Annotated in this window: 55 protein-coding genes (1 of these 55 only partly in view); 44 read left to right on the top strand and 11 right to left on the bottom strand. The window is 75.4% G+C overall.

The window, feature by feature from the left end:
* Together G339_RS0109125 and G339_RS0109120 are read left to right on the top strand one after the other, a co-directional pair.
* Positions 1–638 carry the end of a PucR family transcriptional regulator gene (locus tag G339_RS0109125; RefSeq protein WP_019630764.1) on the top strand. 1,102 nt of this gene lie to the left of the window's left edge, so 638 of the gene's 1,740 nt are visible here — the last part of the coding sequence; its start codon lies off the left edge, out of view; its stop codon occupies positions 636–638.
* A gap of 139 nt (positions 639–777) precedes the next feature.
* A complete protein-coding gene (locus G339_RS0109120) occupies positions 778–2,241 on the top strand; it encodes a uracil-xanthine permease family protein (protein WP_019630763.1) in 1,464 nt (487 codons plus the stop codon).
* A gap of 22 nt (positions 2,242–2,263) precedes the next feature.
* Here the strand turns inward: G339_RS0109120 and G339_RS0109115 are convergent, their stop codons facing one another.
* The 6 genes from G339_RS0109115 to G339_RS0109090 all read right to left on the bottom strand — a co-directional run bounded on the left by G339_RS0109115 (position 2,264) and on the right by G339_RS0109090 (position 7,421).
* Entirely contained in the window at positions 2,264–3,112 is an 849-nt protein-coding gene (locus G339_RS0109115) for a polysaccharide deacetylase family protein (RefSeq protein ID WP_019630762.1), read from the bottom strand.
* 216 nt (positions 3,113–3,328) lie between these two features.
* Positions 3,329–4,144 carry an ABC transporter permease gene (locus G339_RS0109110; protein WP_019630761.1) on the bottom strand — a complete coding sequence of 272 codons (816 nt, stop codon included), beginning with the start codon at positions 4,142–4,144 and terminating at the stop codon, positions 3,329–3,331.
* Positions 4,141–5,094, bottom strand: a complete 954-nt coding sequence (locus tag G339_RS0109105; protein ID WP_019630760.1) for an ABC transporter ATP-binding protein — start codon at positions 5,092–5,094, stop codon at positions 4,141–4,143. The genes G339_RS0109110 and G339_RS0109105 overlap by 4 nt, the downstream gene beginning before the upstream one ends.
* A gap of 101 nt (positions 5,095–5,195) precedes the next feature.
* Entirely contained in the window at positions 5,196–5,570 is a 375-nt protein-coding gene (locus G339_RS0109100; RefSeq protein WP_019630759.1) for an FKBP-type peptidyl-prolyl cis-trans isomerase, read from the bottom strand.
* A gap of 105 nt (positions 5,571–5,675) precedes the next feature.
* Positions 5,676–6,770, bottom strand: coding sequence for a hypothetical protein (locus G339_RS0109095; protein WP_019630758.1), 1,095 nt, complete (start codon positions 6,768–6,770; stop codon positions 5,676–5,678).
* A 75-nt stretch (positions 6,771–6,845) separates the two neighbouring features.
* A complete protein-coding gene (locus G339_RS0109090; RefSeq protein ID WP_033322613.1) occupies positions 6,846–7,421 on the bottom strand; it encodes a uridine kinase family protein in 576 nt (191 codons plus the stop codon).
* 52 nt (positions 7,422–7,473) lie between these two features.
* Here G339_RS0109090 and G339_RS0109085 point away from each other — a divergent pair, with 52 nt between their 5' ends.
* Positions 7,474–8,868: an AMP-binding protein gene (locus G339_RS0109085; RefSeq protein WP_019630756.1), complete on the top strand. Its 1,395-nt coding sequence runs from the start codon at positions 7,474–7,476 to the stop codon at positions 8,866–8,868.
* On the opposite strand, the gene G339_RS0109080 is transcribed toward G339_RS0109085, so the two are convergent.
* A complete protein-coding gene (locus G339_RS0109080) occupies positions 8,865–9,431 on the bottom strand; it encodes a TetR/AcrR family transcriptional regulator (RefSeq protein ID WP_019630755.1) in 567 nt (188 codons plus the stop codon). The genes G339_RS0109085 and G339_RS0109080 overlap by 4 nt on opposite strands.
* Before the next feature lie 91 nt (positions 9,432–9,522).
* On the opposite strand from G339_RS0109080, the gene G339_RS0109075 reads away from it, so the two are divergent.
* The 14 genes from G339_RS0109075 (at position 9,523) to aroQ (ending at position 22,463) form a co-directional block, all read left to right on the top strand.
* Positions 9,523–10,161, top strand: a complete 639-nt coding sequence (locus G339_RS0109075) for an NAD(P)-dependent oxidoreductase (RefSeq protein WP_019630754.1) — start codon at positions 9,523–9,525, stop codon at positions 10,159–10,161.
* Positions 10,162–10,216: 55 nt separating this feature from the next.
* Positions 10,217–11,398: a pyridoxal phosphate-dependent aminotransferase gene (locus G339_RS0109070; protein ID WP_019630753.1), complete on the top strand. Its 1,182-nt coding sequence runs from the start codon at positions 10,217–10,219 to the stop codon at positions 11,396–11,398.
* A gap of 94 nt (positions 11,399–11,492) precedes the next feature.
* A complete protein-coding gene (locus G339_RS0109065) occupies positions 11,493–12,191 on the top strand; it encodes an SseB family protein (protein ID WP_019630752.1) in 699 nt (232 codons plus the stop codon).
* Positions 12,188–12,778, top strand: a complete 591-nt coding sequence (locus tag G339_RS0109060) for a prepilin peptidase (RefSeq protein ID WP_019630751.1) — start codon at positions 12,188–12,190, stop codon at positions 12,776–12,778. The genes G339_RS0109065 and G339_RS0109060 overlap by 4 nt, the downstream gene beginning before the upstream one ends.
* A 132-nt stretch (positions 12,779–12,910) precedes the next feature.
* Positions 12,911–15,808, top strand: coding sequence for a Na+/H+ antiporter subunit A (locus G339_RS0109055; protein ID WP_019630750.1), 2,898 nt, complete (start codon positions 12,911–12,913; stop codon positions 15,806–15,808).
* On the top strand, positions 15,805–16,362 hold the full coding sequence (locus G339_RS0109050; RefSeq protein ID WP_019630749.1) for a Na(+)/H(+) antiporter subunit C: 558 nt from the start codon (positions 15,805–15,807) through the stop codon (positions 16,360–16,362). The genes G339_RS0109055 and G339_RS0109050 overlap by 4 nt, the downstream gene beginning before the upstream one ends.
* A complete protein-coding gene (locus G339_RS0109045) occupies positions 16,359–17,948 on the top strand; it encodes a Na+/H+ antiporter subunit D (protein WP_019630748.1) in 1,590 nt (529 codons plus the stop codon). The genes G339_RS0109050 and G339_RS0109045 overlap by 4 nt, the downstream gene beginning before the upstream one ends.
* Positions 17,948–18,508 carry a Na+/H+ antiporter subunit E gene (locus tag G339_RS0109040; RefSeq protein WP_019630747.1) on the top strand — a complete coding sequence of 187 codons (561 nt, stop codon included), beginning with the start codon at positions 17,948–17,950 and terminating at the stop codon, positions 18,506–18,508. Before G339_RS0109045 ends, G339_RS0109040 begins: the two co-directional genes overlap by 1 nt.
* Positions 18,505–18,783: a monovalent cation/H+ antiporter complex subunit F gene (locus G339_RS33090; RefSeq protein ID WP_019630746.1), complete on the top strand. Its 279-nt coding sequence runs from the start codon at positions 18,505–18,507 to the stop codon at positions 18,781–18,783. Before G339_RS0109040 ends, G339_RS33090 begins: the two co-directional genes overlap by 4 nt.
* A complete protein-coding gene (gene mnhG, locus G339_RS0109030; RefSeq protein WP_019630745.1) occupies positions 18,780–19,151 on the top strand; it encodes a monovalent cation/H(+) antiporter subunit G in 372 nt (123 codons plus the stop codon). The genes G339_RS33090 and mnhG overlap by 4 nt, the downstream gene beginning before the upstream one ends.
* A 72-nt stretch (positions 19,152–19,223) precedes the next feature.
* Positions 19,224–20,402 carry a chorismate synthase gene (aroC, locus tag G339_RS0109025; RefSeq protein ID WP_019630744.1) on the top strand — a complete coding sequence of 393 codons (1,179 nt, stop codon included), beginning with the start codon at positions 19,224–19,226 and terminating at the stop codon, positions 20,400–20,402.
* Between the two features lie 11 nt (positions 20,403–20,413).
* Positions 20,414–20,929, top strand: coding sequence for a shikimate kinase (locus G339_RS0109020; RefSeq protein WP_026341279.1), 516 nt, complete (start codon positions 20,414–20,416; stop codon positions 20,927–20,929).
* Positions 20,926–22,002, top strand: coding sequence for a 3-dehydroquinate synthase (gene aroB, locus G339_RS0109015; protein WP_019630742.1), 1,077 nt, complete (start codon positions 20,926–20,928; stop codon positions 22,000–22,002). Before G339_RS0109020 ends, aroB begins: the two co-directional genes overlap by 4 nt.
* The gene (gene aroQ / locus G339_RS0109010; protein WP_019630741.1) at positions 21,999–22,463 is read left to right on the top strand and encodes a type II 3-dehydroquinate dehydratase; all 465 of its coding nucleotides are present in this window, start codon (positions 21,999–22,001) and stop codon (positions 22,461–22,463) included. Before aroB ends, aroQ begins: the two co-directional genes overlap by 4 nt.
* Positions 22,464–22,476: 13 nt before the next feature.
* Here aroQ and G339_RS0109005 read toward each other — a convergent pair whose 3' ends face one another.
* Complete coding sequence (locus G339_RS0109005; protein WP_019630740.1) at positions 22,477–23,046, bottom strand: TetR/AcrR family transcriptional regulator; 570 nt, start codon at positions 23,044–23,046, stop codon at positions 22,477–22,479.
* 124 nt (positions 23,047–23,170) lie between these two features.
* Here G339_RS0109005 and G339_RS0109000 point away from each other — a divergent pair, with 124 nt between their 5' ends.
* The 8 genes from G339_RS0109000 (at position 23,171) to G339_RS0108965 (ending at position 29,885) form a co-directional block, all read left to right on the top strand.
* Complete coding sequence (locus G339_RS0109000) at positions 23,171–23,842, top strand: enoyl-CoA hydratase-related protein (RefSeq protein WP_019630739.1); 672 nt, start codon at positions 23,171–23,173, stop codon at positions 23,840–23,842.
* A 50-nt stretch (positions 23,843–23,892) separates the two neighbouring features.
* The gene (locus G339_RS0108995) at positions 23,893–24,939 is read left to right on the top strand and encodes an LLM class F420-dependent oxidoreductase (protein WP_019630738.1); all 1,047 of its coding nucleotides are present in this window, start codon (positions 23,893–23,895) and stop codon (positions 24,937–24,939) included.
* A gap of 71 nt (positions 24,940–25,010) precedes the next feature.
* Positions 25,011–26,090: a M24 family metallopeptidase gene (locus tag G339_RS0108990; protein WP_019630737.1), complete on the top strand. Its 1,080-nt coding sequence runs from the start codon at positions 25,011–25,013 to the stop codon at positions 26,088–26,090.
* A gap of 36 nt (positions 26,091–26,126) precedes the next feature.
* Entirely contained in the window at positions 26,127–26,684 is a 558-nt protein-coding gene (gene efp / locus G339_RS0108985) for an elongation factor P (protein WP_019630736.1), read from the top strand.
* Positions 26,685–26,751: 67 nt separating this feature from the next.
* Positions 26,752–27,168: a transcription antitermination factor NusB gene (nusB, locus tag G339_RS0108980; RefSeq protein ID WP_019630735.1), complete on the top strand. Its 417-nt coding sequence runs from the start codon at positions 26,752–26,754 to the stop codon at positions 27,166–27,168.
* Positions 27,169–27,192: 24 nt separating this feature from the next.
* Positions 27,193–27,984 carry a methyltransferase domain-containing protein gene (locus tag G339_RS0108975; RefSeq protein WP_019630734.1) on the top strand — a complete coding sequence of 264 codons (792 nt, stop codon included), beginning with the start codon at positions 27,193–27,195 and terminating at the stop codon, positions 27,982–27,984.
* The gene (locus G339_RS0108970; protein WP_019630733.1) at positions 27,981–29,333 is read left to right on the top strand and encodes a DNA polymerase IV; all 1,353 of its coding nucleotides are present in this window, start codon (positions 27,981–27,983) and stop codon (positions 29,331–29,333) included. The genes G339_RS0108975 and G339_RS0108970 overlap by 4 nt, the downstream gene beginning before the upstream one ends.
* A 159-nt stretch (positions 29,334–29,492) precedes the next feature.
* Positions 29,493–29,885, top strand: a complete 393-nt coding sequence (locus G339_RS0108965; RefSeq protein ID WP_084693180.1) for a DUF3040 domain-containing protein — start codon at positions 29,493–29,495, stop codon at positions 29,883–29,885.
* Between the two features lie 163 nt (positions 29,886–30,048).
* Here the strand turns inward: G339_RS0108965 and G339_RS33085 are convergent, their stop codons facing one another.
* The 3 genes from G339_RS33085 to G339_RS0108950 are packed head-to-tail and all read right to left on the bottom strand — an operon-like array spanning position 30,049 to position 34,776.
* Positions 30,049–32,508, bottom strand: a complete 2,460-nt coding sequence (locus tag G339_RS33085) for a transglutaminase TgpA family protein (protein WP_033322717.1) — start codon at positions 32,506–32,508, stop codon at positions 30,049–30,051.
* Positions 32,505–33,758 (bottom strand): DUF58 domain-containing protein, encoded by a 1,254-nt coding sequence (locus G339_RS0108955; RefSeq protein WP_019630731.1) that lies wholly within the window; start codon positions 33,756–33,758, stop codon positions 32,505–32,507. Before G339_RS0108955 ends, G339_RS33085 begins: the two co-directional genes overlap by 4 nt.
* Positions 33,759–33,768: 10 nt before the next feature.
* Positions 33,769–34,776: an AAA family ATPase gene (locus tag G339_RS0108950; protein ID WP_019630730.1), complete on the bottom strand. Its 1,008-nt coding sequence runs from the start codon at positions 34,774–34,776 to the stop codon at positions 33,769–33,771.
* Between the two features lie 394 nt (positions 34,777–35,170).
* On the opposite strand from G339_RS0108950, the gene mraZ reads away from it, so the two are divergent.
* From mraZ to G339_RS0108855, 19 genes are all read left to right on the top strand, one after another.
* The gene (gene mraZ / locus G339_RS0108945) at positions 35,171–35,602 is read left to right on the top strand and encodes a division/cell wall cluster transcriptional repressor MraZ (protein WP_019630729.1); all 432 of its coding nucleotides are present in this window, start codon (positions 35,171–35,173) and stop codon (positions 35,600–35,602) included.
* 250 nt (positions 35,603–35,852) lie between these two features.
* Entirely contained in the window at positions 35,853–36,869 is a 1,017-nt protein-coding gene (gene rsmH / locus G339_RS0108940) for a 16S rRNA (cytosine(1402)-N(4))-methyltransferase RsmH (RefSeq protein ID WP_033322607.1), read from the top strand.
* Positions 36,866–37,510, top strand: coding sequence for a cell division protein FtsL (gene ftsL, locus G339_RS0108935; RefSeq protein ID WP_019630727.1), 645 nt, complete (start codon positions 36,866–36,868; stop codon positions 37,508–37,510). Before rsmH ends, ftsL begins: the two co-directional genes overlap by 4 nt.
* 553 nt (positions 37,511–38,063) lie before the next feature.
* Positions 38,064–39,776, top strand: coding sequence for a peptidoglycan D,D-transpeptidase FtsI family protein (locus G339_RS33080; protein WP_476692183.1), 1,713 nt, complete (start codon positions 38,064–38,066; stop codon positions 39,774–39,776).
* Between the two features lie 111 nt (positions 39,777–39,887).
* Positions 39,888–41,432: a UDP-N-acetylmuramoyl-L-alanyl-D-glutamate--2,6-diaminopimelate ligase gene (locus G339_RS0108925; RefSeq protein ID WP_019630726.1), complete on the top strand. Its 1,545-nt coding sequence runs from the start codon at positions 39,888–39,890 to the stop codon at positions 41,430–41,432.
* Positions 41,429–42,856 (top strand): UDP-N-acetylmuramoyl-tripeptide--D-alanyl-D-alanine ligase, encoded by a 1,428-nt coding sequence (locus tag G339_RS0108920; RefSeq protein ID WP_019630725.1) that lies wholly within the window; start codon positions 41,429–41,431, stop codon positions 42,854–42,856. The genes G339_RS0108925 and G339_RS0108920 overlap by 4 nt, the downstream gene beginning before the upstream one ends.
* Positions 42,853–43,914, top strand: a complete 1,062-nt coding sequence (gene mraY, locus G339_RS0108915; RefSeq protein ID WP_019630724.1) for a phospho-N-acetylmuramoyl-pentapeptide-transferase — start codon at positions 42,853–42,855, stop codon at positions 43,912–43,914. Before G339_RS0108920 ends, mraY begins: the two co-directional genes overlap by 4 nt.
* A complete protein-coding gene (gene murD / locus G339_RS0108910) occupies positions 43,896–45,305 on the top strand; it encodes a UDP-N-acetylmuramoyl-L-alanine--D-glutamate ligase (protein WP_033322605.1) in 1,410 nt (469 codons plus the stop codon). Before mraY ends, murD begins: the two co-directional genes overlap by 19 nt.
* Before the next feature lie 8 nt (positions 45,306–45,313).
* Positions 45,314–46,570 carry a putative lipid II flippase FtsW gene (ftsW, locus tag G339_RS0108905; protein WP_019630722.1) on the top strand — a complete coding sequence of 419 codons (1,257 nt, stop codon included), beginning with the start codon at positions 45,314–45,316 and terminating at the stop codon, positions 46,568–46,570.
* Between the two features lie 72 nt (positions 46,571–46,642).
* Complete coding sequence (gene murG, locus G339_RS0108900; protein ID WP_019630721.1) at positions 46,643–47,743, top strand: undecaprenyldiphospho-muramoylpentapeptide beta-N-acetylglucosaminyltransferase; 1,101 nt, start codon at positions 46,643–46,645, stop codon at positions 47,741–47,743.
* 50 nt (positions 47,744–47,793) lie between these two features.
* Positions 47,794–49,206 (top strand): UDP-N-acetylmuramate--L-alanine ligase, encoded by a 1,413-nt coding sequence (gene murC / locus G339_RS0108895; RefSeq protein WP_019630720.1) that lies wholly within the window; start codon positions 47,794–47,796, stop codon positions 49,204–49,206.
* A 52-nt stretch (positions 49,207–49,258) separates the two neighbouring features.
* Entirely contained in the window at positions 49,259–50,011 is a 753-nt protein-coding gene (locus tag G339_RS0108890; protein ID WP_019630719.1) for a cell division protein FtsQ/DivIB, read from the top strand.
* Positions 50,012–50,375: 364 nt separating this feature from the next.
* A complete protein-coding gene (gene ftsZ / locus G339_RS0108885; protein WP_019630718.1) occupies positions 50,376–51,881 on the top strand; it encodes a cell division protein FtsZ in 1,506 nt (501 codons plus the stop codon).
* Positions 51,878–52,609, top strand: a complete 732-nt coding sequence (gene pgeF / locus G339_RS0108880; RefSeq protein ID WP_019630717.1) for a peptidoglycan editing factor PgeF — start codon at positions 51,878–51,880, stop codon at positions 52,607–52,609. The genes ftsZ and pgeF overlap by 4 nt, the downstream gene beginning before the upstream one ends.
* A complete protein-coding gene (locus G339_RS0108875; RefSeq protein WP_019630716.1) occupies positions 52,606–53,310 on the top strand; it encodes a YggS family pyridoxal phosphate-dependent enzyme in 705 nt (234 codons plus the stop codon). Before pgeF ends, G339_RS0108875 begins: the two co-directional genes overlap by 4 nt.
* Positions 53,311–53,418: 108 nt before the next feature.
* Positions 53,419–53,937 carry a cell division protein SepF gene (locus G339_RS0108870; protein ID WP_019630715.1) on the top strand — a complete coding sequence of 173 codons (519 nt, stop codon included), beginning with the start codon at positions 53,419–53,421 and terminating at the stop codon, positions 53,935–53,937.
* Between the two features lie 24 nt (positions 53,938–53,961).
* Positions 53,962–54,252: a YggT family protein gene (locus tag G339_RS0108865; RefSeq protein ID WP_019630714.1), complete on the top strand. Its 291-nt coding sequence runs from the start codon at positions 53,962–53,964 to the stop codon at positions 54,250–54,252.
* 72 nt (positions 54,253–54,324) lie between these two features.
* Positions 54,325–55,302 (top strand): DivIVA domain-containing protein, encoded by a 978-nt coding sequence (locus G339_RS0108860; RefSeq protein ID WP_019630713.1) that lies wholly within the window; start codon positions 54,325–54,327, stop codon positions 55,300–55,302.
* Positions 55,303–55,446: 144 nt separating this feature from the next.
* Complete coding sequence (locus G339_RS0108855; protein WP_026341277.1) at positions 55,447–56,895, top strand: hypothetical protein; 1,449 nt, start codon at positions 55,447–55,449, stop codon at positions 56,893–56,895.
* Positions 56,896–57,036: the final 141 nt, after the last annotated feature.

Below are 57,036 nucleotides of genomic sequence, written 5' to 3'. Positions count from 1 at the left end.
CGCAGGAGCGGCTGGCGGCGGCGTGGACGGCGGCGGCGCGCCGCCGCGACCCGGGCGCGGCCGTGGTGAGCTTCGCCCGCGAGGTCGTCGCGCTGGTCGGGACGGGCGAGGGCGCGGGCGCCCGCGACGTCGCGGCGGCGTGGACGCAGGACGTCGCGGCGCTGTTCGCCGACCTCGGCCCGGAGGCGGCGCACCGCACGTTCTCGACGGGCGTCAGCCGGACCGCCGCGCGTCCCGCCGACCTGCCGGAGGCCTACGAGCAGGCGCTGAAGGCCGTCCGCGTCGGCCGCCAGGTGCAGGGCCCCGGCGCGCGCGCCCACTTCGACGGGCTCGGCGTGTACCGGCTGCTCAGCCTCGTGCCGGACGCCGCCGAGCTGCACGCGTTCGTCCGCGAGACGCTGGGGGAGCTGGCCGACGACGCCGACCCCGAGATGGCCGACCTGCGCCGCACGCTGCAGGAACTCCTGGAGACCAACCTGAACGTCGCCGAGACGGCCCGCCGCCTGCACTTCCACTACAACACGCTGCGGTACCGCATCGGGAAGCTGGAGCGGATGCTCGGCCCGTTCACCCGCGACGCGAACCTGCGCCTCAATCTGACGCTGGCCCTGCACGTCCTCCGGATGCGCGGCATCTGACCGCTGGGTCATAGAGTCTCCCCAGCCCAGAACCGGAATCTTTGGCGGAAGTCGCCCATGATCGCCGTTCTGGGTACATCTACGGTTGCGCGCAGGAATCGAGGGCGCGCCCGCACGGGCGCGTCCGGAGGAGGCTCGGATGGGGATCGGCTGGAGGCTGCACGGCGACGGGAGGACGCCGCCGCCCGGCGAGGTCGTGCGCCCCGGGGAGCGGCTGACGTGGCCGCGCACGGCCGGGATCGGCGTGCAGCACGTCGTCGCGATGTTCGGCGCGACGTTCGTCTTCCCGCTCATGATGGGCCTGGACCCGAACCTGTCGATCATGATGTCCGGGGTCGCGACGATCCTCTTCCTGCTGGTCGTCGGCGGGCGGGTGCCGAGCTACCTCGGCTCCAGCGCCTCGTTCGTCGGCGCGGTCGCGGCGATCCGCGCGGCGGGCGGCGACAGCGCGACGGTCACCGGGGCGATCCTGGTGTCGGGCGCGGTGCTCGCGGCGGTCGGGCTGGTGATCCACTTCCTCGGCGCGCAGGTCGTCCACCGGGTGTTCCCGCCGGTCGTGACGGGCGCGGTCGTGATGCTCATCGGGTTCAACCTCGCCCCGGTCGTCGCGACGACGTACTGGCCGCAGGACCAGTGGGTCGGGCTGGCGACGCTGGTGTTCGCGGTGCTGAGCACCGTGCTGCTGCGCGGGTTCTGGTCGCGGGTGTCGATCCTGCTGGCGCTGGTGTTCGGGTTCGCCCTGTCCTGGGTGCTGGACCACACGGCCGGGAAGATCACCTCGGTGCTGCCGGGGCAGAACCTGCTGGACGCGTCCGGCAGGCCGTGCCCGGCCGAGGGGCCGTACTGCGTCGCGACGGCGTTCCCGCACCACCGCGTGGACTTCTCCGGCGTCTCGCACGCCGACTGGTTCGGGTTCCCGAGCCTGCACGCGCCCGGGTTCACGGCGTCGGCGATCCTGCTGGCGCTGCCGCCCGTCATCGCGCTCATCGCGGAGAACACCGGGCACGTCAAGGCCGTCGCGGCGATGACGGGGGAGAACCTGGACCCGGTGATGGGCCGCGCGCTCGCCGCCGACGGCGTCGCGACCGTCCTGGCCACCGGCGTCGGCGGCTCGCCCACCACGACGTACGCCGAGAACATCGGCGTCATGGCCGCCACCCGGATCTACTCGACGGCCGCGTACTACGTCGCGGCGGTCGTGGCGATCCTGTTCGGGCTGTGCCCCAAGTTCGGGGCGCTCGTCGCGGCGACGCCCGGCGGCGTCCTCGGCGGGATCACCGTCGTCCTCTACGGGATGATCGGGCTGCTCGGCGCGAAGATCTGGATCGAGAACCGGGTGGACTTCGCCGACCCGGTCAACCTCGTGCCGGTCGCGGCGGCGATGATCCTGGCGATCGGCGGCGTGACGCTGTCGATCACCGACGACTTCCCGCTCGGCGGCATCGCGTTCGGGACGGTCGCGGTGCTGGTCTTCTACCACCTGCTGAACGCCCTCGGCGGGCGGCGCGGCCCGGCCGACGCCGGGCGCGGGATCATCGCCCCCGACGAGGACGAGGTCGGCGGCCCGGTGCGCCCGCCGACCCGGCCCCGCGCCGCCGACTGACCGGGCGCCCGGCCGCGCCGCGTCAGCCCTTCGGCGCGGCCGGGGCGTCGGGCGCGGTCCCGCCCAGCGAGCGCGGCAGGTAGTTCTGGACGGCGGCGGGCCGGAACCCGGCCTGCCTGATCCACCCGAGCATCGTCGCGAACTCCCCGGCGAGGCCCTTGCGGTAGTGCATGAGGATGATGTCGCCGGGCTTGAAGCCCTTGCCGCCGTCCGCGCGCGCGAAGCCGTTGAACCCGACGCCGGGGCCGGTCGTGCCGTTGTAGAACTCGGCCGTCCACAGCAGGACGGACTTGATGCCGCACTCCTTGGCGGCCTGGCGCGTCGCGGTGTTGTACGCGCCGAACGGCGGCCGGAAGATCTCCGGGCGGCGGCCGAACTGGGCGGCGATGGCGTCCGAGGACTCGCAGATCTGCCGCTTCTGCGCCTCGGGGCTCAGCGTCGGCATGTTCGGGTGGTCGATGGTGTGGTTCTCCATCACCGACCCGGCGTTGCGCAGCGCCCAGAAGTACTGTGCCTCGCCGTGGATGTACGTGGACGTCAGGAACGTCATGTACGGGACGTGCTCCTTGCGGACCAGCGCGACGAAGTCCGAGTCGTACTCGTAGCCGTCGTCCATCGTGAGGAAGACGACCTTGTCGGTCGTGTCGATCTTGCTGATCACGGTGGGGAGCCCGTCCACGGCGGGTTTGGGCGGCGTCCAGGAGCCCGGCGCGGGCCGCGGCCACTCCTGGTCGGCCAGCACGGCGGCGAGCTGCGCCCGCATCGTCGGCCCCGACGGTCCGCCGGTGCCCGCGACGGCGGGCCAGCCCGCGGCCGCGACTCCGGCGAGCGCCGCCACGACGGTGGCGGCGACGGGCGTCTTTCCTCGCATCGGCGGCGTTCCCCTAATCCTGTGGTGCCCGCACCGTGGTGCTGGTGCCGTGTTCCGGCGCTGTGTCACGGTCCCCGACTGGGTGGGACGGCCGCGACCGCGCGGTGGTTCGCGCCGTGTGGAAACCCGTGGGAGGACTCGCGCGACATATCTGACCATGTCCGGCACCGCGGGTCACGGAGCGACGCGGCCCGATCCGCGGGGAACGCCGAAATCTCAGGCGTCGCGGGACCGGAACAGCACGACGGCCACCAGCAGCACCACCGCCGTGTAGAGCGCGAACACGCCGAGCCCGGCCCACGGCGCGAGCGATCCCGACTGCCGTACCGGCGCCAGGATCGCACTGCCCGCGTTGGACGGCAGGTACTGGTTGAGCGTCCGCCCCCACGAGCCCGGCAGGAACCCGCCGACGATGCCGAGCACGAACAGGATCACGAACATCGTCACGATCGAGCCCGCCGTGTGCCGGACGATCGTCCCGATCCCGAGCGCCATCACCGCGATGAGCGCGAGGAACAGCCCGCCGCCGAACACCGAGCGCAGCACGCCCCGGTCGCCCAGCGACCCGTCGAGATGGTTGATCATCAGGATCGGCTGCGACACGAAGAACGACGCGAACGACACCACGAGCCCCGCGACGAGCACGACGCCCGCCACCACGACGGCCTTGGCCGCCAGGTACTCGGCGCGGCGCGGCATCGCGGTCAGCGAGGCGCGGATCATCCCGCTGCCGTACTCGCCGCTGATCACCAGCACGCCGAGGACGCCGAACACGACCATGCCGAAGTAGAAAGCGATCTGCATCGGCGACGTCGGGGAGATGGACGCGCGGTCCGCCCGGTCGAGCTGGTCGAAGCTGGCGGTGAACGCCCACGCCCACAGCGCGGAGAACCCGATGATGATGAGCGCGCCCGCCAGCAGCGTCCAGAAGGTGGACGGCACGGTGCGGATCTTCGTCCACTCCGAGGACAGGACGTTGGCGAAGGACGCGTGCGGCGGCCTGCGGCGGCCCGCCGCCCCGGCGGCGGTCACGCGGCACCTCCCGCGGCGACGTCCGGCGGGATCGGCGGCTGCCCGGGCGTCCCCGCGTGGTACTCGACGGTGTCGCCGGTCAGCCGCATGAAGGCCTCCTCCAGCGAGGGGCGGACGGGCGCCAGCTCGTGCAGCCGGATGCCGTGGTCGGCGGCCAGGTCCCCGATCGCGTCCGGCGGCGTCCCGTGGACGCGCACCGCGTCGCGGCCCTCGGGGTCGACGCGCCAGCCGCGCGCGGACAGCAGCGGCACGAGGTCGGTCAGCCGCGGCGAGCGGACCAGGACGTGGCTCGTGGCGTTGGTGTCGATGAAGTCGCGCATGTCGGTGTCGGCGAGGATGCGGCCGCGCCCGATGACGACCAGGTGGTCGGCGGTCAGCGCCATCTCCGCCATGAGGTGGCTGGACACGAACACCGTGCGGCCCTCGGCGGCGAGCTGCCGGATCAGGGTCCTGATCCACAGGATGCCCTCGGGGTCGAGGCCGTTGACGGGCTCGTCGAACATGAGGATCGGCGGGTCCCCGAGCAGCGCCCCGGCGATCCCGAGCCGCTGCGACATCCCGAGCGAGAAGTTGCGGACCTGCTGCCCGGCGACGGCCTCCAGCCCGACGAGCCGCAGCACCTCGTCCGCGCGCCGGTCGGGGATGCCGTTGCTGCGCGCCAGGCACCGCAGGTGGTTGCGCGCGGTCCGGCCGCCCTGCGCCGCGCGCGCCTCCAGCAGCGCGCCGACCTCGCGCAGCGGCGCCCCGAGGTCGCGGTAGTGCTTGCCGTTGACGGTGACGTCGCCCGCGGTGGGCCGGTCGAGGCCGAGGATCATCCGCATCGTCGTCGACTTGCCCGCGCCGTTCGGGCCGAGGAAGCCCGTGACGTGCCCGGACGCGACGGAGAAGTCCGCGCGGTCGACGGCGGTCTTGTGGCCGTACCGCTTCGTCAGCCCGCGCGCGAGGATCATGCTGGGTCGATACCGACGCGTTCAGCCCCGGAAACGGCGAAGGCGGGCGATCGGGGGTAATTTCACCCGCCGATTGCCCGCCGTTCAACCGGCGCGGCCGGTCAGCTCACGTCCACCAGGTCCACCACGAAGATCAGCGTTTCGCCCGGCTTGATGGCCGGGGACGGGCTGCGGTCGCCGTAGGCCAGGTGCGGCGGGATGACGAGCTTGCGCCGCCCGCCCACCTTCATCCCGGCGATCCCCATGTCCCAGCCCTTGATGACCCGGCCGCTGCCCAGCTCGAAGTCCAGCGTGCTGCCGCGGTTCCAGGACGCGTCGAACTCCTCGCCGGTGGAGAAGCTCACGCCCACGTAGTGCATGGAGACGGTGGACCCCTTCACGGCCTCCGCGCCGTCGCCGACGGTGATGTCGGTGATGTCGAGGTAGGACGGGGGCTGGCCCTCGGGGAAGTCGATCTCGGGGCGTTCAAGCGCCATGTGGCTGGCTCCATGCTGGTCGTCGATGGTCTGACGGTCGTTCAGCGTAGCCGCCGCCGCGCGGGGCCGTCCGGCGGTCCGCCCGGTGCGGAGTCGGGCGCGGGCTCAGTGGAAGCGCAGCAGCGCGCCGCCGTCCCCGGCCGCCCAGACCGTCCGGGTGTGCGGGGCCTGGGCGAGATCCCACAGGTAGCCCTGCGACGCGGGACGGGCGACGCGCGTCCAGTCCGCGCCGTCGAAGTGCAGGAACTCCCCGCCCCGGTTGGTCTGGACCCAGACCCCGCCCCGGCCGTCGGGGGCGAGGGAGCCGAGGAAGCCCGGGTCGGCGGACAGGGTTCCGAGGCCGCCGCCGGAGCCGGCCGGGGGGATCGCGTACTCGGTGAACGCGCCGTTCTTCCAGCGGGCGAGCTTCGGGCCGGAGAACAGCGGGTCGAGCGGCATCTCGTAGAGCCAGACCTCGCGCGCGGAGACCGGGGCGATCTCCATGACCCAGCGGCTCCACTGGCTGGGCCAGGCCACGCGGGTCCACGCGGACCCGTCGAAGTGGTAGAGCGCGGTGCTGGTGGAGTTCTGCGCGAGGCCGCCCGTCCAGACGTCGCGGGGCGTCCGCGCGGCGACGGCGCTGAGCATCGTCCCGGCCGGGACGTCGAGGCTCTTGCTCCACGCGCCGTGCCGCTTGGTGTAGACGGCGCTGCCGTCGTTCTCGTTGCCGTTGACGCCCGCGACCCACGGCGCGCCCGCCGAGTCCACCGACACCGCGAGCGGGGTGGGCAGCGGCAGCCGGTCGGCGGTCCAGCGGCGGCCGTTCCAGTGGACGGCGCGCGCGTCGGCGGGGTCGTAGGCGTTCGCGGACTGGCCGACCGCCCACGCGTTCGCCGCCGAGCCCGCCGCGACGTCCACGAGCTGGGGGGCGATCCCGGCGGGGGCCTGCGCGCGCGTCCAGCCGCGCGGGCCGCGGTTCAGCAGGACGGGGACGGTCTCGCCCGCCTCGCCGCCGACCGCGAACGCGCGGTTCGGGCTCGCGGCGGCGACGCCGTGCAGCGCGGCGGGGGCGGTCAGCGGGGGCGCGGTCTCGGCGGTCCACGCGCCGGGCGGCGGGGCGGCCAGCGCGGGTAGCGCGGGCAGCGCGGGCAGGACGGCCGCGCCGAGCAGGGCGGCGGACGCGAGGGCGACGGCGCGGCGGGAGGGGCGGACAGGTCGCATGGGACGGGCTCCTCGGTGAGACGACGGATTGCGCCAGTATTCACTGGCGCGGTTCGGTCGTCCACGCACGCGCGCTCAATCGAGGACGCGGAACTCGTCGTCCGCGACGGACGCGCCGTCGACCCGCATGTCGACAGGCCCGAGACCGTCCGCGAAATACCGCGCCTCGCGGACCGACCACGCGTCCCACGCCGAACCGAACGCGGCCCCGTCGCGCGCCAGCACCCGCGCGCGGCGCAGCGGGCGCGGCGCGTCCACGAAGATCCGCAGCGCGACCGGCAGGCCGCGCGCCGCCGCGCCGACGCCCTCCAGCACCAGCGCCGGACCCGCCGGGACCTCCTCCGGCGCGCCCCGGCGGCCCGCCCGCCAGTCGTAGCGGGCCAGCGCGCCCGGCCGCCCCGCCGCCAGCGGGTCCAACACCGCGCGGCGCAGCGGCGCGAGCCACACCAGCGGGTCGGCGTCCCACGGGACCGGGAAGTCGTCGGCCGCGACCAGCGGCGCGCCGAGCGCCGCCGCGAGCCGCCGCGCGAACGTGGACTTGCCCGCGCCGCTCGGCCCGTCCACCGCGACGACGCGCACCGGCCCGCACGACGGCGGCAGCCGCCGGACGCGCGCGGCGAGCGCGGGGTGGGTCGGCGTGACGGCGGCCATGACCGGCATACTTCCCTGCGAGCCGCCCGCGCGTACCACCAGGAGGCCCCAAGTGACCGATCTGCTCGGCGACGCGGACGACGGCCCGGCCGTCGCCGTCGCGGGCCGCGCCCTCACGCGCGCCGACCTGTTCGGGCGCGCGGCGGCCGTCGCCGCCGAGATCGCGGGGGCGCGGGCCGTCGCGGTCCGCGCCGACGCGTCGGCCGGGACGGTCGCGGCCGTCGTCGGCGGGCTGCTGGCCGGTGTCCCCGTCGTGCCGGTGCCGCCCGACGCCGGGCCCGTCGAGCGGGAGCACATCCTGCGCGACTCCGGGGCGACGCTGCTGCTCGCCGCCCGCGGCGCGGGGGAGGGGGCGGACCTGCCGCTCGTCCCGCTCGACGACCTGCCGCCCGCCGACCCGCCCGCCGCCCGCCCCGACCCGGACGCCACCGCGCTGGTCCTCTACACCAGCGGCACGACCGGCGCGCCCAAGGGCGTCCTGCTGTCGCGCCGCGCGCTCGCCGCCGGGATCGACGCGCTCGCCGAGGCGTGGGACTGGACGCCCGGCGACGTCCTGGTCCACGGCCTGCCGCTGTTCCACGTCCACGGGCTCGTCCTCGGCGTGCTCGGCGCGCTGCGGGTCGGCTCGCCGCTCGTCCACACCGGCCGCCCGCGCCCCGAGGCGTACGCGCGGGCCGCCGCCGAGGACGGCGGCAGCCTGTTCTTCGGCGTCCCGACCGTCTGGTCGCGGCTCGCCGCCGACCCCGGCGCGGCGGCGGCGCTGCGGAGCGCGCGGCTGCTGGTGTCGGGGAGCGCCGCGCTGCCCGTCCCGGTGTTCGGGCGGATCGCGGAGCTGACCGGGCACCGGCCCGTCGAGCGGTACGGGATGACCGAGACGCTGATCACCGTCAGCGCCCGCGCGGACGGGGAGCGGCGGCCCGGCCGCGTCGGCCGCCCGCTGCCCGGCGTCGCGACGCGGCTCGCCGCCGAGGACGGCGCGCCCGTCCCGCACGACGGCGAGACGCCCGGCGAACTGCACGTCCGCACGCCGACGCTGTTCGACGGCTACCTGAACCGGCCGGACGCGACCGCCGCCGCGTTCACCCCGGACGGCTGGTTCCGCACCGGCGACATCGCCGTCGTCGAGCCCGACGGGACGCACCGCATCGTCGGCCGCGCGTCCACCGACCTCATCAAGAGCGGCGGCTACCGGATCGGCGCGGGCGAGATCGAGGACGTCCTGCTCGCCCACCCGGCCGTCCGGGAGGCCGCCGTCGTCGGCGCGCCGCACCCCGACCTCGGGGAGCAGGTCGCCGCGTACGTCGTCGCGGACGGCGTGGGCGAGGCGGAGGTCGCGGCGTTCGCGGCGGAGCGGCTGACCGCGCACAAGCGGCCCCGCGTCGTCCGCCTGGTGGAGTCGCTGCCGCGCAACGCGATGGGCAAGGTCGTCAAGTCCCGGCTGGGCTAGGGCAGCAGCGCGGGCAGGACGCCCGCGACGAGCGCGCCCGGCAGTTCGGGCGCGTGCCCGTCCTCGCCGGAGAAGTACGCGAGGAACCCCTGCTGGAAGCACGCGCCCATGAGCAGCGCGGCGACCCCGGCGGTGTCGGCGTCGGCGCGGACGCGGCCGAGGTCGCGCTCGGCGTCGAGGTAGCCGGTCAGGAACAGCAGGGGCTCGCGCGGCCCGGCGGTGTACCGGCCGATGGCGGTCCGCGCGGACGCGACGAGCGCCGGGTCCGCCGCCATCGACGCCATCATCGGGAACGACAGCCGGTAGAACGCGACGGCCGCGTCCGCGACGGCCGCCAGGTTGCCCGCGACGGTGCCCTCGCCCGGCGCGGCGGCCGTGCGCAGCGCCGGCATCCGCTCCCGCAGCACCGCGATCATGATCTCCTCCTTGTCCCGGAAGTGCTTGTAGAGCAGGGCCTCGGAGTATCCGGCGGTGCGGGCGATCTCCCGCGTGGTCGCCTTGGTGACGCCGCGCTCCCGCATGATGCGGGCCGCCGCGTCGAGGATGCGTTCGCGTGCGCTCATCGGGGTGGGGCTTCGTTCCTGTTGACAGGTGAGTGAACGCTCACCATCCTAGGGGTTAGTGAACGTTTACTCACCCAGCAGGGAGAGCCCCATGCAGCTCACCGTCCTCGGCGCGACCGGCGGCACCGGACTGGAGGTCGTCCGCCAGGCCCGCGAGCGCGGGCACGCCGTCACCGCCGTCGTCCGCGACCCCGACCGGCTCCCGGCCGGCCTGCGCGACGGCGTGGACGTCGTCCGCGCCGACGTCATGGACCCCGGCGCGCTCGCGCCGCTCGTCAAGGACCGGGACGCGGTCATCAGCGCGCTCGGCAGCCGCGAGGGGCGCGCCCCGACGACCGTCTGCACCGACGGCGCGCGGTCGGCGATCGCCGCGCTGCGGGAGACCGGCGGCGTCCGGCTGCTCACCGTCAGCGCGTCCGGCGCGTACCCGGGGCCGGGCGACGACCCCTTCACCCGGTTCGTGATGAAGCCGCTGCTCGGCCTCGCGCTCAAGCAGGGGTTCGTCGACACGCGCCGCGCGGACACGCTGGTCGCCGAGAGCGGCCTGGACTGGACGATCGTCCGCCCGCCGCGCCTGCTCAACGGCCCCGCCAAGGGCTCGTACCGCACCGCCGTGGACCGCAACATCGTCGGCGGCATCTCGATCCGCCGCGCCGACCTCGCCGCCGCGCTGCTGGACTTCGCCCCGGCCGTGGGGACGGTCGGCCGCGTCGTGTCCGTCGCGGGCTGAGCCGCCCGGGCGGGCCGGGGCCCGAGCGCCTAGGGTGGGGCGGGTGGCAGAACCGTTGAGCGAACCGCTGGTCGAACGCATGCGGGGATTCGGCACCACGATCTTCGCGGAGATGTCCGCCCTGGCCGCGAGCACGGGGTCCATCAACCTCGGGCAGGGCTTCCCCGACACCGACGGGCCGCCCGCGATGCTCGCCGCCGCCGTCGCGGCCATCGAGGGCGGCGGCAACCAGTACCCGCCCGGCCCCGGCCTGCCCGAGCTGCGCGCCGCCGTCGCCGACCAGCGCGAGGACCGGTACGGCCTCGGCTACGACCCCGAGACCGAGGTGTACGTCACGGTCGGCGCGACCGAGGGCGTCGCCGCCTCGGTCCTGGCGCTCGCCGGGCCGGGCGACGAGGTCGTCGCGTTCGAGCCGACCTACGACTCCTACGCCGCCACGGTCGCGCTCGCGGGCGCGGCGCTGCGGCCCGTCCTGCTGCGGCCCGACGCGGGCCGGTTCACCTTCGACCCCGCCGAGCTGCGCGCCGCGGTCACGCCGCGCACCAGGGTCCTGCTCGTCAACTCGCCGCACAACCCGTGCGGGACGGTGTTCACCCGCGACGAGCTGGCGGAGATCGCGGCCGTCTGCGTCGAGCACGACCTGACGGCGGTCACCGACGAGGTCTACGAGTACCTGACCTACGACGGCGCGGAGCACGTCCCGCTCGCGACGTTCCCCGGCATGCGCGAGCGGACGCTGACCGTCTCGTCGGTCGGCAAGACGTTCTCGGTCACCGGCTGGAAGACCGGCTGGGTCACCGGCCCCGCCCCGCTCGTGCGGGCCGTCCAGACCGTCAAGCAGTTCCTCACCTACGCCACCGGCGGCCCGTGGCAGCGCGCCGCCGCGTACGCGCTGCGCGAGGAGCTGCCGTGGGTCGCGGAGCTGCGCGCGGCGCTGGAGCGCAAGCGCGACCGGCTGCTCGCCGGACTGGAGGCCGCCGGGTTCCTCGCCTACCGGCCGCAGGGCACCTACTTCGTGCAGGCCGACATCCGGCCGCTCGGGTACACCGACGGGCTGGAGCTGGCGCGCGCCCTGCCCGGCCTCGCGGGCGTCGTCGCCGTCCCGACGCAGGTGTTCTACCAGCGGCCGGCGGACGGCGCGCACTTCGTGCGGTTCGCGTTCTGCAAGCGGGACGAGGTCATCGACGAGGCCGTCGCGCGGCTGGCGGGTCTCGGCCGCGACCGCGCCCGCGCCTGACGCGCGCCACGCCCCCTGACCACGGGCTTCCACCACGGGCCGTGTTCGCCGAGTGGCCCTGCCGCTCCGCGCGGAGGCTATAGCCTTGCGTGCCGTGTCCGGTCTGACCATTCCAGAGCCCCAGTTCCCCGACGACGACGGCACCGCCGACCCGCGCCTGGCCGCCGCGCTCGCCGACTACGCGGCGGGCCGCGCGGGCGCGCACGGCGTGCTGCGCGAGCTGCGGGGCGCGCGGCTGCTCGTGCCGGTCGTCGCCGTCCTCACCGAGGAGGAAGAGGTCGAGCCCGGCGGGCTGCGCCGCGAGAAGAGCAGCGACATGGCGCTGCCCACGCTCATCGGCGAGGACGGCCGCCGCGGCGTCCTCGGGTTCACCTCCACCGAGGCGCTGCTGGCGTGGCGGCCCGACGCGCGGCCGGTCGCCGTCCACGCCCGGCAGGCGTGCCTGGCGGCGCTGGACGAGGGCGCGGACGCGCTGGTCGTGGACGTCGCCGGACCCGTCCCGTTCGCCGTGGACGGCCTGCGCCTGCACCTGCTCGCCGAGGGCCGCGAGATCCCGCCGCCGCACGAGGACCCCGACGTCCTGGCCGCCGTCGAGGCCGCGTTCGGCTCCGACCCGGCGGTCGCGGGCGTCCGCGTCGGCCGCGGCGAGCGCGCCGAGCTGGCCGTGCGGTTCGCGGTCGCCGCCGGGCACGACGAGCGCGGCACCGTGCAGCGCGTGTCGGACCGGCTGGCCGAGGTGCTGCGCGGCCGGATCGTCGGCGGCGTCGAACTCAGCGTCGTCAGGCGGGCGTGAGCGAGCAGCCCGCGACCTGGTCCCTGCGGGCGGATTGGACGGAGCCGCTGCGCCGCCGCCCGCTCGCGACCGCTTTCGGTTGCGCCCTCGCCGCCGCCGCGCTCGGCGTCCGGACCGGCGCGCGCCCCGAGCTGGCCGCCGTGCTGTACCTCGCGGTCGCCGGGACGCTGCTGGCCGTCGTGGACGCCGCGCTGCGGCGGCTGCCCGATCCGCTCACGCTGCCGTCCTATCCCGTCGCGGCGGCGCTGCTCGGCGTCGCGGCGGCCGTCGACGGCGACGCGGCCCGGTTCGGCGGGGCGCTCGCGGGCATGGCCGCGCTCGGCGCGCTGTACGCCGTCCAGTGGGTCGCGGTCCCCGACCACATCGGGCTCGGGGACGTCAAGCTCGCCGGGGTCCTCGGCCTGTACCTCGGCTGGTACGGGACGGCGGCGTGGGTCGCGGGCCTGCTCATCGCCGTCCTGTCCGGCGGAGCGGCGGCGGCCGCGCTGCTGCTCGCCCGCCGCGCGGGCCGCCGCGACGCGCTCCCGTACGGCCCGTTCCTCATCGGCGGGACGTTCGCCGCGGTCCTGCTGTACGCCGGTTCCTGAGCGGCGGGGCGAGTCCGGCCCGCCGCTCATTTGGGACGCGCATGACCCTGTCCGACCGGCGCGGGTCCACGGCCGCCGGTCGCGCGGAGCCTAGGGTGACTCTCCGTCGGACAGTCTTCACTCTGGGGCGTCATGCTGGTCTTGCTCGCGGTACACTGCGCGGCCGCCGTGGCGGCGCCCGCGCTCGTCCGGTGGCGGGGCCGCGACGCGTTCTGGGCGCTGGCGCTGGTGCCCGCCGCCGCGGCGGTGTGGGCGGTCGCGCCGTGGGCGGGCGGCGGGGCGCCGCGCTCGGCCGTCCTGTCCTGGATTCCGGGCCTGGACCTGGAGCTGGCGCTGCGGGCCGACGCGCTCGCCTGGATGATGGTCCTGATCACCGGCGGGGTCGGGGCGCTGATCGTCGCGTACTGCGCGCGCTACTTCGACGCGGGCGAGCGGGGCCTGCCCGCGTTCGCCGGGAACCTGATCGCGTTCGCCGCCGCGATGCTCGGCCTCGTCCTGGCCGACGACCTGATCCTGCTGTACGTCTTCTGGGAGCTGACGACCGTCTTCTCCTACCTGCTGGTCGGCTTCCACGCCGAGAAGCGGGCCGCGCGGGCCGCCGCGACGCAGGCGCTCGTCATCACGACGTTCGGCGGCCTGGCGATGCTCGCCGGGCTGCTGATGCTCGGCCACGAGGCCGGGACGACGCGCCTCTCGCGGATCGTCGCGCACCCGCCGCACGGCGGCCTGGTGCCCGCCGCGCTGGTCCTGATCCTGGTCGGCGCGCTGTCGAAGTCCGCGATCTGGCCGTTCGGGCTGTGGCTGCCCGGCGCGATGGCCGCGCCGACGCCGGTCAGCGCGTTCCTGCACGCGGCCGCGATGGTCAAGGCGGGCGTGTACCTGATCGTCCGGCTCGGCCCCGCGTTCGGCGCCGAGACCGTGTGGCGGCCCGTCGTCCTCGCGGTCGGCGGCGCGACGATGGTCCTGGCGGGCTGGCGGGCGCTGCGCGAGACCGACCTGAAGCTGCTGCTCGCCTACGGGACCGTCAGCCAGCTCGGGTTCATGACGACGCTCGCGGGCGCGGGCGGCCGGACCGCCGCGCTCGCCGCCGTCACCGTCCTGCTCGCGCACGCGCTGTTCAAGGCCGCGCTGTTCATGGCCGTCGGGATCATCGACCGCACCACCGGCACCCGCGACCTGCGGGAGCTGAGCGGGCTCGGCCGCGCCGCGCCCGCCCTCGCCGCGATAGCGACGCTGGCCGCCGCGTCGATGGCGGGCGTCCCGGCGACGCTCGGCTTCGCCGGGAAGGAGGCCGGGTACGAGGCGTTCGCCGAGGGCGACCCGGCGCTGCTGGCCGTGCTCGTCGCCGGATCGGGGCTCACCGCCGCGTACAGCCTGCGGGCGCTGTGGGGCGCGTTCGCGCGCAAGGACGGCGTCCCGGACGTGGAGACGCGCCACCGCGCCGGGCCCGGCCTGCTCGTGCCGCCCGCCGTCCTGGCCGGGCTCGGCCTCGCCGCCGGGCTGCTCGCCGAGGCGCTCGACGCGCCCCTCGGCCGCGAGGTCGCGGACTATCCCGGCCCCGCCGGGTACCACCTGTCGGCATGGCACGGGTTCGGGGTGCCGCTGTTCCTGACCGTCGTCTCGCTCGGCCTCGGCGTGGGGCTGTTCCTCGTGCGCCGCCCGCTCGCCGAGATCCACCGCCGGACGGTCGTGTTCGACCCGGCCGCGGTCTACCGCTCGATCATGGACGCGCTCAACGACACCGCCGTCCAGATCACCGGGGCCGTCCAGCGCGGGTCGCTGCCCGGGTACCTGCTCGTCATCGTGCTCACCGCGACCGGCGTCGGCGCGGCCGCCGCCGGGTTCTCCCGGCCGTGGGAGGAGCCCGACGGCTGGCGGCTGTGGGACGGGCCCGCGCAGGGCGCCGTCGCCGTGCTCACCGTCGCCGTCGCCGTCGCGGCCGTCGCCGCGCGCAACCGGGGCGAGACCGTCGTGCTGGCGAGCGCGTCCGGGTACGGCGTCGCGATGCTGTTCGTCCTGGAGGCCGCCCCCGACCTCGCCCTCACCCAGTTCCTCATGGAGACGGCGAGCCTCATCGTGTTCGTGCTCGTCCTGCGGTCGCTGCCCGTCGCGTTCACCCCGACCCGGCCGCCGGGCCGGCGCGCGGTCCACATCGCCGTCGCCGTCCTGGCCGGGTGCGTCGTCGCCGCCGGGACGCTGCTGGCCGGGCGGGCGCGCGTCGCGGAGCCTATCTCGGCCGCCTACCCGGCCGCCGCCGCGCAGGCCGGGGCCAAGAACATCGTCGCGGGCACCATCGTGGACCTGCGCGCCTGGGACACGCTGGGGGAGAGCACCGTCATCGCGCTCGCCGCGCTCGGCGTCACCAGCCTGGTCTACGCGCGCCGCCGCCCCGGCTACCGGCCGCGCCCGCCGCAGGGCAGCGAGACCGACGTGTGGGCGGTCGAGGGCATGCACGCCGTCGACCGGTTCGAGAGCTTCGAGACCGAGGCCGAGGACCGGCGCGAGGGCCGCTGGCTGGCGGCGGGCGGCACGCTCGCGGCCGAGCGGCGGTCGCTGCTGTTCGAGGTCGTCGCCCGGCTGATCTTCCACACCGTGCTGCTGGTGTCGCTGTTCCTGCTGTTCGGCGCGCACAGCTCGCCCGGCGGCGGGTTCGCGGGCGGCATCGTCGCGGGGCTCGCGCTCGTCGTCCGGTACCTGGCGGGCGGGCCGTACGAGCTGGCGGCGGCCGTCCCGGTCAACGTCGGGCTCATCCTCGGCATCGGCCTGATCTGCACGACCGCCACCGCGTTCGGCGGGCTGGTGTGGGGCGGGCACGCGCTGCAGAGCGCGGCGCTCGACGGGCACCTGCCGGTGTTCGGGCACGTCCACTTCTCGACGTCGCTGGTGTTCGACATCGGCGTGTACCTCATCGTCCTCGGCCTGGTCCTGGACATCCTCACCTCGCTCGGCGCGGAGGCCGACCGGGAGGCCGCCATCGAGGCCCGCCGCGGCACCGGCCTCGGCGAGTACCGCCGGGAGGGGACGGCGTGAGCCCGTCCATCACGCTCGCCGCGACCGGCGGCGCGCTGTTCGCCTGCGGGCTCCTGCTGATGATGGAGCGCAGCCTCACCCGGCTCGTCATCGGCATCCTGCTCGCCGGGAACGGCGCGAACGTGCTGATCCTGTCCACCGGCGGGCACGCCGGAAAGGCCCCGATCCGGGGCGGCCACACCCGCGCGCCGTTCAGCGACCCGCTCCCGCAGGCGATGATCCTCACCTCGATCGTCATCTCGCTCGCGTCCGCCGCGTTCGTGTTCGCCATCGCCTACCGCAGCGGGCGGCTCACCGGCGACGACGAGGTCCGCGACGACATCGAGGACCGGCGCGTCACCCGCGGCGACCAGGAGCTGCGCACCCAGATCCGCGAGCAGCGCCGCGAGTTCCGCGCCTGGTCGCGCGCGCAGCGGCGGCACATCCGGCGGGCCCGCGCCGACCTGCGCGCGGGCATCCGCGAGGAGCGCCGCCGCCGGGCCGTCGACGACCCGGCCCGCATCGACGACTACCCCGAGGACCCGGCCGCGCGCGGGGGCGGGGGCGCGCGGTGAACGCCCTGCTGCCGATGCCGGTCCTGCTGCCGATGCTGGCCGCCGCCGTCAAGATCGTCCTCGGGCCGCGCCACCCGGTGATGCAGCGCGGCATCAGCCTGGCCGTGCTCGGCGCGGTCCTCGGCATCGGCGTGGCGCTGCTCGTCGAGGCCGACCGGCACGGCCCGCACGCCACCCAGCTCGGCGGCTGGCGCGCGCCGGTCGGCATCACGCTCGTCGCGGACCGGCTGTCGGGGACGATGCTCGTCGTGTCCGCCGCCGTGACGCTGGGCGTGATGGTCTACGCCATCGCGCAGGACATCACCGACGACGAGCCGGTCACCCCGCTGTCGGTGTTCCACCCGACGTTCCTCCTGCTGGTCGCGGGCGTCGCGGACAGCTTCCTCGCGGGCGACCTGTTCAACCTGTTCGTCGGGTTCGAGATCATGCTGATGGCGAGCTTCGTGCTGATCACGCTGGGCGGGACGTCGGCGCGCATCCGGTCCGGGACGACGTACATCATCGTCGCGCTGCTGTCGTCGCTGCTGTTCCTCATCGCCATCGCCGTCCTGTACGCCGCGACCGGCACGATGAACCTGGCGCAGCTCGCCGAGCGCGTCCGGGAGCTGCCGGAGGGCGTCGCGCGCCTCGCCGAGCTGATGCTGCTCACCGCGTTCGGCGTCAAGGCGGCCGTGTTCCCGCTGTCGATGTGGCTGCCCGACTCATACCCGACCGCGCCCGCGCCCGTCACCGCCGTGTTCGCCGGGCTCCTCACCAAGATCGGGATCTACGGCGTCATCCGCACCGAGACGCTGCTGTTCCCCGGCCACGCGCTGCGCGAGCCGCTGCTGGCCGTCGCGCTCGCGAGCATGCTCGTCGGCGTGCTCGGCGCGATGGTGCAGGTGGACATCAAACGGCTGCTGTCGTTCACGCTGGTCAGCCACATCGGCTACATGATCTTCGGGACGGCGATGGGCACCCGCGCGGCCGTCGCCGCGACGATCTTCTACGTCGTCCACCACATCACGGTCCAGACGACGCTGTTCCTCATCGCCGGGCTCATCGAGCGGCGCGGCGGCAGCACGTCCCTGGAACGGCTCGGCGGCCTCGCCCGCACCGCGCCGCTCGTCGGCGTGCTGTTCTTCGTCGCCGCGATGAACCTCGGCGGCATCCCGCCGCTGCCGGGGTTCCTCGGCAAGCTCGCGCTGATCCGCGCGGCCGTCGCGCAGGGCGGCCCGCTGGTGTACGCGCTCGTCGCCGGGTCGCTGGTGACCAGCCTGCTCACGCTGTACGCGCTCGTGAAGGTCTGGAACCAGGCGTTCTGGCGCACGCCGCACGCGCTCGCGGGGCGGCGCGTCGTCAGCGACGTCCGCGCCGACGCGGGCGCCGACGCGCCGGGCCTGCTGGACGAGGAGGAACCGCACGTGGTCACCGCCGGGCTGCCGCCCGCCATGATCGGCGCGTCCGTCGCGCTCGTCGCGCTCGGCGTCGGCTACACGGTCTTCGGCGGGCCGCTCGTCGCGCTCACCGACCGGGCCGCCGACGAGCTGGCGGTCCCCGCCCACTACACCGACGCCGTCCGCCCCGAACCGCTGGGAGGCCACTGATGTCCCGGCCGCCGTTCACGCTCCGCATCGGCTCGCGCTCGATCCAGTTCCCCCTGGTCGCGTGGCTCACCGTGATCTGGGTGCTGCTCTGGGACCGCCCGACGCCCGGCGGCGTCGTCGCGGGGCTGGTGCTGGCCGTGCTGCTCGTCCTGGTCTTCCCGTTCCCGCCGATGGACCCCGGCCTGCGGTTCCGGCCGGTCGGGATCGCGCGGTTCGTCGCGCGGTTCGGCTTCGACCTGCTCCGCAGCGTCGGGCCGCTCGCCTGGCAGACGGTCGGGACGGGCCGCCCCGGCCGGGTCAACTCGGTGCTGGAGGTGCGGCTGCGCAGCCACTCCGACCTGGTCACCGCGCTCACGTCCATCGCGCTGTCCGCGACGCCCGGGACGGTCATCGTGGACATCCGGCGCACCCCGGCCACGCTGTTCATCCACGCGCTCGGCGTCGCCGACGACGAGGCCGTCGCGCTGGTCCGCCGGGACGTCCTGGCGGTCGAGGCGCGGGTCGTCCGGGCGTTCGGCACCCGCGAGGACCAGCGGGCGATCGGCGGGGGGCGGCCGTGACCGTCGTGCTCACGATCGTCTGGGCGCTGCTCGTCGCGGCGGCGCTGCTCACGCTGCTCCGGCTCGTCCACGGGCCGTCGATGCTGGACCGGGCCGTCGCGCTCGACGTGCTCGTCGCCGTCATGATGGCCGGGCTCGGCGTGGGGATGATCTCGGCGGGCGAGCACTGGGAGCTGGTGACGATGCTCGTCCTGTCGCTCGTCGGCTTCACCGGCTCCACGGGCATCGCCCGGTTCATGATCTACCGCGACCAGGATGTGGAGGGCGACCGGTGAGCACCATCGGGACCGTGGTCATCGCGGTGTTCCTGCTGGCGGGCGCGCTCGCCGCGCTCAGCGCCGGACTCGGCATGGTGCTGCTGCCGGACCTGGCGTCGCGGATGCACGCCGCCACGAAACCGCAGGCGATCGGGATCGTGCTGATCCTCGTCGCGGTCGCCGTCAAGTTCCCCTCGCCGGGCGTGCTGACGACGATCGTGCTGATCGTGCTGCTCCAGCTCACGACCGTCCCGGTCGCGGCGCAGCTCGTCGGCCGCGCGGCGTACCGCAGCGGGCAGGTCCGCTCGGACCACCTGTACCTGGACGAGCTGGAGGTCGCGCTGCGGGCCGCGGACGCCGGCGCCGCCCCGCCCGACGAGGACTAGCCCGGAACGTCCCGTTTCTCACGGTGTGGACAGGTGCCCGGGGACGCCCCGCGACTCAATAGGATCTAGGGCATGCTGCGCTGGTTGACCGCGGGGGAGTCGCATGGCCCGGCCCTCACCGCCATCGTGGAGGGCCTTCCGGCCGGCGTGCGCGTGACCTCCGGCGACATCGCCGAGGAACTGCGCCGCCGCCGCCTCGGACACGGGCGGGGCGCCCGGATGAAGTTCGAGCAGGACCGGGTGACGATCCTCGGCGGCGTCCGGCACGGCGTCACGCTCGGCGGCCCCGTCGCGATCCAGGTCGGCAACACCGAGTGGCCCAAGTGGGAGACGGTGATGTCCGCCGACCCGGTGGACGCCGACGTGCTCGCGGCCCAGGCCCGCAACGCGCCGCTCACCCAGCCGCGCCCCGGCCATGCCGACCTCGTCGGCATGCAGAAGTACGGCTTCGCCGACGCGCGGCCCGTGCTGGAGCGCGCCAGCGCCCGCGAGACCGCCGCGCGCGTCGCGCTCGGCACCGTCGCCAAGGCGTTCCTGGACCAGGTGCTCGGCGTCCGCGTCCTCAGCCACGTCGTCGCGCTCGGCGAGATCGAGGCCCCCGCGGGCGTCCTGCCCGGCCCGGACGACCTCGCGCTGGTGGACGAGAGCCCGGTCCGCTGCGCCGACCCCGACGCCGCCGCCGCGATGATCGCGCACGTGGACGAGCTGAAGAGGGCGGGCGACACCGTCGGCGGCGTCGTCGAGGTCGTCGCCTACGGCCTCCCGCCGGGCCTCGGCAGCCACGTCCACTGGGACCGGCGGCTCGACGCGCGCCTCGCCGGAATCCTCATGGGCATCCAGGCCATCAAGGGCGTCGAGGTCGGCGACGGGTTCACCACCGCGCGCCGCCCCGGCTCCCGCGCCCACGACGAGATCGACGCCACCCCGGACGGCGTCCGCCGCCGCACCAACCGGGCGGGCGGCGTCGAGGGCGGCATGACCACCGGCGAGCCGCTGCGGGTCCGCGCGGCGATGAAGCCGATCTCGACCGTCCCGCGCCGCCTCGACACGATCGACACCGCCACCGGTGAGCCCGCCAAGGCCATCAACCAGCGCAGCGACGTCACCGCGGTGCCCGCCGCGGGCGTCGTCGCGGAGGCGATGGTCGCGCTCGTCCTCGCCGACGCGGCGCTGGAGAAGTTCGGCGGCGACTCCGCCGAGGAGACCGCCCGCAACGTGCGGGGCTACCTGTCCTCGCTGACGATCAAATGAGGGGTGCGGCTGTGACGACCAGGCCCCGCGCGGTGCTGATCGGCCCGCCCGGCTCGGGCAAGTCCACCGTGGGCGCGGCGCTCGCCGCCCGGCTCGGCGTCGCGTTCCGCGACACCGACGCCGACGCCGAGGCCGCCGCCGGCAAGCCGATCGGCGAGATCTTCGTGGACGACGGCGAGGAGGCGTTCCGGGCGCTGGAGCGCGCCGCCGTCGCCGCCGCGCTGTCCGGCCACGACGGCGTGCTGGCGCTCGGCGGCGGGGCGGTCCTCGCCGCCGAGACGCAGGAGCTGCTGGCGGGCCACACGGTCGTGTACCTCAGCGTCGAGCTGGGCGAGGCCGTCAAGCGCGTCGGGCTCGACGGGGCGCGGCCGCTGCTGGTGCTGAACCCGCGCAGCCGGCTCCGCAAGCTGCTGGAGGAGCGGCTGCCGGTGTACGAGCGGCTGGGGACGCTGCGCGTCGCGACGGACGGCCGCGAACCGGCGGACATCGCCGCCGAGATCGCCGCGGCGATCGGGGAGACGGCGTGACCGCCGCGCGCGTCCACGTCGGCGGCGCCGACCCCTACGACGTCCTCATCGGCACCGGTCTGGCGGGGGAGCTGCCCGCGCTGATCGGGGACCGGGCGCGCGTCGTCGCGCTGGTCTTCCCCGCGCCGCTGACGGGCCTGGCCGACCCGGTCCGCGCGGCGCTCGCCGGAACCGGGTACACCGTCCGCGAGCTGCCCGTCCCGGACGGCGAGGCCGCCAAGTCCTCCAGCGTCCTGTTCATGCTGTGGCAGGAGTTCGCGGCCGCCGGGATGACGCGCACCGACGTCGTCGTCGCCGTGGGCGGCGGCGCGACCACCGACCTGGCGGGCTTCGCCGCCGCGTCGTGGCTGCGCGGCGTGCGCGCGGTCCTGCTGCCCACCACGCTGCTCGGCATGGTGGACGCGGCGGTCGGCGGCAAGACCGGCATCAACATCCCGGCGGGCAAGAACCTCGTCGGCGCGTTCCACCCGCCCGCGGGCGTCCTGTGCGACCTGGCGGCGCTCGGCACGCTGGACCGCGCGGACTACGTCAGCGGCCTCGCCGAGGTGGTCAAGGCGGGGTTCATCGCGGACCCGGCCATCCTCGACCTGGTCGAGAAGGACCCCGAGGGCGCCGCCCGCCCGGACGGCCCGCACACCCGCGAACTCGTCGAGCGCGCGGTGCGGGTCAAGGCCGACGTCGTCTCCGCCGATCTCAAGGAGAGCGGCCTGCGGGAGATCCTGAACTACGGCCACACCCTCGCGCACGCCATCGAGAAGGCCGAGGACTACCGCTTCCGGCACGGCGACGCCGTCGCGATCGGCATGGTGTACGCCGCCGAGCTGGCCGTGCTCGCGGGCCGCCTCGACCCGGCCGTCGCCGAACGGCACCGCGCGGTGCTGCGCTCGGTCGGCCTGCCCACGTCCTACTCCGGCGCGGAGTGGCCCGAGCTGCGCGCCGCGATGTCCATCGACAAGAAGTCGCGCGGCGCGACCCTGCGCTTCGTGGTCCTCGACGGCGTGGCCGAGCCCGGCCGCCTGGAGGCCCCCGACGAGGAGACGCTGCGCGCCGCCTACGGAAGGGTCGCCCGGTGACCGCCGACGCCAGCCCCCGCCGCGTCCTGGTCCTCAACGGACCGAACCTGCGCCGCCTCGGCGTCCGCGAGCCCGACGTGTACGGCTCCGCGACGTTCGAGGACCTCGCGGCGCTCTGCCGCGACACCGCCCGCCGCCTCGACCTGCACGCCGAGGTCCGGCAGACCGACGACGAGGCCGAGCTGGTCCGCTGGGTCCACGAGGCCGCCGACGAGCGGCTGCCGGTCGTGCTGAACCCGGCCGCGTTCACGCACTACTCGTACGCGCTGCGCGACGCGCTCGCCCAGCGCACCGCCCCGCTCGTCGAGGTCCACATCTCCAACCCGGCGGCCCGCGAGGAGTTCCGCCACACCTCGGTCGTCGCGGGCGTCGCGACCGGCACGATCGCCGGGTTCGGCCTGACGTCCTACGTGCTGGCGCTCCAGGCCATCGCCGAGCAGCTCGCGGAGAACGCGGGCTGACGCCGCGCGGCGGTCACCCGGCCGCCGCCGTGACCAGGGTCTTCAGCTCGCGGACGACGTCGTCCAGCGGGTCCACCGAGCGGTGCGCGCGGCACAGGATCGTCGCGCCCTCGACCGACGCCACGATGAGCCGCGCCAGCCGGGCCGCGCGGTCGTCGGGCACGCCCGCGTTGGCCAGGCCCGTGGCCAGGGTGTCCGCCCAGCGGTCGAACGCGCGCGCGGCCGCCGCCGCGAGCTGCGGGGCCTCGTCGTGCGACTCGACGGTCACCGCCGCGACCGGGCAGCCCGCCCGGAACTCGCTCTTCACCAGCACCTGCCGCCACCAGCCGGTGAACGCGTCCACCGCCGTCGCCGCGTCGCGGCCCTCGACGGCCGCCTCGATGCCCGCGTTCAGGAACTCCCCGGCGTAGCGCACGGCGTCCTCGGCGAGCTGCACCTTGCCGCCGGGGAAGTGGTGGTAGATCGAGCCGCGCGGCGCGCCGCTGTGCGCGATGACGTCCCGGAACCCGGTGCCCGAGTACCCGCGCTCGCGGAAGAGGTAGGCGGCGCTGCGCACCATGCGTTCCCGGCTGTCGGTCCCCATGCACCGATTATGACATTCATCATAAGCGTTGTGGGTTGACCATGACGGACGTCATAGTCACGCTGGGTTATGACGGACGTCATACAGGTAGGGTTCGGTCGGGACCAGACGAAGGAGACCGCAGATGATCGACCTCCAGCGCGACGGCGACGTGTTCGTGCTGCGCTTCGACGCCGGGGAGAACCGCTTCCACCCCGACTTCCTCGCGGCCGCGCACACCGCCCTCGACGAGGTGGAGAAGGCGGACGCCCCGCGCGCGCTCGTCACGACGGGCACCGGCAAGTTCTACTCCAACGGCCTCGACCTGGAATGGCTCCAGGCCAACGGCGGGAAGTTCGAGGAGTACCTGCACTCGGTCCACGTGCTGTTCGCGCGGCTGCTGGAACTGCCCGTGCCGACCGTCGCGGCGGTGAACGGGCACGCGTTCGCGGCCGGGGCGATGCTCGTCCTGACCCACGACGTCGCGGTGATGCGCGACGACCGGGGCTACTTCTGCCTGCCCGAGGTCGATCTCGGCATGACGTTCACGCCCGGCATGAACGCGCTGCTGCGGGCGCGGCTGAGCGCGCCGGTCGCGCACGAGGCGATGGTGACGGGCCGCCGCTACACCTCCGCCGACGCGGTGGCGGCGCGGATCGTCGCGCGCGCGGCGGCGGAGGCGGACGTCGTCCCGGCGGCGGTCGAGGCGGCGGCCGGGCTGGCGGGCAAGGACGGCTCAGTCGTCGCGAAGATCCGGCGGGACCTGTACCGGGAAGTTCTGGCGGCCCTCCGCGGCCCGGCCCTGCCGCCGCGGTAAGCGTAGAGTTACAACTGAAATCCGATTCGGTTTCAAGGAGAGGATGCCGGATGCGCATCGGGATGGCACTCAACTACGCGGGCGGCTTCAAGGAGACCGTCGCCGAGCTGGCCGACTACGAGAAGGCCGGGCTGGACGTCGTCTACGTCGCCGAGGCGTACAGCTTCGACGCGGTGAGCCAGCTCGGCTACATCGCCGCCAAGACCGAGCGGCTGGAGATCGCCTCCGGCATCCTGCCGATCTACTCGCGGACGCCGACGCTGCTGGCGATGACCGCCGCCGGGCTGGACTACGTCTCCGAGGGGCGCTTCACGCTCGGCATCGGCGCGTCCGGCCCGCAGGTCATCGAGGGCTTCCACGGCGTCCCCTACACCGCGCCGCTCGGCCGCACCCGCGAGGTCATCGAGATCTGCCGCAAGGTCTGGCGGCGCGAGCGGCTGGAGCACGACGGCCGCTTCTACCAGATGCCGCTGCCCGCCGACCAGGGCACGGGCCTCGGCAAGCCGCTGAAGATCATCAACCGGCCGGTGCGCGCCGACATCCCCGTCCTGGTCGCCGCGATCGGGCCGAAGAACGTCGAGCTGACCGCCGAGATCGCCAACGGCTGGGAGCCGATCTTCTACCTGCCCGAGAAGGCCCGGGAGGTCTGGGGCGAGTCGCTGGCGGCGGGGAAGGCCAGGCGCGACCCAGCGCTCGGCGACCTGGACGTCGTCGGCCAGGCCGCGCTCGCCATCGGCGACGACGTGCAGGGCTACCTGGAGTTCGGCCGCCCGATGGCCGCCCTCTACATCGGCGGCATGGGCGCGAAGGGCAAGAACTTCTACAACAACCTCTGCCGCCGCTACGGCTGGGAGAAGGAGGCCGAGGAGATCCAGGACCTCTACCTCGCCGGGAAGAAGGACGAGGCCGCCGCGAAGGTCCCGTACGAGCTGCTGGAGAAGATGTCGCTCATCGGCTCCGAGGGGCACGTCCGCGAGCGGCTGGCGGCGATGAAGGAGTCCGGCATCACGACCCTCAACGTCACCCCGGTCGCGGGCGACCACAAGGGCCGCATCGCCCTGATCGAGAAGGTCAAGGAGATGGCGGCGGAGGTCTGACGCCGTGCGCGGCCCGGTCCGGCGCGGGCCGGGCCGCGACGGCTCCGACGCCGTGAACTAGAGTCCCGATCATGGGGGATGAACACGCCGTCCGGCGGACGGACCTGGCCCGGCTCGTCGCCGACCGCGACGCCGACGCGCTGCTGGTCACCCGGCTGGTCAACGTCCGCTACCTCACCGGGCTCGACAGCTCCAACGCGGCGCTGCTCGTGCGCGCGGACGGCCCGCCCGTCCTGGCCACCGACGCCCGGTACGCGGGCACGGCCGCCGAGGTCTGCCCCGACGTCGAGCTGGTCGTGGACCGCAAGGCCGCCGAGGCCCTGCTCGGCCGCGCCGCCGGCGGCGGCGCGCGCCGCGTCGGGTTCGAGCCGCACGCGCTGACCGTCGAGCGGCACGCCGACCTGGCCGCGCTCGACGTCGGCGCGGAGTTCGCGCCGCTCGGCCGCCCGGTCGAGGAGCTGCGCTACGTCAAGGACGAGGGCGAGATCGCGCTGATCGCGGAGGCGTGCGCGATCACCGACCGCGCGTTCGAGGCGATCCTGCCGTCGATCCGGCCCGGCGCGACCGAGCGGGAGATCGCCGTCGCCCTCGAACGCCTGATGATCGACTTCGGCGCGGACGACATCGCGTTCGCCTCGATCGTCGCGTCCGGCCCGAACGGCGCGGTCCCGCACCACCACCCCGGCGCGCGGCCCGTCGAGTCCGGCGACCTGGTCACCCTCGACTTCGGCGCCCGCTACCGGGGCTACAACGCCGACATGACGCGCACCGTCGCCGTCGGGACGCCCGCCGACTGGCAGCGCGACGTGTACGACCTGGTCCTGTCCGCCCAGCTCGCCGCCGTCGAGGCCGCCGTCCCCGGAGCCGAGACCAAGGCCGTCGACGCGGCCGCCCGCGACGTCGTGACCGCCGCCGGGCACGGCGGCGACTTCACCCACGGCGTCGGCCACGGCATCGGCCTGGAGGTCCACGAGGCTCCGCTCATGGGCTACGACGGGACCGGTAAGCTCAGGGACCGAGTTCCGGTCACCGCCGAGCCGGGCGTGTACCTGGCCGGCCGGGGCGGCGTCCGCATCGAGGACACGCTCGTGGCCCGCGAGGGCGGCCCGGAACGGCTCACCAGGACCACCAAGGAACTGCTCGTGCTCTGACGTTCGGGCGGCTCCTCGACGAGGAGAACGACGCTAGTGGCGACCACCAACGACCTGAAGAACGGCATGACGCTGAACATGGAGGGTCAGCTCTGGACCGTCCTCGAGTTCCAGCACGTCAAGCCCGGCAAGGGCGGCGCGTTCGTCCGGACCAAGCTGAAGAACGTGCTCTCCGGCAAGGTGGTCGACAAGACCTTCAACGCCGGGACGAAGGTCGAGGTGGCGAGCGTCGACAAGCGGGACATGCAGTACCTCTACCGCGAGGGCGAGGACTTCGTGTTCATGGACACCGAGACCTACGACCAGCCGCACATCCCGGCCGGGGTCGTCGGCGACGCCGCGAACTACCTGCTGCCCGAGCAGACGGCGGTCATCGCGTTCAACAACGAGAACCCGCTGTACGTCGAGCTGCCCGCCGCCGTCGTGCTGGAGATCACCGAGACCGAGCCCGGCCTGCAGGGCGACCGCTCCACCGGCGGCAGCAAGCCCGCCACGCTGGAGACCGGCGCGCAGATCCAGGTGCCGCTGTTCATCACGACCGGCGAGAAGGTCAAGGTCGACACCCGGTCCGGCGAATACCTCGGCCGCGGCTGATGCCGCGTCCGACGACCCCGCCGGTCTTCGGACCGGCGCTGCCCCCCGCGCGTCCGGGCCGGTCGCGGTGAGCGCCCGGTCCAAGGCGCGCCGCCTCGCGCTGGACATCCTGTTCGCCGCCGAGATCCGCGAGGAGCGCCCCACCGACGTCCTCGCGCAGCGCGGGCGCCCCAACACCGGCGAGATCGCCGAGTTCGAGCACTCGGTGCGGATCGTCGAGGGCGTGCAGGAGCACGGCGAGCGCATCGACGAGCTGATCGCCACGTACGCGACCGGCTGGACGCTGGAGCGGATGCCCGCCGTCGACCGCAACATCCTGCGGATGGGCGCGTTCGAACTGCTGTGGCTCGACGACGTCCCCGACGGCGTCGCGGTGAGCGAGGCGGTCGCGCTCGCCACCGACCTGTCCACCGACGAGTCCCCCCGGTTCGTCAACGGGCTGCTGTCGCGGCTCCAGCGGCTCAAGCCGTCGATCAGCCTGTGACGCGGCACGACTAGGGTGAGGCGGATGGCGGACGAGACGAACGGGGCGGGGACCGCCGCCCGGCAGGCCCGGCGGGCGCAGCTCGGCGGGCGCGGCGGCGGCCGGGCGCGCGGCGCCGTCCTGTGGGACGCGCTGCGCACCGTGCTGGCCCGCGTCGCGCCGGACGGCCCCTGCGACGTCGTGGACGTCGGCGGCGGCACCGGCGGGTTCGCGGTGCCGCTCGCCGAGCTCGGCCACCGGGTCACCGTCGTGGACGCCAACCCCGACGCGCTCGCCGCGCTGGAGCGCCGCGCCGCCGAGGCGGGCGTCGTCGTCCGCGCGGTGCAGGGCGACGCGGTCGACCTGCCCGCGCTGCGCGGCGCGGACGCCGCCGACCTGGTCCTGTGCCACAACGTGCTGGAGTACGTCGAGGACCCGGCCGCCGCGATGGCCGCGCTGGCGGCGGCGCTGCGGCCCGGCGGCGCGCTCAGCGTCCTGGCCGCCGGACGGCTCGGCGCGGTGCTGCACCGCGCGCTCGGCGGCGGCTTCGCCGACGCGGCGCACGCGCTGGCCGACCCGGCGGGCCGGTTCGGCGAGCAGGACCGGGTGCCGCGCCGCTTCACCCGCGAGTCGCTGGGCGAGCTGGTCGCGGGCGCGGGGCTGGACTGCGCCGCGCTGCACGGCGTCCGGATCTTCACCGACCTCGTGCCGGGCGCGCTGACGGACGGCGACGCCGAGGCCGCGGCGGCGCTGCGCGAGCTGGAGGCGGTCGCGGCCGTCCATCCCGTCCTGCGGGACCTGGCCGCGCAACTGCACCTCGTCGCCGACCGGCCGTGAGCCGCAAGCAGCAGCTCCACCGGCCGGGGCCGCCGCCGGGACCGCCCGCCGACGACACCGGCTGCGCGATCCTGCACGTGGACATGGACGCGTTCTTCGTGAGCGTGGAGCTGCTGGAGCGCCCCGAGCTGCGCGGCCGCCCGGTCGTGGTCGGCGGGACGGGCGCGCGCGGCGTGGTCGCGGCCGCGTCGTACGAGGCCCGCGCGTTCGGCGTCCACTCGGCCATGCCGATGTCGCGCGCCCGGCGGCTCGCCCCGCACGCCGTCGTCCTCCCGGGCCGCCACGACCGGTACCGCGCGGTGTCGGCGGCGGTGTTCGAGCTGTTCCACGCGGTGACGCCGCTGGTGGAGGGTCTGTCGCTGGACGAGGCGTTCCTGGACGTGTCCGGCGCGCTGCGGCGGCTCGGCCGGCCCGCCGAGATCGCGGCGCGCATCCGCGCGGCCGTCGCCGAGCAGCAGGGAATCACCTGCTCGGTGGGGGTGGCGAGCACGAAGTTCGTCGCCAAGCTCGCCTCGACGCGCTGCAAGCCGGACGGGATGCTCGTCGTCCCCGCGGACGGCGTCCTGGACTTCCTGCACCCGCTGCCCGCCGCCGCGCTGTGGGGCGTGGGGGAGCGGACCGAGCGGACGCTCGACCGGCTCGGCCTGCGCACGGTCGGCCAGATCGCGCGGACGCCGCTCGCGACGCTCCAGCGGGAGCTGGGCGGCGCGCTGGGCCGCCACCTGCACGAACTGGCGTGGGGCCGCGACCCGCGCCCGGTCGTCCCCGAGGCGCGGGACAAGAGCGTCGGGGCCGAGGAGACGTTCGACACCGACGTGGACGACCCGGCCGTCATCCGCCGCGAGCTGCTGCGGCTGTCCGAGCGGGTCGGCGCGCGGTTGCGGGACGGCGGGCACGAGGGCCGCACGGTCAGCGTGAAGCTGCGCCGCGCGGACTTCTCGACGGTCACGCGGTCCCGGACGCTCCGTGAGCCGACCGATCTGGCCCGTGTGATCTATACCACAGCGTGTGAACTGTACGAGGCGTCCGGTCTTGAGCGGGTACGTCTTCGGCTGATCGGCGTCCGGGTCGAGAACCTGGCACCCGCCGGGACGGCCCCCCGCCAGCTCGCGCTCGACGACATCGGCGACGGCCCGCCCGAGAGCGCGGGCGGCGGGACGGGCGGCGCGGCGTCCGTCGACGACTGGCGCGCGGCCGAGCGCGCCGTGGACCAGGTCGCGCACCGGTTCGGCCGGGGCGCGCTGCGGCCCGCCGCGCTGGTCCGCCCGGCCGCGTCCGGCGGTCCGCGCGGCGCGTCGGACGGCGGTCCGCGCGAACCGAACGGGAGCGACGGGAAGAGAAGGGGATGAAGGGAACGACCAGTGAGGAGGGTGAGATGACCGGCACAGGGGCCGCGGTCGGCCGTTGGCTTTCGTGTGCTCGCCCGGGCTCGTATTCTGGGCATATCACCGTTGAGGTCCTCGTCCCGCACCGGATACGCCGCCGCGGGGCCGTCGATGGGAGGCGCCGTGCCGCTCTCTGATCATGAGCAGCGCATGCTCGAGCAGATCGAGCAGGCGTTGTACGCGGAAGATCCGAAGTTCGCGCAGGCCGTCCGGAACCGCGACCCGCGGGTCCACTACCGTCGCCGGATCGGCAAGGCCGCGCTCGGTTTCGTCGTCGGCGTCTGCGCGCTGATGGCCGGCCTCATCGTCAACGCCGGGGCGGTGACCATCGTCGTCAGCGTCGCCGGGTTCCTGCTGATGGTGGCCTGCTGCGTCTGGGCGCTGACGAGCTGGAAGAAGATGAACGGCGGCGCCCCCGCGCCCGCCGGGCCGCAGGTCCGCCGCAGGCGCGCCCGCGCCGGTTTCATGGAGCGCATGGAGGAGCGGTGGCGGCGGCGCGGCGACGAGCAGCGCTGAACCCGTCCTGACCCTTCGCTGAAACGTTTCCGGTCCCGGCGTCCGCCGGGGCCCGCGCGCCGGGCCGCCTCTCCCGGTGCGCGCCCCCTCAACGGTCCCGTCACGCCTCGGGGCGTCCCCTACCTCGGGGACGCCCCGAGGCGTTCGGCGTTCCGGGCCCGGTTCAGCGGCGGGCGACCCGCCGCAGCGCGTCGCCCGCCGCGCGCGACAGGTCCGTCGCCCCGGCCGTCGCGCCGTCCAGCGCCGCGCGCGTCCCGCGCCCCGCCGACTCCAGCGCCGACGGCGGCAGCACCCGCGCCCGCCACCGCGTCCGGCGCGGCACCGCCGCCGCGAACGCCGCCCGGACCGTCCGCACGTCGGCGCGCAGCGCGCCGCGCGGCACCCGCGCCCCCGACCGCGCGTAGCGCGCCAGCTCCTCGGCCATCGCGATCCGCCCCAGCGCCTCCCGCGCCGGGCGCTCCAGCTCCAGCGTCTCGGTGAGCCGCCGGGCCGTCGCGCGCGGCGACTCGTTCGCCCGGAACGGCAGCCCGTGGTCGCGCGCGTCCGACCGCAGCTCCCGCCACGCGGCGTGCGCGGCGTCGGCCGGGCCGGTCCCGCGCGGCGGCCCGCCGCCGGGCGCGCGCAGGCGGCGGCGCGGTTCGGACGGCGGCTCGGCCGCCGCCCACCGGCGGCGGCGGGTCAGCGCCCGCACCGCCATCGGCGCGCCCAGCAGCACCAGCAGCCCGGCGACGAGACCGGCGACGAGCGCCGCCCAGCCCGCCGGGAAGCCCGTCCCGCCGTCCCCGGCCGCCGCGCCCGTGTCGTCCAGTCGCTCGTCGCGGTGCGCCGGGGCGTGCGACGGCGCGCGGGACGGCTCGTCGCGCGCCTCGCGCGGGTCGGTCCGGTTCCGCGACGTGCCGGTGTCGTCCGGCGACGTCGGGTCGGTGTCGGCCGTGTAGATCGGCGGGACGGCGGTGCCCTGCCCCGCCGCGCCCGCCGGGGTCGGCTCGAACCGCACCCAGCCCGCGCCCTGGAAGTACAGCTCCGGCCACGCGTGCGCGTCCTTGGACCGGACGGTCCACACCCCGTTCGACAGCGTCCCCGGCGTGTACCCCATCGCGACCCGCGCCGGGATGCCCAGCAGCCGCGCCATCAGCGCCATCGACGCCGCGAACTGCTCGCAGTACCCGTGCCGGGACCGCAGCAGGAACGCCGTCAGGTCGCCGCCGTGCTGCGGCGCGGGCGCCGACAGGTCGTAGGTGAAGCCGCCCTCCGCGGTGAACCACCGCTGCAGCAGCACCGCCTGCTCGTACGCGCTGTTCGCCCGCGCGGTGATCTTCTCGGCGAGCTGCCGGATCGCCGCCGGGACGCTGCGCGGGTACGCGGTGAACCGCCGGACGATGTCGGCCGGGTACGACCCGCCCGCCGACAGGTCCGCCGCCGTGGGCTCCGCGCGCAGGCTGTCCACCGTGTACGTCCGGCCGCCCGCCGAGTCCCGCAGCGAGTAGACCATCAGCGACTCGGCGTGGACGCGCCAGTCGCCGTCCACCGACAGCCGCGCCGGGGCGTACGGGACGGGCAGGAACGTCATCCGCCGCACCTCCGGCCGCACCGTCACGCGCGTCCGGACGGTCCGCGTCGGGGCCAGCGTCAGGCCGGGCGGCGCGGGCAGCGGGCCGCCGGTCACCCGGTCGCGCGGCGTGCTGCGCAGCGGGTCGTAGGTCCAGCGGTCGCCGTCGAAGCGGTCCAGCGCGTACAGCCGCAGGTAGTCGGGCTCGGCGTCGTTCGTGCGGTAGGTGAGGACGACCGAGTCGTCCGGGCGGGTCAGCTCGCGCTTCAGGCTGACCAGCGGGTCCGGCGTCGTGACCGTCCGGGAGCCGCCCCCGCCGTCGTCGCCGCCCAGCATCCCGTTCGGGTGCAGGCCCGGCACGGCCAGCGGCACCAGGACGGCCAGCGCGACCGCCGCCGCGCCGATCCGCCGCCCGCTCGCGGCCAGCGCGCCCGGCTGGACGCGCTCACCGTCCGCCGCGTCCGCCGCGCCCGCGTCCCGCCGCGCCGCCGGGACCGCCCGGCCCCAGCCGCCGACCTGCTCGCGCGCGTCGGCGGTCAGCAGCATCAGGAAGCCGAGCGCGCCCGCGCCGAACGCCAGCCAGCTCACGCTCTCCTCGCGGACGGCGGCGGGCACGCTATACATCGCCAGCAGCGGCAGACCCGCGAGCGCGGCGCGCCGCAGCCGGACCGCCAGCGCGTCCACCAGCACCGCGACCAGCCCGACGCCCGCCGCGACCAGCATCAGAATCCCCGGCACCAGCGGGACCGGGGCCGCGTACCGGTTCACCGCGTCCCAGCCCGACCCGGCGAGCGACACCAGGTGCGCCACCGAACCCGGCGTCGGAATGATCCACAGCAGCGCCCGGCCGTGCGCGAACACCGCCGTCAGGTACAGCAGCAGCGCCAGCAGCCCGCCCGCCGCGTCCAGCGGCGCGCCCCGGCCCAGCCGCCGCGCCGCCGCCGCGCCGCCCGCCGCGCACAGCACCGCGCCCAGCGCCGCCCACACCCAGCGGCCCGTGGTGAACAGCGGGTACAGCCCGACCGACCCCGCCAGCGTCGCGACCGCCGCGACGACCGTCATCCGCAGCCTCATCCGCCGCCCTCCGCCGCCCGCCGCGCCGCCGGGACGGGCGCGCCCGTCAGCGCCGCCCACGCCGCGGGCAGGTCCGCGGCCGACCCGACCGACGCGACCCGCCAGCCCGCGGCGCGCAGCGTCCGCGCCGCGCCCGCGGCCGCGTCGCCCGCCCGGCCCACCAGCACCGCGACGTGGACCGCGCCGCCCCGCCGCGCCGCCGCGACCGCCCGCGCGTCCTCCGCGCCCAGCGCGCCGAACACCCCGACCACCACCTCGCCGTCCCGGCCCGGACCGTGCAGCGCCGCCAGCGCCGCCGCCGGGGACCGCGTCTCCGACCGGCCCACCGTCGCCAGCGCGTCCAGCAGCAGCCCCTCGAACGCCCCGTCGCCCGACGCCGAGTCCGGCAGCACCTCGCCCGCGTCGGTGACGAACCGCAGGCGCAGCCCCGACCGCGCCAGATGCGCGCCCAGCGACGCCGCGACCGACACCGCCTCCTCGAACGCCGCCGCCGCGTCCTCGCCCCAGAACGCGCGCCGCCGCGTGTCCAGCAGCAGCGTCCCCGCGCGGTGCCGCTGCCGCTCCTCGCGCCGCACCATCAGCTCGCCGCGCCGCGCCGTGGACCGCCAGTGAATGCGCCGCAGGTCGTCGCCGTGCCGGTACTCGCGCGGCGCCGCGTCGTCCTCGCCCGCCACCGCCGCCGCCCGCGCCGGCCCGTCCGACCCGCCCACCGGGCCGCCCCCGGGCTCGCCCGGCGGCAGCGGCACCACGCGCGGCGTCACGACGAGCGTGTCCGACAGGCTGAACGACCGCACCAGCTCCACCATCCCGAACGGGTCGGTCAGCCGCACCACCAGCGGACCCACCCGGTACCGCCCGCGCACGTCCGACCTGATCCGGTAGCCGAGCTGCCGGGAGCCGCGCGGCTCGATCCGGTCCAGCACGAACCGCGCGCGCCCGCCCAGCGCGTACGGCACCTGGTCCTCCACCATCAGCAGCCCGCTCGGCAGCCGCGACACGTTCTCCAGCCGCAGGTCCGCGCGCGCCTCCCGGCCCACCGGCAGCCGCGCCGGCCGCAGCCGCCGCGCGCACGCCAGCCGGTACCGCGTCCGCGACACCGCGAACGTGCAGAGCAGCGGCAGGACGAGGATGAGGACGCCCGCGCGCAGCAGGTCCCGCTCGCCGAGCACGAACGCGCACAGGATCGCGGTGGCCCCGGCGGCGACGAACGACCGTCCGCGGGTGGTCAGCCCGGCCAGCGCTCTTCTCACGTCCGGCGCGTCACTTCCCCGGCGCGGGCACGGGCAGCCGTTTCACCAGGTCGGCGACCACGTGCTCGGGGCGCCGCCGGGCCACCCGCGCTTCGGCCGTCGGCAGCAGCCGGTGCGCGAGGACGGGGACGGCGAGGTCCTGGACGTCGTCGGGCAGCACGTAGTCGCGCTCGTCCAGCGCCGCGTACGCGCGCGCCGCCCGCAGCAGGTGCAGGGTCGCGCGCGGCGACGCGCCGAGCCGCAGGTCCGGGTGGGCGCGCGTCGCGGCGACGAGGTCCACCGCGTACCGCTTCACCGACGGCGCGACGTGCGTGCCGCGCGCCACCTCGATGAGCCGGCGCACGTCCGCCGCGTCCGCGACCGGGACGAGGTCGTCCAGCGGGGACCGGCCGCCGTGGACGTCCAGCATCGCCAGCTCCGCCGCCGGGTCGGGGTACCCCATCGAGACGCGCGCGGTGAAACGGTCCCGCTGCGCCTCGGGCAGGGGATAGGTCCCCTCCATCTCCACCGGGTTCTGCGTCGCGACGACCATGAACGGCGGCTCCAGCCGGTACGTCGTGCCGTCGACGGTGACCTGCCGCTCCTCCATGCACTCCAGCAGTGCCGACTGCGTCTTCGGGGACGCGCGGTTGATCTCGTCGCCGACGACGATGTTGGCGAACACCGGGCCGGGCTTGAACTCGAACTCGCGCAGCTCCTGGTCGTAGGCGCTGACGCCGGTGATGTCGCTCGGCAGCAGGTCGGGCGTGAACTGGACGCGGCGGACCGAGCAGTCCACCGAGCGCGCGAGCGCCTTGGCCAGCAGCGTCTTGCCGACGCCGGGCACGTCCTCGATCAGCAGGTGGCCCTCGGCGAGCAGCACGGTCAGCGCGAGCCGGACCGCGGGCGCCTTCCCCTCGACGACCGACTCGACGGCGCGCCGGATCGCGCCCGCGACCCGGACGAGGTCGCCGAGCCCCGCGGCGCCCGGCGGCCCGTCCGCCGTCGCCGGCTCGCCGTCGTGCGTCCCAACTGCCACCTGCCATCCTCCTCAGCCCGGCCGGCCGTCGCGGCGTCCGCCCCGAAAGACAGTACGTCCTCGGCGCGGCCGACGTGATGTTCCAGGGGAACGGGTGCCCATTGTGCTCTACCGGAACGTCCGGAGATGCCCGAGCGCGCTCCACCGCCCCCCACTCCGCGCCCGCGGCGCCCCGCGCGCCCCGCCGGAACGGGGGATCGGACGGCCCGCGCCGGCCGCCCCCGGCGCGGGGCCCGTCCGGCCCCCCACTCCGCACCACCCCGTCTGACCTGCGCAGACTCCGGCGATCTTGGAGCGCCGGACGGGTTTTCACGGTTGACGGTGGGGAAGAGTGGAGTACAGTGGAGCGCCGTGGGGCGCTGGAGCGACCCATGCGGTGCGGGAGGTGGGGCCGGTGTTCCTCGGCACCCACAACCCGCGCCTCGACGACAAGGGACGGCTGTTCCTGCCGGCGAAGTACCGCGAGGAGCTGTCGGGGGGATTGGTGATCACGAAGGGCCAGGAGCGCTGTCTGTACGTCTTTCCGACGGCGGAGTTCCAGCGCATCACCGAGGCTCTGCGCAACGCTCCGGTCACCGACCGCTCCGTCCGCGCCTACAGCCGCGTCTTCTTCGCCGGCGCCTCCGACGAGCTGCCCGACAAGCAGGGCCGCGTCACGATCCCCGCGCCGCTGCGCGCCTACGCGGGCCTGACCCGCGACTGCACGGTGATCGGGGCGAACACGCGCCTGGAGATCTGGGACACCGCGGCCTGGGAGGACTACCTCGCGGCCGAGGAGCCCGCCTTCGCCGACATCTCGGAGGAGGTGCTGCCAGGAATCCTGTGACCCGCGCGCCGGTCGTCGAACCGGCGCGGGCCGACGTTCGGCCAGGTCTCCAGCCGCTCTCCGAGCCCTCTGGCGCAGCTTCCCCGGCGCCAGAAGGCGCCCCCGCGCCCCGTGCGCGGACCACTTCCTCAGGGCAGCGGATGGGGACCTGGCCGGACGAGGCCGCCGGCCGCACCGGGGGCGTGTGGCGGCCGGCACGCCACGCAAATCCGCGAGCGCCGTGGCGGCGACGAGGGGGTGTGAGTTGACCGTGGGCGACCACGCAGGTGGAAGCACGGGCGAGGACGATCGGGGCACCGCCGTCCCGGACGCGTCCGGCCATGTGCCGGTCCTGCTCGACCGCGTCCTGGAACTCGCCGCGCCCGCCGTCGAGCGCGTCACCGGCCGCGCGCCGGTCCACCTCGACGCCACCCTCGGCATGGGCGGCCACGCCGAGGCGATGCTGGACGCCCACCCGAACCTGCGGCTCATCGGACTGGACCGCGACACGACCGCGCTGGAGCGCTCCGCGCGGCGGCTCGCCCGCTTCGGCGACCGCGTCGCGCTCGTCCACGCCGTCTACGACGAGATCACGGGCGTCCTCGACCGGCTCGGCGTCCCCGCCCTCGACAGCGCCCTGTTCGACCTGGGCGTCTCCTCCCCGCAGCTCGACGAGGCCGACCGCGGCTTCGCCTACTCCTACGACGCCCCCCTCGACATGCGGATGGACCGCACGCGCGGCCGCACCGCCGCCGACGTCGTCAACGACTACCCGCCCGCCGACCTCGCCCGCATCCTGCGCGAGTACGGCGAGGAGCGGTTCGCCCAGCGGATCGCCGCCGCGATCGTCCGCGAGCGCGCCAAGGCCCCGTTCGACTCGACCGCCCGCCTGGCCGACCTCGTCCGCACCGCCATCCCCGCCGCGACCCGGCGGACCGGCGGCAACCCCGCCAAGCGCACCTTCCAGGCGCTGCGGATCGAGGTCAACGGCGAACTGGAGACCTGGAGCCGGGCGCTCCCCGCCGCCCTGGACGCGCTGCCCGTCGGCGGCCGCGTCGTCGTGCTCAGCTACCACTCCCTGGAAGACCGCATCACCAAGCGGGTCCTGGCCGCCCAGGCGGCGGACACGACCCCGCCCGGCCTGCCCGTCCCGCTGCCCGAGCACCAGCCGCGTTTCCGGCTGCTCACGCGCGGGGCCGAGCTGCCGTCGGAGACGGAGACCACGACCAACCCGCGCGCGGGATCGGTGCGGTTGCGCGCCGCCGAGCGGGTCAGGGAGGCGACATGACCACGACGACACGGCCGCCCGGGGCGCGCGGCGACCGGCCGGGCCGCGCGCGGGGGCGTGCGGCGTCGCGGCCGGGCGCGCGGGGCGCGACGGGTCCGGCGAAGGGCTCGACCGCCGCCGAGGAGCCGCGCGCCGCGGCGCCCGCGGTGCGGACCCGTCCGGCGACGGGCGCGCAGCCCGCCGCGAAGCCCGCCGCCAAGAGCGCCCGGGCCGCGCGTCCGGCGCGCACGGCGAACCCGCCGCGCGCCCCGTTCGTGCTGCTCGTCGTCGCGCTGCTCGGCGGCGCGCTGGTCAGCCTGCTGCTGCTCAACACCGTCCTCGCCGAGGACGCGTTCACGCTGACGCGCCTGCAGCAGAACAACAAGATCCTCGCCCAGCAGAAGCAGGGCCTCGAGGAGGAGATCGCGCGCGAGGAGTCGCCGGAGAGCCTGGAGCGGAAGGCGAAGGACCTGCGGATGAAGCAGCCCGACACCCTCGCGTTCGTGGACGGCGAGACGGGCCGTCCGATCGGCGGGCCGATGCGCCCGGTGCCGAGCGCCGCCGCGGCGTCCGCGGGCGCGGCGGGCGTGCTCGGCATCCCCGGCGCGGTGGTGCCCGGCGACGGCGTCCCGACGGCGCCGGGCGGCACGGGCGCGCGGTGACCGGCGCGACGGGCGTCGAGGGGTCGATCGAGGGGTCAGGGGAATGAGCAGGCGACCGGCGGGGCCGCCGCCCGGCGGCGGGCGCCGGTCCCCGCGGCCCGGCGGACGCGGCACGCCCGGCCGCGACGACAGGAACGGCCCGGGCGCGGCGCGCGCGTCCGGGCGCTCGCCCGCCGAGCCGGGGCGGCCGACCGGCGGCGCGCCCCGGCGGCCGTCCCGCGACGTGCCCTCGCCGCGCGGCGGCTCGTCCCGCGGCGGCACCGCCAAGGGCCGCACGGGTTCCGGCACGGGCACGGGCCGCGCCGGGACCGGCCGGACGGGCGCCGCGCCCAAGGGCGGCAAGGCCGCGACGGCGAAGAACGCCGCGAAGAGCACCGGCAAGAACGCCACGAGTAAGAGCGGCAGGAGCACGGGCCGGAACGGCACCGGAAAGGGCGGCGCGCCCAAGAAGGGCGCCGCCCCGCCCCGGTCCGGCGGCCGGTCCGGCGGTCCGCCGCGCGGCCCGGCCCGCCGCCCGGCCCGGCCGCGCGTCGCGTTCCACCGCCGCGACCCGCTGAAACGGCTGAACGGCACGCTGCTCGTCGTGGCGTTCGTGCTGTCGCTGTTCGCGGGGCGGCTGGTCCAGCTCCAGACGATCGACTCGGGCAAGTACACGGCCGAGGCCCGCGAGCAGCGGATCGTGCCGATCAACCTGCCCGCCGTCCGGGGCGACATCACCGACGCGCAGGGCAACCCGCTGGCGATGACGGTCGAGGCGCGGACGATCTTCGCGGACCCGTCCATCATCAAGCCCGCCGACCGGCAGCGCGTCGCGACGACGCTCGCGCCGATGCTCGGCCTGGACCCGGCCCTGGTCCTCCGCAAGATCAGCACGCCCAAGAGCCAGTTCGAGGTGCTCGCGCACGACGTCCGCCCCGACCAGGCGCGGCTCATCGCGGGCCTGGACCTGCCGGGGATCAACTCGCGCACCGAGTACCAGCGCAAGTACCCCAACGACTCGCTGGCGGCGGGCGTCATCGGGTTCGTCAACGCCGAGGGCGAGGGCGCGGCGGGTCTGGAGAGCTCGATGAACACCGAGCTGGCGGGCCGGGGCGGGCGGCAGCGCGTCGAGATCGGCGTGAACGGGCAGCACATCCCCATGGGGGAGGACCAGATCGTCCCGCCGGTGCCCGGCAAGGGGCTGCGGCTGACGCTGGAGCGCGACATCCAGTTCAAGGCGCAGCAGGCCATCGAGCGGCAGGTGAAGAAGACGGGCGCGCGCAGCGGCACGGTGATCGTGATGGAGCCGCGGACCGGCCGCCTGCTGGCGCTGGCGTCCGCGCCGGGCTACGACCCGAACCACGCGGGCGCGCCGTCGTCGTGGGGCAGCCCGGTCGTGCAGGAGGCGTACGAGCCGGGCAGCACCGGAAAGGTCATCACGGCGGCCGCCGCGATGGAGAAGGGCGGCGTCCGCCCCGACACGCCGTTCCGCGTGCCGTATTCCATCAAGCGCTACGACAAGACCTTCCACGACTCCGAGCCGCACCGCACCGAGGACCTGACGTTCGCGGGCGTCCTCGCCAAGTCCAGCAACGTCGGGACGATCAAGGCGAGCGAGCGGATCAGCGCGCAGCAGCTCTACGACTACGAGCGCGCGTTCGGGTTCGGCGAGAAGACCGGGATCGGGCTGCCGGGGGAGACGCCGGGCCTGCTCAAGCCGCCGTCGCAGTGGTCGGGCACCGACCGGTACCCGATCGCGTTCGGGCAGACGGTGTCGGTGAACGCGGTGCAGATGGCGAGCGTGTACGCGACGATCGCCAACGGCGGCGTCCGCGTCGCCCCGAACCTCGTCGCGGGCACCACGGACGGGAACGGGACGTTCACCCCGGCCGCCGCCCCGGCGCAGCGCCGGGTGATCAGTGCCGAGACCGCCCGCCAGATCCGTGACATGCTGGAGGGCGTCACGACCAAGGAGGGCACGGCGCCGCTCGCCCAGATCAAGAACTACCGGGTGGCGGGCAAGACGGGCACCGCCGAGATCGTCAATCCCGCGTGCGGGTGCTACCGGGGAGCGGGCTTCACCGCCTCGTTCGCCGGGTTCGCCCCCGCGGACGATCCGCAGCTCGTCGTCCAGGTCGTCCTGCAGCGGCCGACCCGGGGCAGCCACTACGGCGGCGACGTGGCGGCGCCGGTCTTCAGGGACGTGATGATGGCGGCCCTGGCGGCCCGCAAGATCCCGCCGACCGGGAGCAAGGCGCCGAAAGTCCGGATCTACGCCCGGGACTGACGGCTGGGAGTAATCTTCTCCGCCGTCGCACCGTCTGACAACACCGTGCTATCGACCACCGTGCCACCGACCACCGTGCTACCAACCACTGTCCGTCCTGAAAGAGACGCCATGCGCCCCACCACGAGTACACCCCGGCCCCTGTCGGGGCTGGCGGCGCTGCTCGGCATCGACGACCCGCCCGCCGCGGCGGCCGGCGTCGAGGTCACCGGGATCACCCACGACTCGCGGGCGGTCCGCCCCGGCGACCTGTACGCGGCGCTGCCGGGCGCCCGCGCGCACGGCGCGCAGTTCGCGGCGCAGGCCGCGGCGGCGGGCGCCGCCGCGATCCTCACCGACCCCGCCGGGCTCCCGGCGGCGCGCGCGGCCGGACCGCCGGTCCTGGTGACCGCCGACCCGCGCGCCCGGCTCGGCGAGGTCGCCGCCTGGGTGTACGGCGAGCCCGCCGCCGACCTCACGCTGATCGGCGTCACCGGCACGAGCGGCAAGACGACCACCGTGTACCTGCTGGAGGCGGGGCTGCGCGAGGCGGGCGTCGCGACCGGCGTGATCGGCACCGTCGAGATGCGCATCGGCGACACCCGCGTGCCGAGCGCGCTGACCACCCCGGAGTCCACCGACCTGCACGCCCTGTTCGCGCTGATGCGCGAGCGCGGCGTCGGCGCGGGGGCGATGGAGGTGTCGAGCCACGCGCTCGCGCAGGGCCGCGTCGGCGGCGCCCGCTACGAGGTCGCGGTGTTCACGAACCTGTCCCAGGACCACCTGGACTTCCACCCGACCATGCAGGACTACTTCCTGGCGAAGGCGAAGCTGTTCACGCCCGAGTACAGCCGGGTCGGGGTCGTGAACATCGACGACCTGTACGGCCGGGAGCTGGTCGAGATCGCGTCGATCCCGGTCACGACGTACTCGGCGCAGGGCGACCCGGCGGCCGAGTGGCGCGCCGAGGACGTCCGGGGCGGCCCGACCGGCAGCACGTTCCGGATCGTCGGGCCCGGCGGCGTCGAGGCGGACGCGGCGGTGCGGCTGCCCGGCCCGTTCAACGTCGCCAACGCGCTCGCGGCCGTCGTCGCGCTCGTGGAGGCGGGGATCGGGCTGCCCGCGGCGGTGCGCGGCGTGGCGTCGCTGCGCGGCGTCCCGGGCCGTCTGGAGCCCGTCGAGGAGGGCCAGGACTTCGCGACGCTGGTCGACTACTCGCACAAGCCCGGGGCCGTCGAGGCGGTCCTGACGGCGCTGCGGCCCGTCACCGAGGGACGGCTGGCGATCGTGCTCGGCTGCGGCGGCGACCGCGACCGCGGCAAGCGCCCGCTGATGGGCGAGGCCGCGGCCCGGCTCGCCGACCTCGCGTACTTCACCAGCGACAACCCGAGGTCGGAGGACCCGCTGGCGATCCTCGCCGCTATGGTCGAGGGCGGGCTCAAGGTGCCGCAGCCCGAGCGGGCGCACGTCGTCGTCGAACCCGACCGCGCCGCCGCCATCGGGCTGGCGATCGACCGGGCCCGGCGCGGCGACGTGGTCGTCGTCGCGGGCAAGGGCCACGAGCAGGGGCAGTACGTCGCGGGCGAGGTCCTGGCGTTCGACGACCGGGAGGTCGTGCGCGCGGCGCTGCGCCGCGCCGCCGGGCCCGACGCGCGAGGGGACGGAGCGCAGGCGTGATCCCACTTCCACTGGCGGCGGTCGCGGAAGCGGCCGGCGGCACCGTCCACGGTGACCCGGCGACGGTCGTGCGCGGCCCCGTCGTCATCGACTCGCGGGCCGTCGAACCGGGCGCGCTGTTCGTCGCGCTGCGCGGCGAGCGCGTCGACGGGCACGACTTCGCCGGCGCGGCGTTCGCGGCGGGCGCGGCGGCGGTGCTCGCCGAGCGCCCGGTCGGCGACGGCCCGGCGGTCGTCGTCCCCGACGCCCAGGCGGCGCTCGGCCTGCTCGCGCGGGGCGTGCTGGCCCGGCTGCCCGACGCGCGCGTCGTCGCGATCACCGGCTCGGCCGGGAAGACGTCCACCAAGGACCTGATCGGGCAGCTCCTCGCGCAGGCCGGGCCGACCGTCTGGCCGCCCGGCTCGTTCAACAACGAGATCGGCCTGCCGCTGACCGTGCTGCGCGCCGACGCCGACACCCGGCACCTCGTGCTGGAGATGGGCGCCCGTGGGATCGGTCACATCGCCTACCTGACGGAGATCGCGCCGCCGGACGTCGGCGTGGTGCTGAACGTCGGCACCGCCCACCTCGGCGAGTTCGGCAGCCCGGAGCGGATCGCGGAGGCCAAGGGCGAGCTGCCCGCCGCCGTCCCGGCGGGCGGCACGGCCGTCCTCAACGCCGACGACCCGCTGGTGCGGGCGATGGCGGCGCGGACGGCCGCGGAGGTCGTGCTGTTCGGGCGCGGCGCGGACGCGCACGTCCGGGCCGTGGACGAGTCGCTGGACGACGCGGGCCGGCCGCGGTTCACCCTGGTCACCCCCGAGGGCGAGGCCCCGGTCGAGCTGCGGCTGCACGGCGCGCACGCGGTGCTGAACGCGCTGGCGGCGGCCGCCGCCGCCCGCGCCTGCGGCCTGGACGTCGCGCGCGTCGCGGCGGGCCTGGGCGAGGCGGTCGCGGCGAGCCGGTGGCGGATGGAGGTCACCGAGCGGCCGGACGGCGTGACGGTCGTCAACGACGCCTACAACGCCAACCCCGACTCGACGCGGTCGGCGGTGGACGTCGTCCGGCACATGGCGCGCGGCCGCCGCGCGTTCGCCGTTCTGGGGGAGATGGCCGAACTCGGCGCCTCTTCTGTGGCGGAACATGCCAAGATCGGGCAGCATGTCGCGCGCAACGGATTCGACGGCCTGATCACGGTCGGCGAGGCCGCCGCGGCGATGGCCGAAGGGGCCGGGCAGGTGGCGTCATGGACGGGAGAGTGCGTACAGGTGGATGACGTCGGCGCGGCGGTGACCGCGCTCGGTGAGCGGCTCAGGCCGCGGGACGTCGTACTGGTGAAGGGCTCTCGCGTCGCCGGGCTCGAACGGGTCGCGGCGGCGCTGCTGGCCGCCGGGCCGGACGGAGCGGGCTCGGGCGCGGGCGCCCCGGGAGGCGGGCACCGATGACCAACATTCTCATCGGAGCGGGCATCGCGCTGCTGTTCAGCATGCTCGGCACCCCGGTGTGGATCAGGATCGTCCGGCGGCTGGGCTACGGCCAGATGATCCGCGAGGAGGGCCCCGAGGCCCACCTCAGCAAGCGCGGCACCCCCACGATGGGCGGCGCGGTGTTCATCGTCGGGTCGCTGATCGGCTACGCGGCGGCGCACCTGTTCACCGCGACCGTCCCGACCGTGTCGGGGCTGCTGGTGCTGTTCCTGATGACGGGCCTCGGCTTCGTCGGGTTCGTCGACGACTACATCAAGGTCTTCAAGCAGCGCAGCCTCGGCCTGCGCAGCGGCGCGAAGATGATCGGGATCATCCTGGTCGGCGTCGTGTTCGCGGTCGGCTCGCTGAACTTCCCCAACGGCTACCAGGTGACCCCCGCCTCCCCGCGCCTGTCCTTCCTGCGCGACTTCGGCCCCTCGATCGGCCCGTACCTGTTCGTGCTGTGGGCGCTGCTGCTCATCGCGGCGATGTCCAACGGCGTGAACCTCACCGACGGCCTCGACGGCCTCGCGGCGGGCCCCGCCGCGATGGTCCTGGCCGCCTACGTGATCATCGGCAACTGGCAGCTCCGCAACTCCTGCTTCGACGCGGGCTTCGCGCCGAACTGCTACAGCGTCCGCGACCCCCTCGACCTCGCGGTCGTCGCGGCGACGATGCTCGGGGCCGTGCTCGGCTTCCTGTGGTGGAACGCCCCGCCCGCCCGGATCTTCATGGGCGACACCGGCTCGCTGGCCCTCGGCGGCGTGCTCGTCGGCCTGGCCATCCTCACCCGGACGCAGTTCCTGCTCGCGATCCTGTGCGGCCTGATCGTGATGATCACCCTCTCGGTGATCATCCAGGTCGGCGGGTTCAAGCTGACGCGCAAACGGGTGTTCAAGATGGCCCCGCTGCAGCACCACTTCGAGCTGTCCGGGTGGGCCGAGACCACGATCGTCGTGCGATTCTGGCTGATGTCGGCGTTGTTCACCGCGATCGGGCTCGGCCTGTTCTACCTGGAATGGATGCCCAAGAAGTGACGGCAGGGGAGTCGGGGGACTGGTCCGGCGCGCGCGTGTGCGTCGCCGGGCTCGGGGTGTCGGGCCGCGCCGCCGCGCGCGTCCTCGCCGAACGCGGCGCGCACGTGACGATCGTGGACGCCCGCGACGACGAGGCGCGCCGCGCGGACGCCGCCGGGCTCGCCGCGCACGGCGTCGCCGTCCGCCTCGGCGACGGCGACACGCTGCCGGACGGCACCGGCCTCGTCGTCACCTCGCCGGGTTGGCGGCCGGACGCGCCGCTGTTCGCCGCCGCCCGCGCGGCGGGCGTGCCGGTGTACGGCGAGGTCGAGCTGGCCTGGCGGCTGCGCGGCCCGGACGCCGCGCCCTGGCTCGCCCTGACGGGCACCAACGGCAAGACCACCGCCGTGCGGATGCTCGCGGCGATCCTCACCGCCGCCGGGCACGACGCGGTCGCCGTCGGCAACGTCGGCACCCCGATCGTCGAGGCGGTGCTGGAGAAGCACGACGTCCTCGCCGTCGAGCTGTCCAGCTACCAGCTCCACTGGTCGAGCACGGTCGCGCCGCTGGCCGCGGCGGTCCTCAACGTCGCGCCCGACCACCTGGACTGGCACGGCTCGCTCGCCGAGTACGCGGCCGCCAAGGCGAAGATCTTCGCCCCGGGCACGGTTGCCGTCGTCAACGCCGACGACCCCGGCTCGGCCGCGCTCGGCGGGCCGGACGCGCGGGCGTTCACGCTCGGCGTCCCGGCCCCCGGCCAGCTCGGCGTCGTGGAGGACCTGCTGGTCGACCGCGCGTTCGTCGCGGACCCGGTCGCCGCCGCCGAGGAACTGGCGGAACTCGGCGACGTCCGCCCGTTCGCGCCGCACAACATCGCCAACGCGCTCGCGGCGGCGGCGCTGGCCCGCGCGTTCGGCGTCCCCGCCGACGCGGTCCGGCACGGGCTGCGCGCGTTCGTCCCCGACCCGCACCGCATCGCGCACGTCGCGACCCTCGACGGCGTCGTGTACGTCGACGACTCCAAGGCCACCAACCCGCACGCCGCCGCGTCCTCGCTGGCCGCGTGCGACTCGGCGGTGTGGATCGCCGGCGGCCTGCTCAAGGGCGCCGACGTGGACGAGCTCGTCGCGGCCGCCGCCGGGCGGCTCCGCGCGGCCGTCCTGCTCGGCGCGGAACGCGACCGGATCGCCGCGGCACTCGCGCGACACGCGCCGGATGTCCCGGTCGTGGAGGTCCCCGACACCGACACTGGGGCGATGGACCGCGTGGTGATCGCTGCAGCAGAGTTGGCCCGGCCCGGTGACACGGTGCTCCTCGCCCCCGCCGGCGCGTCGTTCGACATGTTCCCGAACTACGGCGCGCGCGGCGACGCGTTCGCGGCGGCGGTGCGGCGGCTGGCCGGATCGCGGTAGGTCGCCCCATGAGCGCCGTACCCGCGGAGGACGGCCGGTCCCGCCGCCCCGGGCTGCGCGAGCAGGCCGTCGCGGCGGTCGGGCTGCTGGACCGCCCGCTGACCTCCTACTACCTCGTGCTGGGCTGCACGTTCATGCTGCTCGCGCTCGGGCTGACGATGGTCCTGGCCGCGTCGAACGTCAAGCAGCTCCAGGTCACCGGCTCGGCCTACACGCTCGTGCAGAAGCAGGCCATGTGGATGGCGCTCGGCGTCCTCGGCATGTGGGCGGCGTCGCGGCTGCCCGTCCGGACGTTCCGGACGCTGGCGTACCCGCTGCTGCTGCTGTCGGTCGTCGCGCTGATGCTCGTCCTGATCCCCGGCCTCAGCCAGGAGGCCAACGGCGCGACCCGCTGGATCAGCTTCGGGCCGGTGCAGATCCAGCCGTCCGAGCCCGCCAAGCTCGCGCTCGTCCTGTGGGGCGCGGACCTGCTGGCCCGCCGCGAGAAGCTCGGGCAGCTCAGCGAGTGGCGGCCGCTGCTGGTGCCGCTGCTGCCCGGCGCGGGCCTGCTCGTGCTGCTCGTCATGCTCGGCAACGACCTCGGCACCACGCTCGTGCTGCTGACGATCTTCCTGGCGCTGCTGTGGGTCGTGGGCGTGCCGGGGCGGCTGTTCGTCGGCGTCTTCGGGCTCGTGGCGATGGTCGTGTCCATCCTCGCCGTCGTCGAGCCGTACCGGTTGGGGCGCATCACCGGGTTCCTCGACCCCGAGGGCAACAAGTACGGCACCTACTACCAGGGAATCCAGGGCCTGTACGCCCTCGCGTCCGGCGGCTGGTTCGGCACCGGGCTCGGCGAGGGCCGCGCGCAGTGGGGATTCCTGCCGCACCCCGAGACCGACTACATCTTCGCGATCGTCGGGGAGCAGTTCGGGCTCATCGGGACGCTCGTCGTCCTCAGCATGTTCGGCCTGCTCGCCTACGCCGGGCTGCGCATCGCGCGGCGCGTCAAGGACCCGTTCACCCGGCTCGCCGCCGCGGGCGCGACCGCTTGGCTGCTCGTCCAGGCGATCGTCAACATCGGCGCGGTCATCGGCGTGTTCCCCATCACGGGCATCCCGCTGCCGCTCGTCTCCTACGGCGGGTCCGCGCTGATCCCGACGCTGATGGCGCTGGGCATGCTGCTGGCGTTCGCGAAACGCGAACCCGGCGCGCGGCAGGCGCTGGCCGCGCGCGGCCCCGGACCGGTGACACGGGCTCTAAGCTGGCTGGGCCTGGCACGGCGCTGAATTCCCCCGACGGACCAAGCGCACCGCTGAACGCGTGGCGGCGCGGGAAGAGCTGAGGAGTTGTCAACGAGCATGAGGGTTGTCCTCGCCGGCGGCGGCACCGCCGGACACATCGAGCCCGCACTGGCCCTCGCCGACGCGCTGCGCCGCGACGACCCCAACACCGGGATCATCTGCCTCGGCACCGAACGCGGCCTGGAGACCCGGCTGGTGCCGCAGCGGGGCTACGAGCTGGCGCTGATCCCGCCGGTGCCGCTGCCGCGCACGCTGACGCCGCAGCTCCTGACCGTCCCCGGGCGGCTGCGCGGCGCGATCAACGCCGCCGCGAACATCCTCGACCAGGCGCACGCCGACGTGCTCGTCGGCTTCGGCGGCTACGTCGCCACGCCCGGCTACCTCGCCGCCCGCAAGCGCAAGGTGCCGATCATCGTCCACGAGGCCAACCCCAAGCCGGGCCTGGCCAACAAGCTCGGGTCGCGCTTCACCGAGCACGTCGCGGTGTCCCACCACGACTCGCCGCTCCCCAACGCCCGCTACGTCGGCATCCCGCTGCGCCGCGAGATCGCCGCGCTGGACCGGCTCGCGCTCGGCGACAAGGCCCGCTCCTACTTCGGCCTGCTGCCCGACCTGCCGACCCTGCTGATCTTCGGCGGGTCGCAGGGCGCGCGGTCGCTGAACCAGGCCGCCGTCGCCGCCGCCCCCTACTTCCGGCAGGCGGGCGTCCAGGTCCTGCACATCGTCGGGCCGAAGAACACCGAGGAGCCCGAGCCCGCGCAGGGCGGCCCCCAGTACGTGACGATCCCGTACTGCGACCGGATGGACCTGGCCTACGCCGCCGCCGACATGGCGATGTGCCGGGCCGGCGCGATGACGTGCGCCGAGCTGGCCGCCGTCGCGCTGCCCGCGGTGTACGTGCCGCTGCCGATCGGCAACGGCGAGCAGCGGCTGAACGCCGAGCCGATCGTCGCCGCGGGCGGCGGGATGCTCGTCGACAACGCCGAGCTCACGCCCGACTGGATCGCGCGCAACCTGCTGCCGGTCCTGGCCGACCCGGGCCGCGTCGCGGCCATGTCGGAGGCGGCGGGCCGGATGGGACGGCGGGACGCCGACGTGGCGCTCGCCCAGATGGTGTACGAGGTCGTCCGCTCCGCGCAGCAGGGCGGCGGCCGGTAGCCCCGCACGCCGGCGCGCGTGCGGGAGGACGAGGGGACGTTGGCCACCCGATGAGTTCGATCAGTCCCGGCGGGGTCGTCCCCGCCGGGGACCTCGGCAGGGTCCATTTCATCGCGATCGGCGGCGCCGGGATGTCCGGCGTCGCGCGCATCATGCTGCGCCGGGGCATCCCGGTGTCGGGCAGCGACGCGCGCGACGGCGAGCTGCTGGGCCAGCTCGCCGAGCTGGGCGCGCGGGTCCACGTCGGGCACGACGCGGCCCATCTCGGGGACGCCGACACCGTCGTGGTGTCCACCGCCGTCCGCGAGACCAACCCCGAGCTGGCCGCCGCGCGGGCCCGGGGGTTGCGGGTCCTGCACCGCTCGGAGGCGCTGGCGTCGCTGATGGCGGGCCGCCGCGCGGTCGCCGTCGCGGGCACGCACGGCAAGACCACGACGACGTCGATGCTGACGGTCGCGCTGCAGCGGGCGGGCGCGGACCCGTCGTACTGCATCGGCGGCCAGCTCGTCACGACCGGGCTCGGCGCGGACGAGGGCACCGGCGAGGTGTTCGTCGCGGAGGCCGACGAGAGCGACGGGTCGTTCCTGCGGTACACGCCCGACATCGCCGTCGTCACCAACGTCGAGGCCGACCATCTCGACAACTACGGCGGGTTCGAGAAGGTCAAGGAGAACTTCGCCCGGTTCGTGGACCGGATCGTCCCCGGCGGCACGCTCGTCGCGGGCGCCGACGACCCGGTCGTCGCGGAGCTGGCGGCGTACGCGCGGGGGCGCGGCCTGACCGTCCGCACCTACGGCGAGAGCCCGGACGCGGACCTGCGCATCACCGGGTTCGCGCCGCGCGGCCTCGGCTCGGAGTTCTCCGTCGCGGGCGTCGGCGTGCTCGCGCTCGGCGTCCCGGGACGGCACAACGCGCACAACGCGACGGCGTGCGTCGCGGTCGCGCAGGCGCTCGGCCTGGACGTCGCGGCCGTCCGCGAGGGCCTGCACGCGTTCGGCGGCGCGATGCGCCGGCTGGAGCGCAAGGGCTCGGTCGCGGGCGTCGAGGTCTTCGACAGCTACGCCCACCACCCGACCGAGCTGACCGCCGACCTGGAGGCCACCCGCGACTACGTCGGGCAGCGCGACGGCGGCGGCCGGATTCTCGCGGTGTTCCAGCCGCACCTCTACAGCCGCACCCGGTTCTTCGCGGCGGAGTTCGGCGCGGCGCTCGGCGCGGCGGACGTCGCCGTCGTCCTGGACGTGTACGGCGCGCGCGAGGACCCCGAGCCCGGCGTGACGGGCCGTCTCGTCGCGGACGCCGTCCCGGCGGGCGTCGAGGTCCTGTACGAACCCGACCAGGAAGCGGTCCCCGCGACCCTGGCGAAACTGGCCCGCCGGGGCGACGTGGTCATCACGCTGGGCGCGGGCGACGTGACGCGCCTCGGGCCGCGGATCCTCGACGCGGTCTCGGCCGCGACCTGACACGCGCCGCGGCCTTCACCGATTTCCCGCGTCCCGCCGTCATGCTGGCCTCATGACTGAGACGGGCACGGCGCGGCGCGGGGAAGCGGAGCGGTCGCAGCGCGGCGGGGGAACGCCGCCGCGGCGCGGGCCGGACCGGTGGAAGGTCCTGTTCGTCGCGCTGCTGGTCGTCGGGGTGCTCGGCGCGTCCTGCTGGGCGCTGCTGGGGTCGCGGCTGCTGGTGGTGCGGCACGTCGAGGTGTCGGGGACGCGGCTGCTGCCGCGCGACCGGGTCGTCGCGGCGGCGGGCGTCCGGCTGGGCCTGCCGATGGTGCGGCTCGACGCCGGGGACGTGCGGGCGCGCGTGGCGAAGCTTCCGGCGGTGGCGGGCGCGCGCGTCGAGCGGCGGTGGCCGGCGACGGTGCGGATCGTGGTCCGCGAGCGGGTCCCGGTCGCGGCCTACCAGCGGTCGGGCCGGTACTACCAGGTCGACGCGGCGGGGTTCCCGGTGACGGACGGGCCGGACCGGCCGGACGTGCCGCTGCTCACGGTCGCCTCGCCGTCCCCGTCCGACCCGACGGCGCGCGCCGCGCTGCGCGTCGTCTCCGAACTCCCGGCGGGCCTGCGCGGGAAGCTCGCGGAGGTCTCGGCGGTGTCGCCCGAGTCGGTCACCCTGCGGCTGACCAGCGGACTCACGCTGGTGTGGGGTTCGCCCGAGCGGACGGCGGAGAAGGCGCGCCTGGCCGAGGCCCTCATGCGGTCCCCGGCGGGGAAGAGCGGGCGGACGATCGACGTCAGTTCGCCGGACGTGATCACGACCCGGTGACGGCCCATGCCGGATCGGCCCGTGTGTCGCGACGCGTCCGGCGGCCGGATCGGGCACGCTGGTTCCCGGACCCGGGGCCGGGTACCGCTCCGGCGGTGCTCCAACCGGGCAACTCGGGCTGTGTGCGACACGCCGGTCCAGTTGGCGGCAGGTTAGTTGACCCTGGTGGAAGCCAGCCCTACTGTCCGTATCAGTCGTCAGGTTGACATAACTGTAAGCCTCAAGTTGAGGGTGAGGGTTCGCGGAGGCCGTCCGGTCCCGCGGTCCCCGCCCCGAGAGAACACACGTCAGGAACACCGCGGCGGAGCCGGTCCAGCGGACCGGTCCCGGCCGGTCGACAGAGCGAGCGGAAAGGCCCCTCGTCGTGGCAGCACCGCAGAACTACCTCGCGGTCATCAAGGTCGTCGGGATCGGCGGCGGCGGCGTCAACGCCGTCAACCGGATGATCGAGGAGGGACTCAAGGGCGTCGAGTTCATCGCTATCAACACGGACGCCCAGGCGCTGCTGATGAGTGACGCCGACGTGAAACTGGACGTGGGCCGCGAGCTGACCCGCGGCCTCGGCGCCGGGGCGAACCCCGACGTCGGCCGCAAGGCCGCCGAGGACCACCGCGAGGAGATCGAGGAGGTCCTCAAGGGGGCCGACATGGTCTTCGTCACCGCGGGCGAGGGCGGCGGCACCGGCACCGGCGGCGCGCCCGTCGTCGCCAACATCGCCCGGTCCCTCGGCGCGCTGACGATCGGCGTGGTCACCCGCCCGTTCTCCTTCGAGGGCAAGCGCCGCGCCATGCAGGCCGAGGCGGGCATCGAGACCCTGCGCGACGAGGTCGACACCCTCATCGTCATCCCGAACGACCGGCTGCTGTCGATCTCCGACCGGCAGGTCAGCGTGCTCGACGCCTTCAAGGCCGCCGACCAGGTGCTCCTGTCCGGTGTCCAGGGCATCACCGACCTCATCACCACGCCGGGCCTCATCAACCTCGACTTCGCCGACGTCAAGTCGGTCATGTCCGGCGCCGGATCGGCGCTGATGGGCATCGGGTCCGCGCGCGGCGACGACCGCAGCGTCGCCGCCGCCGAGATGGCGATCTCCAGCCCGCTGCTGGAGGCCAGCATCGACGGGGCGCACGGCGTCCTGCTGTCGATCTCCGGCGGCTCCGACCTCGGCCTGTTCGAGATCAACGAGGCGGCGCAACTGGTGTCCAACGCCGCCGCGCCCGACGCGAACATCATCTTCGGCGCGGTCATCGACGACGCCCTCGGCGACGAGGTGCGCGTCACCGTGATCGCCGCCGGGTTCGACGAGCTGGTGCCCGGGAAGGCGGGCGGGGAGCCCGAGACCCGCCGGATGCCTCCGCCGCCGCCCCGGCCGACGCCGCCGCCCGCCGCGCCGCCGCAGGCCAACCCGATCCCGAGCCGCATCGCGCGGCCCGAGCCCGCCGCGCCCGCCCCGGCGGGCCCGGCGTCCGGCGAGCGGCCGGCCGCCCCGGCGCAGCCGACGATCGCGCAGGCCGCCGCCGCGCCGATCCCCGCCTCGCCGCCGCCCGGCGGCGACCGGGCCCGGCCGCCCGCGAACCAGGGCGGCTCCGGCGCGCGGCCCGAGGGCGACGCGCCCCGGCCCGAGGCCGCCGGGTCCGCCGGGTCCACGGGTGCGGAGTCCGGCGCGGCCGACCAGCAGAACGGCCCGTCCGGCGACGGGCCCCGGCCGCCCGCGCCGCGCCCGGCGGGGGAGGGGGCGCCCGCGCGCGTCCCGGCCGGCGAGGGCGGCGAGTCCGCGTCCGGCTCCGGCGCGTCCGGCGGCGGGTCGCGCCGCCGTCCCGTCGTGTTCGACGAGGACGACGACCTCGACGTCCCCGACTTCCTGAAGTGATCGCGCCGGTGCGGCTCGGCGCCGGGATCGGCGCCGCGTTCACCGGCCGGTCCGGCGGTGTCAGCGCCGGACCCTACGGTTCGCTCAACCTCGGCGGCGCGGTGGGCGACGCGCCCGCGGCGGTCGCCGCCAACCGGCGGCGCGCCGCCGCCGCGCTGGACATCGACCCGGCGCGCACCGTCTGGATGCGGCAGGTCCACGGCGCGGACGTCGCCGTCGTGGACGCGCCCGGCGAGGGCCTGGAGGTCGACGCGGTCGCCACCGCCGTCCCCGGGCTCGCGCTCGCGGTGCTCGTCGCGGACTGCGCGCCCGTCCTGCTCGCCGACCCCGTAGCCGGGGTCGTCGGCGCGGCCCACTCCGGGCGGCCCGGCACCGCCGCCGGGGTCGTGCCCGCCCTGCTCGACCGGATGGCCGGGCTGGGCGCCGACCCGGCCCGCGTCCGCGCGGCCGTGGGACCGGCCGCGTGCGGCGGCTGCTACGAGGTGCCCGCCGCGCTGCGCGACGAGGTCGCCGCGGTCGTCCCCGAGGCCCGCGCCGAGACGCGCCGGGGCACGCCCGCGCTCGACATCCGCGCCGGGATCGCCGCGCAGCTCGCCCGCGCGGGCGTCACCGACGTCAGCGTCGACCCGCGCTGCACGCTGGAGAGCGACGACCTCTTCTCCTACCGCCGCGACGGCACGACCGGGCGGTTCGCCGGGTTCGTGTGGCTCGCGGAGGACGCCGGATGACGCCGGAGGAGCGCACCGCCGAACTGGCGGCCAACCTCGCCGACGTCCGGTCCCGCATCGCGGCGGCGTGCGCGGCGGCGGGCCGCGACCCGGCGGAGATCACGCTGATCGCCGTCACCAAGACGTTCCCGGCCGACGACGTGCGGCTGCTGGCCGGGCTCGGCGTGACCGACGTCGCGGAGAACCGCGACCAGGAGGCGCGCCCGAAGGCCGAGGCCACCGCCGACCTGCCGCTCACCCGGCACTTCGTCGGGCAGCTCCAGACGAACAAGGCGCGGTCGGTGGCCGAGTACGCCGACGTCGTGCAGTCCGTGGACCGCGTCCGGCTCGTCGGGGCGCTGTCCGCGGCCGCGCTGCGGCACGGCCGGACGCTGCGCTGCCTGGTGCAGGTCGCGCTGGACGACGGCGCGGGCCGGGGCGGGGCCGCGCCCGCGGACGTCCCCGCCGTCGCGGACGCGGTGGCCGCCGCCGACGCGCTGGAGCTCGCCGGGGTCATGGCCGTCGCGCCGCTCGGCGGCGACGCGCGCGCCGCCTTCGCGCGCCTCACGGGTTTGGCGGCCGAGGTGAGGGAAGATCATCCCGGGGCGGCGATCGTCTCGGCCGGGATGAGCGGCGATCTGGAGGACGCTGTCGCGTGTGGCGCGACACACCTGCGGATCGGTACGGCGTTGCTCGGAGGCCGACGGGCAATCGTCAGGTAATGTCCCACCCAGTGGCACCTGCCGAAACGGCGGGCGCCGCGACGACACCAGTCCGCTAGCGGCGTCCGGTGCGCCGGAGGCCCGGGCCACAGAAGGACGGAGGGGCGTATGGCCAGCGCGATGCGCAAGATGGCGGTCTACCTCGGCCTTGTGGAGGACGACCGCTACGGCGACTACGACGATTACGACGTCTACGACGACGAGGCCGAGCCGGGCCAGGGGCGGCGCGCGGGCGAGGAGCCCGGCGGTCAGCTTACCCGAGCCGACGACGCGGCGGACCGCGATCGGGACCACGCCCCGGCGGCCGAGCGCAGGCCGGTCGCGCTGTACGAGTCCGGTACCACGGACCTGGCGCGCATCACTACGCTGCACCCGAGGACCTACAACGAGGCCAGGACCATCGGCGAGCACTTCCGCGAGGGCACGCCGGTGATCATGAACCTCACCGAGATGGTCGACAGCGACGCCAAGCGGCTCGTCGACTTCGCGGCCGGTCTGGTGTTCGGGCTGCACGGGAGCATCGAGCGTGTTACCAACAAGGTGTTCCTCCTCTCGCCGGCGAACGTCGAGGTGACGGCGGAGGACAAGGCCCGGATGGCGGAACGCGGGTTCTTCAACCAAAGCTGACGACCCCAGACGTGAAGGTAGTTCGTGCACATCGTTGAGCAGGTGCTGGTCGGTCTCCTCTATCTCTTCCTCCTGTTCCTCATCGGGAGGTTGATCCTGGAAGTCCTGCAGTCGTTCGCCCGCTCGTGGCGCCCCCGCGGCGTCGTGCTCGTGATCGCGGAGACGACGTACACCGTCACCGATCCGCCGCTGAAGCTGTTGAGGCGTTTCATCCCGCCGGTCCGGCTGGGTAACGTGGCCCTGGACCTCAGCTTCACCTTGCTCATTCTTGTGGTCTGGGTCCTGATCGTGCTGGTGCAAGTGGTGATCCCATGATCATCTTCGTGCGACGGCTCTGATCGGATACCGTCCTTACGGACAGACTCCAAGCGCGCCAAGGAGACCAACATGCCGCTGACACCCGCCGACGTGCGGAACAAGCAGTTCAGTACCACCAGGTTGAGGCCGGGGTACGACGAGGAGGAGGTGGACGCGTTCCTCGACGAGGTCGAGTCGGAGCTCGACCGCCTCATCCAGGAGAACGAGGAGCTGCGCGCCAAGCTGGCCGAGTGCCTGCGCGGCAAGGTGCCGGCGATGGCGGCCCCGATCGTCGAGCCCAAGCCCGACGTCCAGAAGATCCCCGAGCCGCCCCGGCCCGAGCCGCAGCCCCAGCAGCAGGCGCCCGCGCCGCAGCAGGCCCCGGCCCCGCAGCCCGAGCCCGAGCCGGCCCCGCTGGGCGGCCTCGGCATGGGCGGCGCGCCGTCCGGCGAGGACAACATGGACACCGCGGCCCGCGTGCTCGCGCTGGCGCAGCAGACCGCGGACCAGGCCATCGCCGACGCCCGCCGCGAGGCCGACGAGACGCTCGGCCGCGCGCGCCGCGAGGCCGAGGAGATCCTCGGCAAGGCCCGCCGCCAGGCCGACCAGATCGTCAGCGAGGCCCGCTCGCGCGCCGAGGCCCTGGACCGCGACGCCCAGGAGCGGCACCGCCAGGTCATGGGCTCCCTCGTGCAGCAGCGCGAGGAGCTGGACCGCGAGGTCGACAACCTGCGCGCGTTCGAGCGCGAGTACCGCAGCCGGCTGAAGGTGTACCTGGAGGGCCTGCTGCGCGACGTCGAGGCCGGCGGCACCGAGACGGGCGGCTTCCCGGTCCCCGGCGCGGGGCTCGGCACCGTCGGCGGCCCGCAGACCGGTCCGCAGAACACCCTCGGCCACACCGAGAACCGCGGTCCCGCCGCGCCCGCCGGACAGGGCGGGACGAACCCGACCGGCGCGAACCCCTTTCCGCCGCCCGCCGAACCCGCGCAGCACGCGCAGCAGGTCCAGCACTCGGCGACCGGCGCGTTCCACTCCGGCGGCGACAACCCGCCGCACGAGCGGCGCTGAGCGAGTCCCGACAGGCGGTAGTGTCTTCCCGATCGCCGCGCCGCGGATGGCCACGGGCCATCCCGGCGGCGTGTCGGAACGTCGGTGGACCTGCCCTGAGCCGGGACGACGGCTCGGGGTCGCGCCTGTAGAGCGGAGTTACCAGTGATCATCCTGAGTGGCGTCCTCGTGGTGGTGGCGATAGCCCTGCTCGTCGCGGGCATCGTGGCCGGCGAGGGCACCAGCGCCCAGGTCTTCGGCCAGGACGCGCTGAACGTCATCTACGTGTCGATCGGCGTCAGCATCGTCTCGCTGCTGTGTCTGATCATCGGGGTGGTCCTGCGGCGCGGCGAGCTGTTCGGCTCGGGCGCGGCGACCGCCGCGGCCCGCAAGCGCCAGGCGAAGAAGAAGGACGCCAAGGCGGGACGGCGCGCTCCCGCCAAGGCCGACGACACGGCCGGCGACGGGGACGACGAGGGCCTGCCCCTCCCGGCGCAGCCGCTCGAGGTCCCCTCGGACGCCGTCGTCCACGTCGTCCGCGGACGCCGGCGCTACCACCTCGACACGTGCCGCCAGCTCGCCGGGCGCGAGGCCGACGAGCTGACGTACGCCGAGGCGAGGGAAGAGGGGTTCAGCCCCTGCACCGCCTGCATGCCCGACACGGCGCTGGCCGCCCGAGCGGCGGTGTCGGTGCCCGCCGCCCCGGCCGCCGAGCGCGACGCGGTGGCCGATTCGGGTTCCGGCGGGGGTCTCGGCACGAGCCCTGGCACGGGTGACGGCCCGGTCGGCGACGCGGGCGGGAACGCTCCGTCGCCCGCCCCGGTGGACCCGGGGCTGACCGCGCCGCTGCCGTCGCGCAGCGAGCCCGCGCCCGCGCCGGTCGCCCCGGCGTACGAGGAGCCGGCCGCCGCCCCGGCGGACGAGCCCGCCGCGCCGTCGTCCGACACCGGATGGTCCGCGGCGACGTCGCTGAGCAAGGCCCCGGCGCACACCGACGAGCCGCGGGTCGACCCGCTCGCCGACCCGCTGGGCGGGCCCGCGGCCGAGGCGCCGCTTGAGGCGCCCGCGCCCGGTCCGCTGCCCTCGGCGTGGCCCGCGCCCGGCGGTTCGCTGCCGTCCGAGCCCGCCGACGCCGAGCCGTACGCGGCCGAGGAGCCGCCGGTCCGGCCGACGCTGACGGACACGCCCGCCGAGCCGCCCGCCGCGCCGCGGCCGCGCGCGTCCGAGCCCGCCGAGACGCCGCAGGACACGCCCGTCCTCGGCCACGAGCCGGCGGCCGCCGACCCCCTCACCGACCCCCTCGCCGCGCTGCCCACGACGGGCTCGTACAGCACGGACTCCTTCGGCACAGACTCGTATGGCACGGACTCGTACGGCTCCGGCTCGTCCGGCACGGGTTCCGCCGGGACGGCCTCGTCCGGTGGGACGGCGGACGACGAGCAGGTCCGCATCCTGAGCGGCACCAAGCGCTACCACCGCGTCGACTGCGCGCTCATCGAGGACATCGGCGACGAGGCGGACGACCTGGAGTCCCTGCCCCGCGCCGAGGCCAAGGCCCGCGGCTGCACCCCCTGCCTGGTGTGCCAGCCCGACCGCGAACACGCCCGAGACTGACCACCCCACCCAAGGCCGCGCCCCCAGGGACGCGGCCTTTCGCCTTCCCCCGCGCCCGCGCCCCGCTCACACCAGCCGCCGCGCGGACGGGACGCCGCGCGGACGGGACGCCGCGCGGACGGGACGCCGCGCGGACGGGAC

The sequence above is a fragment of the Actinomadura atramentaria DSM 43919 genome, from assembly GCF_000381885.1.
GTDB lineage: Bacteria > Actinomycetota > Actinomycetes > Streptosporangiales > Streptosporangiaceae > Spirillospora > Spirillospora atramentaria.
Note: the sequence above shows the minus strand (reverse complement) of the source record. Positions and strands in the feature narration are given on the sequence as shown.

Bases quoted from the DNA above. Each gene is read 5' to 3' on its own strand.
- G339_RS0109080 (WP_019630755.1), bottom strand. From the start codon at position 9,431: ATGAGCGCACGCGAACGCATCCTCGACGCGGCGGCCCGCATCATGCGG.
- G339_RS0109005 (WP_019630740.1), bottom strand. From the start codon at position 23,046: ATGGGGACCGACAGCCGGGAACGCATGGTGCGCAGCGCCGCCTACCTC.
- G339_RS0108995 (WP_019630738.1), top strand. From the start codon at position 23,893: ATGCGCATCGGGATGGCACTCAACTACGCGGGCGGCTTCAAGGAGACC.
- murC (WP_019630720.1), top strand. From the start codon at position 47,794: ATGAGTTCGATCAGTCCCGGCGGGGTCGTCCCCGCCGGGGACCTCGGC.
- aroC (WP_019630744.1), top strand. From the start codon at position 19,224: ATGCTGCGCTGGTTGACCGCGGGGGAGTCGCATGGCCCGGCCCTCACC.
- G339_RS0109055 (WP_019630750.1), top strand. From the start codon at position 12,911: ATGCTGGTCTTGCTCGCGGTACACTGCGCGGCCGCCGTGGCGGCGCCC.
- G339_RS0109120 (WP_019630763.1), top strand. From the start codon at position 778: ATGGGGATCGGCTGGAGGCTGCACGGCGACGGGAGGACGCCGCCGCCC.
- murG (WP_019630721.1), top strand. From the start codon at position 46,643: ATGAGGGTTGTCCTCGCCGGCGGCGGCACCGCCGGACACATCGAGCCC.
- G339_RS0108870 (WP_019630715.1), top strand. From the start codon at position 53,419: ATGGCCAGCGCGATGCGCAAGATGGCGGTCTACCTCGGCCTTGTGGAG.
- G339_RS33085 (WP_033322717.1), bottom strand. From the start codon at position 32,508: ATGAGGCTGCGGATGACGGTCGTCGCGGCGGTCGCGACGCTGGCGGGG.
- G339_RS0109095 (WP_019630758.1), bottom strand. From the start codon at position 6,770: ATGCGACCTGTCCGCCCCTCCCGCCGCGCCGTCGCCCTCGCGTCCGCC.
- G339_RS0108875 (WP_019630716.1), top strand. From the start codon at position 52,606: ATGACGCCGGAGGAGCGCACCGCCGAACTGGCGGCCAACCTCGCCGAC.
- G339_RS0108975 (WP_019630734.1), top strand. From the start codon at position 27,193: ATGGCGGACGAGACGAACGGGGCGGGGACCGCCGCCCGGCAGGCCCGG.
- G339_RS0108860 (WP_019630713.1), top strand. From the start codon at position 54,325: ATGCCGCTGACACCCGCCGACGTGCGGAACAAGCAGTTCAGTACCACC.
- G339_RS0109040 (WP_019630747.1), top strand. From the start codon at position 17,948: ATGTCCCGGCCGCCGTTCACGCTCCGCATCGGCTCGCGCTCGATCCAG.
- G339_RS0109075 (WP_019630754.1), top strand. From the start codon at position 9,523: ATGCAGCTCACCGTCCTCGGCGCGACCGGCGGCACCGGACTGGAGGTC.
- mraY (WP_019630724.1), top strand. From the start codon at position 42,853: ATGACCAACATTCTCATCGGAGCGGGCATCGCGCTGCTGTTCAGCATG.
- ftsW (WP_019630722.1), top strand. From the start codon at position 45,314: ATGAGCGCCGTACCCGCGGAGGACGGCCGGTCCCGCCGCCCCGGGCTG.
- G339_RS0108890 (WP_019630719.1), top strand. From the start codon at position 49,259: ATGACTGAGACGGGCACGGCGCGGCGCGGGGAAGCGGAGCGGTCGCAG.
- G339_RS0109105 (WP_019630760.1), bottom strand. From the start codon at position 5,094: ATGATCCTCGCGCGCGGGCTGACGAAGCGGTACGGCCACAAGACCGCC.
- G339_RS0109090 (WP_033322613.1), bottom strand. From the start codon at position 7,421: ATGGCCGCCGTCACGCCGACCCACCCCGCGCTCGCCGCGCGCGTCCGG.
- G339_RS0109100 (WP_019630759.1), bottom strand. From the start codon at position 5,570: ATGGCGCTTGAACGCCCCGAGATCGACTTCCCCGAGGGCCAGCCCCCG.
- G339_RS0109115 (WP_019630762.1), bottom strand. From the start codon at position 3,112: ATGCGAGGAAAGACGCCCGTCGCCGCCACCGTCGTGGCGGCGCTCGCC.
- G339_RS0109000 (WP_019630739.1), top strand. From the start codon at position 23,171: ATGATCGACCTCCAGCGCGACGGCGACGTGTTCGTGCTGCGCTTCGAC.
- ftsL (WP_019630727.1), top strand. From the start codon at position 36,866: ATGACCACGACGACACGGCCGCCCGGGGCGCGCGGCGACCGGCCGGGC.
- murD (WP_033322605.1), top strand. From the start codon at position 43,896: ATGGATGCCCAAGAAGTGACGGCAGGGGAGTCGGGGGACTGGTCCGGC.
- G339_RS0108925 (WP_019630726.1), top strand. From the start codon at position 39,888: ATGCGCCCCACCACGAGTACACCCCGGCCCCTGTCGGGGCTGGCGGCG.
- G339_RS0108990 (WP_019630737.1), top strand. From the start codon at position 25,011: ATGGGGGATGAACACGCCGTCCGGCGGACGGACCTGGCCCGGCTCGTC.